Origin of the sequence: uncultured Pseudomonas sp. (genome assembly GCF_913777995.1) — a bacterium.
In the GTDB taxonomy this organism is placed as follows: domain Bacteria; phylum Pseudomonadota; class Gammaproteobacteria; order Pseudomonadales; family Pseudomonadaceae; genus Aquipseudomonas.
On record NZ_CAJYVE010000047.1, the window covers coordinates 1 to 56,300 of the forward strand.

54 protein-coding genes and 1 tRNA gene (1 of these 55 running past the window's edge) are annotated in these 56,300 nt (G+C 64.0%); 30 read left to right on the top strand and 25 right to left on the bottom strand.

Going from position 1 to position 56,300, the window contains the following annotated elements; all coding sequences use genetic code 11:
- Positions 1-374 precede the first annotated feature (374 nt).
- Positions 375-1,331 carry a tetratricopeptide repeat protein gene (locus tag QZ497_RS19400; protein WP_295478211.1) on the bottom strand — a complete coding sequence of 319 codons (957 nt, stop codon included), beginning with the start codon at positions 1,329-1,331 and terminating at the stop codon, positions 375-377.
- 265 nt (positions 1,332-1,596) lie between these two features.
- On the opposite strand from QZ497_RS19400, the gene QZ497_RS19405 reads away from it, so the two are divergent.
- The 11 genes from QZ497_RS19405 to QZ497_RS19455 all read left to right on the top strand — a co-directional run bounded on the left by QZ497_RS19405 (position 1,597) and on the right by QZ497_RS19455 (position 15,287).
- Positions 1,597-1,962, top strand: a complete 366-nt coding sequence (locus QZ497_RS19405) for a hypothetical protein (RefSeq protein ID WP_295478214.1) — start codon at positions 1,597-1,599, stop codon at positions 1,960-1,962.
- A 162-nt stretch (positions 1,963-2,124) separates the two neighbouring features.
- Complete coding sequence (locus QZ497_RS19410) at positions 2,125-3,030, top strand: helix-turn-helix domain-containing protein (protein ID WP_295478217.1); 906 nt, start codon at positions 2,125-2,127, stop codon at positions 3,028-3,030.
- Between the two features lie 227 nt (positions 3,031-3,257).
- The gene (locus QZ497_RS19415) at positions 3,258-4,568 is read left to right on the top strand and encodes a sugar ABC transporter substrate-binding protein (RefSeq protein ID WP_295478220.1); all 1,311 of its coding nucleotides are present in this window, start codon (positions 3,258-3,260) and stop codon (positions 4,566-4,568) included.
- A gap of 132 nt (positions 4,569-4,700) precedes the next feature.
- Positions 4,701-5,633 (top strand): carbohydrate ABC transporter permease, encoded by a 933-nt coding sequence (locus QZ497_RS19420; RefSeq protein ID WP_295478223.1) that lies wholly within the window; start codon positions 4,701-4,703, stop codon positions 5,631-5,633.
- Positions 5,634-5,643: 10 nt separating this feature from the next.
- Positions 5,644-6,477, top strand: coding sequence for a carbohydrate ABC transporter permease (locus QZ497_RS19425; RefSeq protein WP_295478226.1), 834 nt, complete (start codon positions 5,644-5,646; stop codon positions 6,475-6,477).
- 15 nt (positions 6,478-6,492) lie between these two features.
- The gene (gene ugpC, locus QZ497_RS19430) at positions 6,493-7,596 is read left to right on the top strand and encodes a sn-glycerol-3-phosphate ABC transporter ATP-binding protein UgpC (protein ID WP_295478229.1); all 1,104 of its coding nucleotides are present in this window, start codon (positions 6,493-6,495) and stop codon (positions 7,594-7,596) included.
- 26 nt (positions 7,597-7,622) lie between these two features.
- A complete protein-coding gene (locus QZ497_RS19435; RefSeq protein WP_295478232.1) occupies positions 7,623-9,098 on the top strand; it encodes a mannitol dehydrogenase family protein in 1,476 nt (491 codons plus the stop codon).
- Between the two features lie 2 nt (positions 9,099-9,100).
- On the top strand, positions 9,101-10,600 hold the full coding sequence (xylB, locus tag QZ497_RS19440; protein WP_295478235.1) for a xylulokinase: 1,500 nt from the start codon (positions 9,101-9,103) through the stop codon (positions 10,598-10,600).
- Between the two features lie 73 nt (positions 10,601-10,673).
- Positions 10,674-11,627, top strand: coding sequence for a carbohydrate kinase (locus tag QZ497_RS19445; protein WP_295478237.1), 954 nt, complete (start codon positions 10,674-10,676; stop codon positions 11,625-11,627).
- Positions 11,628-11,702: 75 nt separating this feature from the next.
- The gene (locus QZ497_RS19450; protein WP_295478240.1) at positions 11,703-12,938 is read left to right on the top strand and encodes a PrpF domain-containing protein; all 1,236 of its coding nucleotides are present in this window, start codon (positions 11,703-11,705) and stop codon (positions 12,936-12,938) included.
- 357 nt (positions 12,939-13,295) lie between these two features.
- Positions 13,296-15,287 carry a methyl-accepting chemotaxis protein gene (locus QZ497_RS19455; RefSeq protein ID WP_295478242.1) on the top strand — a complete coding sequence of 664 codons (1,992 nt, stop codon included), beginning with the start codon at positions 13,296-13,298 and terminating at the stop codon, positions 15,285-15,287.
- 47 nt (positions 15,288-15,334) lie between these two features.
- Here the strand turns inward: QZ497_RS19455 and argE are convergent, their stop codons facing one another.
- The 8 genes from argE to QZ497_RS19495 all read right to left on the bottom strand — a co-directional run bounded on the left by argE (position 15,335) and on the right by QZ497_RS19495 (position 23,122).
- Positions 15,335-16,489 (bottom strand): acetylornithine deacetylase, encoded by a 1,155-nt coding sequence (gene argE, locus QZ497_RS19460; RefSeq protein WP_295478245.1) that lies wholly within the window; start codon positions 16,487-16,489, stop codon positions 15,335-15,337.
- Entirely contained in the window at positions 16,486-17,163 is a 678-nt protein-coding gene (locus QZ497_RS19465) for a DUF1028 domain-containing protein (protein WP_295478248.1), read from the bottom strand. Before QZ497_RS19465 ends, argE begins: the two co-directional genes overlap by 4 nt.
- A gap of 10 nt (positions 17,164-17,173) precedes the next feature.
- Positions 17,174-17,590, bottom strand: coding sequence for a RidA family protein (locus QZ497_RS19470; RefSeq protein ID WP_295478251.1), 417 nt, complete (start codon positions 17,588-17,590; stop codon positions 17,174-17,176).
- 58 nt (positions 17,591-17,648) lie between these two features.
- On the bottom strand, positions 17,649-18,941 hold the full coding sequence (locus QZ497_RS19475; protein WP_295478254.1) for an NAD(P)/FAD-dependent oxidoreductase: 1,293 nt from the start codon (positions 18,939-18,941) through the stop codon (positions 17,649-17,651).
- A 109-nt stretch (positions 18,942-19,050) separates the two neighbouring features.
- A complete protein-coding gene (locus QZ497_RS19480) occupies positions 19,051-19,782 on the bottom strand; it encodes a class II aldolase and adducin N-terminal domain-containing protein (protein WP_295478258.1) in 732 nt (243 codons plus the stop codon).
- A 51-nt stretch (positions 19,783-19,833) separates the two neighbouring features.
- Complete coding sequence (locus tag QZ497_RS19485; RefSeq protein ID WP_295478260.1) at positions 19,834-20,667, bottom strand: ABC transporter substrate-binding protein; 834 nt, start codon at positions 20,665-20,667, stop codon at positions 19,834-19,836.
- Between the two features lie 28 nt (positions 20,668-20,695).
- Positions 20,696-21,568 carry a phytanoyl-CoA dioxygenase family protein gene (locus QZ497_RS19490; protein WP_295478262.1) on the bottom strand — a complete coding sequence of 291 codons (873 nt, stop codon included), beginning with the start codon at positions 21,566-21,568 and terminating at the stop codon, positions 20,696-20,698.
- 33 nt (positions 21,569-21,601) lie between these two features.
- Positions 21,602-23,122: an amino acid ABC transporter permease/ATP-binding protein gene (locus QZ497_RS19495; protein WP_295478265.1), complete on the bottom strand. Its 1,521-nt coding sequence runs from the start codon at positions 23,120-23,122 to the stop codon at positions 21,602-21,604.
- Between the two features lie 387 nt (positions 23,123-23,509).
- Here QZ497_RS19495 and QZ497_RS19500 point away from each other — a divergent pair, with 387 nt between their 5' ends.
- A complete protein-coding gene (locus QZ497_RS19500) occupies positions 23,510-24,445 on the top strand; it encodes a LysR family transcriptional regulator (RefSeq protein ID WP_295478268.1) in 936 nt (311 codons plus the stop codon).
- Between the two features lie 116 nt (positions 24,446-24,561).
- A complete protein-coding gene (locus QZ497_RS19505; protein WP_295478271.1) occupies positions 24,562-25,614 on the top strand; it encodes a DUF1176 domain-containing protein in 1,053 nt (350 codons plus the stop codon).
- A 12-nt stretch (positions 25,615-25,626) separates the two neighbouring features.
- On the opposite strand, the gene QZ497_RS19510 is transcribed toward QZ497_RS19505, so the two are convergent.
- A complete protein-coding gene (locus tag QZ497_RS19510) occupies positions 25,627-26,187 on the bottom strand; it encodes a thioesterase family protein (RefSeq protein WP_295478274.1) in 561 nt (186 codons plus the stop codon).
- 352 nt (positions 26,188-26,539) lie between these two features.
- Here QZ497_RS19510 and nadA point away from each other — a divergent pair, with 352 nt between their 5' ends.
- Complete coding sequence (nadA, locus tag QZ497_RS19515) at positions 26,540-27,598, top strand: quinolinate synthase NadA (protein ID WP_295478277.1); 1,059 nt, start codon at positions 26,540-26,542, stop codon at positions 27,596-27,598.
- A 52-nt stretch (positions 27,599-27,650) separates the two neighbouring features.
- Here the strand turns inward: nadA and QZ497_RS19520 are convergent, their stop codons facing one another.
- Positions 27,651-29,084: a M48 family metalloprotease gene (locus QZ497_RS19520; RefSeq protein WP_295478280.1), complete on the bottom strand. Its 1,434-nt coding sequence runs from the start codon at positions 29,082-29,084 to the stop codon at positions 27,651-27,653.
- A 138-nt stretch (positions 29,085-29,222) separates the two neighbouring features.
- Here QZ497_RS19520 and QZ497_RS19525 point away from each other — a divergent pair, with 138 nt between their 5' ends.
- Together QZ497_RS19525 and QZ497_RS19530 are read left to right on the top strand one after the other, a co-directional pair.
- Positions 29,223-29,471 carry a sulfurtransferase TusA family protein gene (locus tag QZ497_RS19525; protein WP_295478283.1) on the top strand — a complete coding sequence of 83 codons (249 nt, stop codon included), beginning with the start codon at positions 29,223-29,225 and terminating at the stop codon, positions 29,469-29,471.
- A gap of 39 nt (positions 29,472-29,510) precedes the next feature.
- The gene (locus QZ497_RS19530) at positions 29,511-30,581 is read left to right on the top strand and encodes an AI-2E family transporter (RefSeq protein ID WP_295478286.1); all 1,071 of its coding nucleotides are present in this window, start codon (positions 29,511-29,513) and stop codon (positions 30,579-30,581) included.
- A 33-nt stretch (positions 30,582-30,614) separates the two neighbouring features.
- Here QZ497_RS19530 and QZ497_RS19535 read toward each other — a convergent pair whose 3' ends face one another.
- Positions 30,615-31,088 (bottom strand): peroxiredoxin, encoded by a 474-nt coding sequence (locus QZ497_RS19535; protein ID WP_295478289.1) that lies wholly within the window; start codon positions 31,086-31,088, stop codon positions 30,615-30,617.
- An 11-nt stretch (positions 31,089-31,099) separates the two neighbouring features.
- On the bottom strand, positions 31,100-31,663 hold the full coding sequence (locus QZ497_RS19540; protein ID WP_295478292.1) for a glycine cleavage system protein R: 564 nt from the start codon (positions 31,661-31,663) through the stop codon (positions 31,100-31,102).
- A 383-nt stretch (positions 31,664-32,046) separates the two neighbouring features.
- Here QZ497_RS19540 and dapA point away from each other — a divergent pair, with 383 nt between their 5' ends.
- From dapA to QZ497_RS19565, 5 genes are all read left to right on the top strand, one after another.
- Positions 32,047-32,925: a 4-hydroxy-tetrahydrodipicolinate synthase gene (gene dapA, locus QZ497_RS19545; RefSeq protein WP_295478296.1), complete on the top strand. Its 879-nt coding sequence runs from the start codon at positions 32,047-32,049 to the stop codon at positions 32,923-32,925.
- A 17-nt stretch (positions 32,926-32,942) separates the two neighbouring features.
- Positions 32,943-34,064, top strand: coding sequence for an outer membrane protein assembly factor BamC (gene bamC / locus QZ497_RS19550; protein WP_295478300.1), 1,122 nt, complete (start codon positions 32,943-32,945; stop codon positions 34,062-34,064).
- Entirely contained in the window at positions 34,065-34,823 is a 759-nt protein-coding gene (locus QZ497_RS19555; RefSeq protein ID WP_295478303.1) for an MBL fold metallo-hydrolase, read from the top strand.
- 35 nt (positions 34,824-34,858) lie between these two features.
- Entirely contained in the window at positions 34,859-35,569 is a 711-nt protein-coding gene (gene purC, locus QZ497_RS19560; RefSeq protein ID WP_295478306.1) for a phosphoribosylaminoimidazolesuccinocarboxamide synthase, read from the top strand.
- Between the two features lie 81 nt (positions 35,570-35,650).
- Positions 35,651-35,740: transfer RNA gene (locus QZ497_RS19565), tRNA-Ser, on the top strand.
- Between the two features lie 494 nt (positions 35,741-36,234).
- On the opposite strand, the gene QZ497_RS19570 is transcribed toward QZ497_RS19565, so the two are convergent.
- The gene (locus QZ497_RS19570) at positions 36,235-37,266 is read right to left on the bottom strand and encodes a methyl-accepting chemotaxis protein (RefSeq protein WP_295478309.1); all 1,032 of its coding nucleotides are present in this window, start codon (positions 37,264-37,266) and stop codon (positions 36,235-36,237) included.
- Positions 37,267-37,874: 608 nt separating this feature from the next.
- Between QZ497_RS19570 and gvpU the strand changes: the two genes are divergently transcribed.
- From gvpU to QZ497_RS19595, 5 genes are all read left to right on the top strand, one after another.
- Positions 37,875-38,339 (top strand): gas vesicle accessory protein GvpU, encoded by a 465-nt coding sequence (gene gvpU / locus QZ497_RS19575; protein WP_295478312.1) that lies wholly within the window; start codon positions 37,875-37,877, stop codon positions 38,337-38,339.
- A gap of 391 nt (positions 38,340-38,730) precedes the next feature.
- A complete protein-coding gene (locus QZ497_RS19580; RefSeq protein ID WP_295478315.1) occupies positions 38,731-40,422 on the top strand; it encodes an NAD-dependent malic enzyme in 1,692 nt (563 codons plus the stop codon).
- A gap of 148 nt (positions 40,423-40,570) precedes the next feature.
- The gene (rnd, locus tag QZ497_RS19585; RefSeq protein ID WP_295478318.1) at positions 40,571-41,689 is read left to right on the top strand and encodes a ribonuclease D; all 1,119 of its coding nucleotides are present in this window, start codon (positions 40,571-40,573) and stop codon (positions 41,687-41,689) included.
- Positions 41,690-41,700: 11 nt separating this feature from the next.
- Complete coding sequence (locus QZ497_RS19590) at positions 41,701-41,994, top strand: YcgL domain-containing protein (RefSeq protein ID WP_295478321.1); 294 nt, start codon at positions 41,701-41,703, stop codon at positions 41,992-41,994.
- A 91-nt stretch (positions 41,995-42,085) separates the two neighbouring features.
- Complete coding sequence (locus QZ497_RS19595; RefSeq protein ID WP_295478324.1) at positions 42,086-43,018, top strand: D-2-hydroxyacid dehydrogenase; 933 nt, start codon at positions 42,086-42,088, stop codon at positions 43,016-43,018.
- A gap of 227 nt (positions 43,019-43,245) precedes the next feature.
- Here the strand turns inward: QZ497_RS19595 and QZ497_RS19600 are convergent, their stop codons facing one another.
- Positions 43,246-43,839: a nitroreductase family protein gene (locus QZ497_RS19600; protein WP_295478327.1), complete on the bottom strand. Its 594-nt coding sequence runs from the start codon at positions 43,837-43,839 to the stop codon at positions 43,246-43,248.
- 199 nt (positions 43,840-44,038) lie between these two features.
- On the opposite strand from QZ497_RS19600, the gene QZ497_RS19605 reads away from it, so the two are divergent.
- Positions 44,039-44,485 carry a YcgN family cysteine cluster protein gene (locus tag QZ497_RS19605; RefSeq protein ID WP_295478330.1) on the top strand — a complete coding sequence of 149 codons (447 nt, stop codon included), beginning with the start codon at positions 44,039-44,041 and terminating at the stop codon, positions 44,483-44,485.
- Positions 44,486-44,490: 5 nt separating this feature from the next.
- Here QZ497_RS19605 and QZ497_RS19610 read toward each other — a convergent pair whose 3' ends face one another.
- From QZ497_RS19610 to QZ497_RS19640, 7 genes are all read right to left on the bottom strand, one after another.
- A complete protein-coding gene (locus QZ497_RS19610) occupies positions 44,491-44,856 on the bottom strand; it encodes a DUF2892 domain-containing protein (protein ID WP_295478333.1) in 366 nt (121 codons plus the stop codon).
- Positions 44,857-44,922: 66 nt separating this feature from the next.
- Positions 44,923-45,423, bottom strand: coding sequence for an RNA methyltransferase (locus QZ497_RS19615; RefSeq protein ID WP_295478336.1), 501 nt, complete (start codon positions 45,421-45,423; stop codon positions 44,923-44,925).
- 98 nt (positions 45,424-45,521) lie between these two features.
- Positions 45,522-46,361, bottom strand: coding sequence for a copper resistance protein B (locus tag QZ497_RS19620; RefSeq protein WP_295478369.1), 840 nt, complete (start codon positions 46,359-46,361; stop codon positions 45,522-45,524).
- 80 nt (positions 46,362-46,441) lie between these two features.
- Complete coding sequence (locus tag QZ497_RS19625; protein ID WP_295478339.1) at positions 46,442-48,199, bottom strand: copper resistance system multicopper oxidase; 1,758 nt, start codon at positions 48,197-48,199, stop codon at positions 46,442-46,444.
- 131 nt (positions 48,200-48,330) lie between these two features.
- Positions 48,331-48,696 carry a YajD family HNH nuclease gene (locus QZ497_RS19630; RefSeq protein ID WP_295478342.1) on the bottom strand — a complete coding sequence of 122 codons (366 nt, stop codon included), beginning with the start codon at positions 48,694-48,696 and terminating at the stop codon, positions 48,331-48,333.
- Positions 48,697-48,753: 57 nt separating this feature from the next.
- Positions 48,754-49,227, bottom strand: coding sequence for a cyclic nucleotide-binding domain-containing protein (locus QZ497_RS19635; protein ID WP_295478345.1), 474 nt, complete (start codon positions 49,225-49,227; stop codon positions 48,754-48,756).
- 80 nt (positions 49,228-49,307) lie between these two features.
- Positions 49,308-51,362, bottom strand: a complete 2,055-nt coding sequence (locus QZ497_RS19640) for a S9 family peptidase (protein ID WP_295478348.1) — start codon at positions 51,360-51,362, stop codon at positions 49,308-49,310.
- 96 nt (positions 51,363-51,458) lie between these two features.
- Between QZ497_RS19640 and QZ497_RS19645 the strand changes: the two genes are divergently transcribed.
- Genes QZ497_RS19645 through QZ497_RS19655 form a run of 3 tightly spaced genes read left to right on the top strand, consistent with a single transcriptional unit; the run spans position 51,459 to position 53,325 of the window.
- A complete protein-coding gene (locus QZ497_RS19645; RefSeq protein ID WP_295478351.1) occupies positions 51,459-51,947 on the top strand; it encodes an MFS transporter in 489 nt (162 codons plus the stop codon).
- A gap of 33 nt (positions 51,948-51,980) precedes the next feature.
- Positions 51,981-52,775 (top strand): class II glutamine amidotransferase, encoded by a 795-nt coding sequence (locus QZ497_RS19650; protein WP_295478353.1) that lies wholly within the window; start codon positions 51,981-51,983, stop codon positions 52,773-52,775.
- Positions 52,776-52,800: 25 nt separating this feature from the next.
- Complete coding sequence (locus QZ497_RS19655) at positions 52,801-53,325, top strand: DUF2937 family protein (RefSeq protein WP_295478356.1); 525 nt, start codon at positions 52,801-52,803, stop codon at positions 53,323-53,325.
- Positions 53,326-53,337: 12 nt separating this feature from the next.
- On the opposite strand, the gene QZ497_RS19660 is transcribed toward QZ497_RS19655, so the two are convergent.
- The 3 genes from QZ497_RS19660 to QZ497_RS19670 form a co-directional block, all read right to left on the bottom strand.
- The gene (locus QZ497_RS19660; RefSeq protein ID WP_295478359.1) at positions 53,338-54,057 is read right to left on the bottom strand and encodes a WbqC family protein; all 720 of its coding nucleotides are present in this window, start codon (positions 54,055-54,057) and stop codon (positions 53,338-53,340) included.
- 222 nt (positions 54,058-54,279) lie between these two features.
- The gene (locus tag QZ497_RS19665) at positions 54,280-55,458 is read right to left on the bottom strand and encodes a VWA domain-containing protein (protein ID WP_295478363.1); all 1,179 of its coding nucleotides are present in this window, start codon (positions 55,456-55,458) and stop codon (positions 54,280-54,282) included.
- A gap of 27 nt (positions 55,459-55,485) precedes the next feature.
- Positions 55,486-56,300, bottom strand: the 3' portion of a protein-coding gene (locus QZ497_RS19670; RefSeq protein WP_295478366.1) for a MoxR family ATPase. Its footprint extends 31 nt past the window's final position; 815 of the gene's 846 nt are visible here — the last part of the coding sequence; its start codon lies off the right edge, out of view — the gene reads right to left on this strand; the stop codon is at positions 55,486-55,488.

Consider the following 56,300-nt stretch of genomic DNA (forward strand, 5'->3'; position numbering starts at 1 on the left):
AATTGGTCGTAGGTTCGAATCCTACACGACCCACCACCTTTTAAGGCGGAAAAGACATGGTCGGGGCTTTCGTAGCAGAAGGTCAGGTCATACAGCCGTCTGGAGCGAACCTTAAGGGCGCTTCAAACTGATGCAATATGAGATAACCCACCCATTGCGCTGGGTTTTTTCGTTCTGGCGCCAAACTGACGGCGTAGCACGTGTCGCAACGGTTGTTTAAGTGTCTGAAACGAAACACATATTTTTCCGTGCACGAATGGATACCTGGCCCGTACCGGCAGATCGGGCGGCAGGCTCAGATTACCCTATATGGCTGCAGTACCCCAGAGTCTCTCTCAAGAGCCGCTGAGGATTTTCCGCAATGTCATCGTGGCTCAGGCCAGCAACCTGTCGATCAACGCCTGCTCGTAATCGTTGAGAGGCTGATCTTCGTAGAGCTTGTCGGAGGCCGCGACCAGCGCCTGGCCCTCGATCTCACGCCCACTTTCGCCATATACATGCCCAAGGTTCTCCAGCGACTGCAGGTTGCCGTGCAGAGAGAAGGAGATCAGGTACCAGCGCTCGGCCGCCTCGAGTTCGCCCAGGCGGTGATAGGCCACAGCCAGGTTGTGCTGGGCGAATACGTGGTCGGATTCCAGGGCCTGCAACAACGCCTGCTTCGCCTGCTGATAGTCTTCGAGCTGCAGGTACAGAAGGCCAAGATTGTTGTAGCCGTCGACATTGCCCAACTCGGCCGCGCGCCGGTAGGCCTGCTCGGCCTGCGGATAGCGTTCGGCATGCAGATGGACGTCGCCAAGCAGGTTCAGCGCCTCCGGATGATCGTGGCGCACGGCGTTGTTGAGGTGCTCGACGGCGGCATCGTGATCGCCGTCCTGGTAGGCCATGCTGCCAAGGTAGAAGTGGCTGCGGGGACAATCGTACTCGGCGGCTTTCTGGAAGTATTGGCGGGCGGTGTCGTGATCACCCTCCTGGAAGGCCATGCTGCCGAGGTTGTAGTGGCTGCCCGGATAATCGTGCTTGGCAGCCCTCTGGAAGTGTCGGCGGGCGACGTCGTGATCACCGTCTTGATAGGCCATGATGCCGAGGTTGTAGTGGCTGCCGGGATAATCGCGATCGGCGGCCATCTGGAAGTGTCGACGGGCATCGGCGCGATCGTCACGTGCCAGACTCACCGCGCCAACGCCGTTCATCCAGCGCGGGTCGGCGGGGCACGCCTTGGCAAGGGTCTGGAAGGACTCCAGCGCGGTGTCCAGATCCTGCTCGCGAAACGCCGCCCAGGCCTGCTCATTGAGCGCAGTCACCTGCTCGTCACTGAGCGTTTTTTTATTCATGAACCACATGGTGTTTCCTGCCTTGCGAGGGCCGACCATTCTAAAGGCGCTTACAGAAGCCAAACAAGGCAATGGCTCTGCTGGGCAGGTTCGAACCGTAACACCCCGGAAAATGAACTGTGTCCAACCTGAACGGTCTGCAACGTTGGAGCATTCTTTCCATAGGAGGTTTCTGGTGTCCTGGAAGTCAAACCTTGCAATTCTTGCCTTATCTGCCGCTGCCTTTTCGGCGCATGCCCAATCCGATAATGAAGTAGTCGAGGACATGCTGATGCGCTCGGCCAATGTCTGCCCAGGCCACAGCGCTGAACGCACCACGCCGACGGTGAAGAAAGTGCCGGTCGGTGCCCTGCGGGTCATGCTCGACCGAGGTCTGGTCATGTGCCCCGACCGGCGTCTCGATGCCGATGCTCCGGCGGTATTCTTCGGCAGAGTTGGCGTATTCGAATGGAACCCCGAGGTGCCTGAAAGCTCGGCTGTGATCGTCAAGCAAATCGACGCCATGACCCGCAAGGACGAGTACCCCTCGGACACGTTGGTGTGGGATGCCTCGGGCAGGCCACTTGAGCAACGTACGGTGCCTGCTTTCGAAGCCAAACCTGGCGCCGCTGTGCTGTACAAGATGCGTTAGTCTTTCCAGGCGGCGTATGACGAAACATCGAATTGAAAACAGCCTCACCCGCACAGGTGGGGCTCGTTCATTTTTGGCTGCTACACTGGCCTGCCCATGAGTGAACACAGCAGACATCCCAGCCTGAACCGACTGGCATGTCGCCGAGCAACGGCGTAGCCCATGACCCGGACATCCCGCGTAGCCGACCCGTCCTACGAACTGATGGACGACCACGAAGGCCATTCGCTGATCTACCGTCAGCATGGCTTCCCATCGCCCCTCGTACGCTGGCACTTTCACAAGGAATATGAGCTGCACCTGATCGTCGCCAGCTCCGGCAAGGTGTTCATCGGCGACTACATCGGCAATTTTTCTCCCTATACCCTGTTTCTCACCGGCCCTGGCCTGCCGCACAACTGGATCAGCCAGGTGGAGGAGGGCGAGGTGGTGGAAACCCGCGACATGCTGGTCAACTTCACCGATGAGGTGCTGGAAAGCGGCAGTGCCGTGTTCGCCGAACTCGGTGGCCTGCAGCCCTTGCTGGCTCGCGCGCAGTTCGGTATCGAGTTTCGCGACCCGCAGATGATTCGCGAAGCCGGCGTGTTGATGAGCAAGATCGCCAGCAGCCGTGGCATTACTCGCCTGGGACATTTCTTCATCCTCATGGAGTTGCTCGCGGGCAGCGAGGACTACCAGTTGCTGTCGGGCGTGACCTCTTCGCAACTGGGTGACGAGCAACATGTCGAGCGTATCAACCGGGCAGTGGACTACATCTTCCAGTACTACGCGCAGGGCATCAGCCAGGAAGAAGTTGCCGCGCACCTGGGCATGACCACCACCTATTTCTCGCGCTTCTTCAAGCAGGCCACCGGGCGTGGTTTCGTCGAGTTCGTCAACCGTCTGCGGGTCAGCAAGTCCTGCGAGCTGCTGAGCAAGAGCGACAAGCCGGTGACCGACGTCTGCTTCGAGTCTGGCTTCAGCAATATCTCCAACTTCAACCGCCGCTTCCAGCAACTCAAGGGTATGACGCCGTCGGGCTATCGCAAGCTCGCGGTGCAGCGCCTCACCGAGCGAAACCTGTACTGAGCCGGCAGCATTATCCACGCCGATATCCTCGAAAAGCCCCGTGCTAGAAAGGTCTTTCCGTAGCTATGTGGGTTTCTGTTCGTCCGTCGAGTGCAAAAAAGTATCGATCGTTGTGCGCTCAAGGATTTGTCCGCGCGAGCCAGCAGGGGGTGTAATCGAGCCCGAGCGAAACAAAAACAATAACGTTCTTCCGTAGCCGCACGAGCGCGGAAGAGGAGTTCACAAGCATGAACCACTCGATCAAAGCATTCGCAGCAGCCTCTTGCCTCTCCCTCAGCGTGGTCGCCCAGGGCGCCGAAACCCTGACCATCGCCACGGTCAACAACAGCGACATGATCCGCATGCAGCGGCTCGCCAAGGCCTTCGAAGAGCAGCACCCCGATATCCGCCTGAAGTGGGTGGTACTTGAAGAGAACGTGCTGCGCCAGCGTCTGACCACAGATATCGCCACCCAGGGCGGTCAGTTCGACGTGCTGACCATCGGCATGTACGAAGCGGCGCTGTGGGGCGAAAAAGGCTGGTTGGAGCCGATGAAGGACCTGCCAGCCGACTACGACCTCGACGATGTCTTCCCGTCGGTGCGCCAGGGCCTGTCCGCCAAGGGCACGCTGTATGCGCTGCCGTTCTATGCCGAAGCCTCGATCACTTATTACCGCAAGGACCTTTTCCAGCAGGCCGGCCTGAGCATGCCTGAGCACCCGACCTGGGATCAGATAGCCCAGTTCGCCGGCAAGCTGCATCAGCCGGACAAGGGCGTGTACGGCCTGTGCCTGCGCGGCAAGGCCGGCTGGGGCGAGAACATGGCGCTGATCACCACCCTGGCCAATGCCTATGGTGCGCGCTGGTTCAACGAGCAGTGGCAGCCCGAATTCACCGGCAGCGAGTGGAAGAGCGCGCTCAACTTCTACGTCGACAACATGAAGAAGTACGGCCCGCCGGGTGCCTCCAGCAACGGCTTCAACGAAAACCTGGCGCTGTTCAACAGCGGCAAGTGCGCGCAGTGGGTCGATGCCAGCGTCGCCGGCTCCTTCGTGACCGACACCTCGCAAAGCAAGGTCGCCGACGCCGTCGGCTTCACCTTTGCCCCGACCCAGGTCACCGACAAGGGCGCTTCCTGGCTGTACTCCTGGGCACTGGCGATTCCCACCAGTTCCAAGTCCAAGGACGCTGCCAGGACCTTCAGCGCCTGGGCCACCTCCAAGGCCTATGCGCAGCTGGTCGCCGAGAAGGATGGCGTGGCCAACGTGCCGCCAGGTACCCGCGCCTCGACCTACAGCGATGCCTACATGCAGGCCGCGCCATTCGCCAAAGTCACCCTGGAATCGCTGAAGAAGGCCGACCCGGCCAACCCGAGTGCCAAGCCGGTGCCCTATGTGGGCATTCAACTGGTGACCATCCCCGAGTTCCAGGCCATCGGCACCAGCGTCGGCAAGCTGTTCGCCGCTGCGCTGACCGGGCAGATGCAGCCTGAGCAAGCACTGATGGCCGCCCAGCAGAGCACCGAGCGAGAAATGAAGCGCGCCGGGTATCCGAAGTAGCCGTCGCGCAGACCCAGCCTCAGCCCACGGGGCTCTGCGTGAGCCGGCGGTAGGCGGGGCATGGCGCCTGGGCCATGCCTGGGCGATCCGCTCTCTGCTCACGTCACCACCCATTACGCCCTCGGAGGCATGATGAACTCTACGGCTATCAACACACCTGCTGCACAGGCCGGCACGCCAGGCGGGCGCAAGCCCCGGCGCCTGGCGCCCGGCTGGTTTCTGGTCAGCCCTTCGGTCGCCCTGCTGTTGATCTGGATGATCGTGCCGCTGGGCATGACCGTTTACTTCTCGCTGATCCGCTACAACCTGCTGTATCCCGGTGAGAACGACTTCGTCGGCCTGGAGAACTTCCACTACTTCGTCACCGACGCCGCGTTCCTCTCCGGGGCTGGCAATACGCTGTTGCTGGTCGGCAGCGTGCTGCTGATCAGCGTGGTGTTCGGCGTGCTGATTTCCGCGCTGCTGGAAGCCTGCGAGTTCTTCGGGCGCGGCATCGTGCGGGTGCTGCTGATTTCGCCGTTCTTCATCATGCCCACGGTCAGCGCGCTGCTGTGGAAGAACCTGATCTTCCATCCGGTCTCGGGAATCCTCGCCGCCGTCTGGCAGTTCTTCGGTGCCCAGCCAGTGGACTGGCTGGCGCAGCATCCGCTGTTGTCGATCATCCTGATCGTGTCCTGGCAGTGGCTGCCGTTCGCCATCCTGATCCTGATGACCGCCATGCAGTCGCTGGACCAGGAGCAGAAGGAAGCCGCGCGTCTCGACGGTGCCGGTCCCATCGCCATTTTCTGGCACCTGACCCTGCCGCACCTGGCGCGGCCGATCGCCGTGGTGGTGATGATCGAGACCATCTTCCTGCTCTCGGTGTTCGCCGAGATCTACACCACCACCAGCGGCGGCCCGGGTTACGAGTCGACCAATCTGGCCTACCTGATCTACAACCAGGCCCTGCTGCAGTTCGACGTCGGCATGGCCTCGGCGGGCGGGTTGATCGCGGTGGTCATCGCCAACATCGCCGCCATCGTGCTGATCCGCATGATCGGCAAGAACCTGACCGACCAACAGTGAGGGCAATCGGATGCTGACGCTGAAACAATCCCGTCGCCTGCAGAGCCTGATCATCGGCGTCCTGGCCTGGGCCATCGCCGTGGTGATCTTCTTCCCGATCTTCTGGATGGTGCTGACCAGCCTGAAGACCGAGATCGATGCCTTCGCCACGCCGCCGCAGTTCATCTTCACCCCGACGCTGGAGAACTACCTGCACATCAACGAGCGCAGCGACTACTTCGCCTTCGCCTGGAACTCGGTGCTGATCTCGGTCTCCGCGACCCTGCTGTGCATGCTCCTGGCCGTTCCGGCGGCCTATTCCATGGCGTTCTTCGAAACGCGCCACACCAAGCGCACGCTGTTGTGGATGCTGTCGACCAAGATGCTGCCGCCGGTGGGCGTGCTGGTGCCGATCTACCTGCTGGCCAAGCAGTTCGGCCTGCTCGACTCGCGCCTGGCGCTGATCGTCATCTACACCCTGATCAACCTGCCGATCGTCGTGTGGATGATTTACACCTACTTCAAGGACATCCCCGTGGACATCCTCGAAGCGGCGCGCCTGGATGGCGCCACCACCTGGCAGGAGATCGTCCGCGTGCTGCTGCCGATCGCCCGCGGTGGCCTGGCCTCGACCATGTTGCTGTCGCTGATCCTGTGCTGGAACGAGGCCTTCTGGTCGCTCAACCTGACCAGCTCCGCCGCGGCGCCACTGACCGCCCTGGTGGCGTCCTACTCCAGCCCGGAGGGGCTGTTCTGGGCCAAGCTTTCCGCCGTCTCGACACTGGCCTGCGCGCCCATCCTGATCTTCGGCTGGATCAGCCAAAAACAACTGGTACGCGGCCTGTCCTTCGGCGCGGTGAAATAACAGGAGACCTTCCACATGGCTAATCTGAAGATTCGCAACCTGCAAAAAGGCTTCGATGGCACGGCGATCATCAAGGGCGTCGACCTGGATATCCGCGACCGTGAGTTCGTGGTCTTCGTCGGCCCGTCAGGCTGTGGCAAGTCGACCCTGCTGCGCCTGATCGCCGGGCTGGAGGAGGTCAGCAGCGGGCGTATCGAACTCGACGGTCAGGACATCACCGACATGGCCCCGGCGCGCCGCGACCTGGCAATGGTGTTCCAGACCTACGCGCTGTATCCGCACATGACCGTGCGCAAGAACCTCTCCTTCGCCCTCGACCTGGCCAGGGTGGGCAAGCAGGAGGTCGAAGCCAAGGTCGCCAACGCCGCGCGCATTCTGCAGCTGGAGGCGCTGCTGGAGCGCAAACCCAAGCAGCTTTCCGGCGGCCAGCGCCAGCGCGTGGCCATCGGCCGCGCCATCGTGCGCAACCCGAAGATCTTCCTGTTCGACGAGCCGCTGTCCAACCTCGACGCCGCCCTGCGCGTGCAGACCCGCCTGGAGCTGGCGCGGCTGCACAAGGAGCTGCAGGCCACCATGATCTACGTGACCCACGACCAGGTCGAAGCCATGACCCTGGCCGACAAGGTGGTGGTGCTCAATGGCGGGCGGGTCGAGCAGGTCGGTTCGCCGCTGGAGCTGTATCACCATCCGGCCAACCTGTTCGTCGCCGGGTTTCTCGGCACGCCGAAGATGGGCATGCTGCGCGGCACCCTGAGCGGTGTCGAGGCCGAGCGTTGCCAGGTGCAGCTGGACTGTGGCCCGCACCTGGAGCTGCCGCTGTGCGCCGCGGGCCTCAGCGTCGGCAGCAGCGTGACCCTGGGCATACGCCCGGAACACCTCAACGTGGTCAGCGCCGGTAGCGGGCGCATGCAGGTCATTGCCGATGTCAGCGAGCGCCTGGGCAGCGACACCTTCTGCCATGTGCGCTGCACCTCGGACGAGATGCTCACGGTGCGCGTGCGCGGTGACTTCGCCCCGCGTTATGGGGACGACCTGACGCTGGATTTCGACTTGGCGCACTGCCACCTCTTCGACGCCGATGGCCAAGCCGTCGCCAAACCATTGCAGCAGGCCGCCTGACGCCGCTTTACCAAGGGATTTTCCAGATGAAACTCAATCGCCAGCAGCTTTCCGGGCTGGGCGGCGCTGTCGCGCTGCCCAGCTATACCGCCGACATGATCCGCACCGGCATCGCCCATATCGGCGTTGGCGGCTTTCACCGCGCCCACCAGGCGGTCTACACCGATGCCCTGATGAACCAGGGCCTGGCGCTCGACTGGGGCATCTGCGGGGTCGGCGTGCGCGCCGCAGACCGCGCCATGCGCGATGCCCTGGCCAGCCAGGACTACCTCTACACCCTGGTCGAACTGGGCGACCAACCGAACCTGCCGGTGCGGGTGATCGGCGCGATCAACGACATGCTGCTGGCCGAAGAGTCGCCCCAGGCATTGGTCGACAAACTGGCCGATCCGGCGATTCGCATCGTCTCGCTGACCATCACCGAAGGCGGCTACTGCATCGACGACAGCACCGGCGAGTTTCTCGCCGAGCTGCCTGCCATCCAGCACGACCTGCGCCACCCCGAAGCGCCGCAAAGCGTGTTCGGTATTCTCTGCGCCGCCCTGGCCAAGCGTCGCGCCGCCGGTATTCGTGCCTTCACGCTGATGTCCTGCGATAACCTGCCGCACAACGGCGCTGTCACACGCAAGGCGCTGCTGGCTTTCGCGCATCTGGCTGACCATGAACTGGCCACCTGGATCGACCACCATGTCAGCTTCCCCAACGCCATGGTCGACCGCATCACACCGATGACCAGCGCGGCGCACCGCCAGCAACTGGCCGAGCAGCACGGCATCGACGATGCCTGGCCGGTGGTCTGCGAGCCCTTCGTGCAATGGGTGCTGGAAGACAAATTCGTCAACGGCCGCCCGGCCTGGGAAAAGGTCGGCGTGCAGTTCACCGACGACGTCACCCCCTACGAGGAAATGAAGATCAAGCTGCTCAACGGCAGCCATCTGGCACTCACCTACCTGGGCTTTCTCAAGGGTTACCGCTTCGTTCACGAAACCATGAACGACCCGCTGATGCGCGAGTACGTGCGCACCTTCATGGACCTCGACGTGACCCCGCAACTGGCCCCGGTGCCGGGCATCGACTTGAACACCTACAAGGACACGCTGATCGAGCGCTTTTCCAACCAGGCCATCGCCGACCAGCTGGAGCGCGTGTGCTCGGATGGTTCGTCGAAGTTTCCCAAGTTCATCGTGCCGACCCTCAACCGCCTGATCGCCGACGGCCAGCCGCTGGAGCGGGGCGCCCTGGTGGTCGCCGCCTGGGCAATGTACCTGAAGGGCGTGGATGAGAACGGGGTGGACTATCGTATTCCCGACCCACGCGCCGAGTTCTGTCAGGCGTTGGTAGCCGATGACGCTCAGGTGCGCGAACGGGTACTGGGCGTCGAGGCCATCTTCGGCACGGCCATCCCGCAATCAGCTGAGTTCGCGGCGGCCTTCGAGCGCTGCTACGAGAATCTGCGCACGCTCGGGGTGACCCGCACCCTGCAGATCGTGCTGGGTAACTGAGCATGTACCTCGGTATCGATTGCGGCACCCAGGGCACCAAGGCGCTGGTGCTGGATGCCGACAGCGGCCAGGTGCTCGGCGCGGGTAGCGCCAGCCATACGCTGCACAGCGGCGCCAATGGCCGACGCGAGCAGCAACCGCAGCAGTGGCTGGACGCTTTCGAACAGGCCACCCGCGAAGCACTGGCCACCGCCGGTATCAGCGGTGAGCAGATTCTGGGTATTGGCGTTTCGGGTCAGCAGCACGGCCTGGTGCTGCTCGATGAGCAAGGCACGGTGCTGCGCCCGGCCAAGCTCTGGTGCGACACCGAGTCGACCCCGCAGAACCGGCTTCTACTCGATCATCTCGGCGGCGAGGCGGGGTCGCTGCAGCGCCTGGGCGTGGCCATCGCACCGGGCTATACGGTGTCCAAGCTGCTGTGGACGCGTGAGCACCACCCGGACCTGTTCGCCCGCATCGCGCATATCCTGCTGCCGCATGACTACCTCAACTACTGGCTCACCGGGCGTGCCTGCAGCGAGTATGGCGACGCCTCCGGCACGGGCTATTTCGATGTCCGCACGCGCAGCTGGGACCGCGCGCTGCTCAACTTCATCGATCCCAGCGGGCGGCTGCAGCACGCGTTGCCGCCGTTGCTCGAAGCGCATCAGCCGGTGGGCCGCATTCGCCGGCAGATCGCCCGCCAACTGGGGCTCAACCCCGAGGCCGTAGTCGCCAGTGGCGGCGGCGACAACATGATGGGCGCCATCGGCACCGGCAACATCCGCCCAGGGGCGATCACCATGAGCCTGGGTACCTCCGGCACCCTCTACGCCTATAGCGATAAGCCGATGGTCAGCCCGCATGCGCAGGTGGCGACCTTCTGTTCGTCATCCGGGGGTTGGCTGCCGCTGATTTGCACGATGAACCTCACCAGTGCCACGGGGTTGGTCCAGCAACTGCTGGAGGTGGATCTGCAGCGCTTCGGCGATTTGGTCGAGCAAGCGCCGATCGGCGCCGAGGGCTTGCTGATGCTGCCGTTCTTCAATGGCGAACGGGTGCCGGCACTGCCCGACGCGCGTGCCAGCCTGAGGGGCATGGACGGGGGCAACCTGACCCGCGCCAACCTGTGTCGGGCAGTGGTCGAGGGCACCAGCTTCGGCCTGCGCTATGGTCTTGACCTGCTGCGCGCCAGCGGCCTGCAAAGCCAGACCATCCAGTTGATCGGCGGCGCGGCGAAGAGTCCGGTGTGGCGCCAGGTGATTGCCGACATCATGGGCACCCCCTTGGTTTGCCCGCAGCACACCGAAGCCGCCGCGCTGGGCGCTGCCATCCAGGCCGCCTGGTGCGTGATGCCCGGCGCGGATCGCCAGGCGCAGCTTGCCGCGCTGTGCGAGCGTTGCGTGCAGCTCGATGCCAGTACGCACACCCAGCCAGACCCGGCGCGCACGGCGCAGTACGAACGCGTCTATCAGCGCTACCGTGAGCAGGTCAGCCTGCTGGCCGAGAACCCATTGGCGTGAGAACGCCTTGAAGAGCACCTTTGAAAACGCCGGTCGTTGGCTCAGGTGCCTGTGAACCGATAGGGAGACACCCATGTACCTGGTCTGTGGCGAAGCGCTGTTCGATGTGTTCATCCAGAACGACGGCCCGCGTAGCAACGAGCTGGCCTTCAAGGCCATCGCTGGTGGTTCGCCGTTCAACGTGGCGTTGGGGCTGCGCCGTCTGGGCGCCGTGTCGGCGCTGTTCACTGGCATCTCGTCGGACAGCCTCGGCCAACGGCTGCGCCAGGTGCTGCGCGAGGAGGGCGTCAGCGACGCCTGCCTGATCGCCAGCGATGCGCCGACCACCCTGGCCATGGTCGGCCTGGACGCCGAAGGCTCGCCGCATTACTCGTTCCGTGGCGAAGGCTGCGCCGACCGCCTGCTGCGTGCCGAGCATCTGCCGGCACTCGATGCCCAGGTGCGCGGCCTGCATGTCGGCTCGTTCTCGCTGGTGGTGGAACCGGTGGGCAGTACGCTGCTGCAACTGGTCCAGCGCGAACATCAGCAGCGCCTGATCAGCCTCGACCCCAACGTACGGCTCGGCCCGGCGCCGGACATCGCGCGCTGGCGTGAACGCGTCGAGGCCTTTGCCCGCTACGCGCACCTGATCAAGGTCAGCGAAGAAGACCTGCAACTGCTGTACCCCGAGCGCGACCCGCAACAGGTCGCGGCGGCCTGGCGCAACGAACGCTGCCAACTGGTGTTCCTCACCCACGGCAGCCAGGGCGCCAGCGTGCACAGCCGCCACGGGCAATGGTCAGCGCCCGCCGTGGCGGTCACCACCCGCGACACCGTCGGGGCCGGCGACACCTTCCAGGCTGCGCTGCTCAGCTACCTGGCCCGCCACGCACTGGATACCCCCGAGGCGCTGGCGACGCTCAGCCGTGAGCAGATCGACGCGATGCTGCGCCTGGCCATCGAGGCGGCCGCCGTGACCTGTTCGCGAGTCGGCCCGGACCTGCCTTACCTGCACGAGCTGAGCGGCGATCACCTGGCAGTGCGTTGAACATCCTTGAGTCGGAGCGCGGCATGGCGTGCTAGCCTGCCGGCTCCACTGCCCCGCACTCAATCTGGAACGATCATGCCCAACGCCGAAGACTTGACTGCACATTCCATCGATTTGCGCTGCCGCGTCCATCTGGGGGTGATGGAAATCCCCGTGCATTACATGCGCGGTGGCACGTCCACCGGGGTGGTGATCTGGGAGCCCTTGCTGCCGAAGGATGAAGCGCTGCGCGACGAGTTGCTGCGGCATCTGATGGGGGTTCCGCAGGTGGGTGAGGCTCCGGGCAATCGGCAGATAGCCGGCCTGGGGCGTGGTCCGGCGACCAGCAACAAGGTGTTCCTGGCCAGGGTCGAACAGACGCCGGCCGGGCCGCGCCTGGTCAGTACGCTGGCGCAGCTGGCCAGTGGTCATGCCGGCATCGACTGGAGCGTGAACTGCGGGAACATGTCTTCGGCCTTGCCGCTCTGGGCGTTTGACAGCGCGATGATCGAGGCGCCCAAAAAAGGCGCCTGCGAGGTCGAGATTTTCAACAGCAATACCGGGGTCGTCACCCTCAGCCGCATGTGGCGGGGCGATGACGGTCGCTTTGCGCTGGCGGACATTCCTGGCGTGCTCGGAGCCTTCCCACGGGTCGATCTGTTCTTGCAGGATCCGGTTGGCAGCAAGACCGGGGTGCTGCTACCGACCGGCGCAGTGGTCGATGAGATCGAAGGCCATGAAGTGTCCTGTGTCGACGTGGCGGTGCCGATGGTCATCGCCAAGGCGGCGAGCTTTGGCAAGACCGGCCATGAATCGATCGCGGAGCTGGAAGGCGATGCGGCCTTCATGGCCGAGTTGCGCAAGGTCTGGGTGGCGGCGGGGCTGAAAATGAAGCTGCGCCGTCGCGACGGCGAGCTGATGACCCGCGCGGAGATCGAGCGCAGCGAAACCATTCCCAAGGTGTGCATCGTCGGCGCCCCGACCGAGGGCGGCAATATCACGGTGCGTTACTTCACGCCACAGACCGGGCATGCCTCCATGGCGGTCTCGGGAGGCTGCTGCCTGGCCGCAGCCTGCCTGTTGCCGGGCAGCACGGCGCATCAGGTGGCGCAACGGGTGAGCGCACCTGGCGCGACCTTTGGCGACATAGAGGTGAGCATCGAGAACCCGGCCGGCAAACTGGATGCGACGGTCACCGCCCGGTGTGTCGAACAGCGAATCGAGATCCAGGCAGCCGCCTATCGCCGCAGTACGCAGATTCTCATGCGCGGGCATGTTCCCCTTTATGGCGCTTCAGCGGCGTTGCTCGATGCCCTGATCGGAGCACTCTGAATACTGGCTGCAAAAAGCCTCGGCAAGATCGAAAGGCGGCCTTCAAGGCCGCCGCAACCGGCACTTGTAACCTGAGTCGTTCTTATTCAAACCGGCGCGCAACAGGCTTGGCTGTCGGACGTGCAAATCTTTTGATCGAAGCGCCAGGAAAACCTTGCGGATAATGGTGAATTGCCATTAATAATGTCCGGGCACCTCACGACTGGGGCTCTGCAGCAAGCAACTTGCTGCCGATGAACGGGGCCTGGCTGGGCTCAAGAAGGTATTTCTCAAGACGATAGTGTTATTGGATCTCATGCCTCCGCCGCTGGACGACGGTGCCATGTGCCCTGGCTTAATGAATAACAGGAATAAGAAATGGCCACGATTCGGATCCGCTACACCCTCATGTTCCTTGCTTTCATCGTTGCCACTATCGCGGCCACCGTCATCGGTATTCGCCTGTGGGTAACGCCGGACCTGGTCGCCGCTGGCGAGGCCTCGGTGCTGACCCGGGTCAACGATGTCGGCACCCGTATCTACCGCGAGCTGAATCAGATCCAGTCGCAGCAGCGCGCGATCACCCAGGCGGTGCCGCTGCTGGACAGCCCGATGATCGATAAAGTGCTACCGGGCCTGGTAGACCAGTACGGTGACGTCAAGGTATTCGGCGGCGGTATCTGGCCATTGCCCAACCAACGCGAGCAGGGGCGTGACAAGTTCAGCACCTTCTACCACCGCGATGCCTCCGGCAAGCTGATCGTCAACACCCATTGGAACTCGGCCGAATCGCTCAACTACTGGGAACAACCCTGGTACCTCGCCGGCCTCAAGGCGCCCGCCGGGCAGTGCGCCTGGGCGGCTGCCTACAAGGATGCCGCGAGTGCCGAACCGCGCACCAACTGCGCCATGGCCATCCAGCGTGATGGCAAGCCTTACGGCGTGGCGACCATCGACATGACCCTGGGCTTCTTCAACCCGCTGGTCAACGACTTGCGCAAGAGCCTGGACGACACCGACATGATGATCGTCGAGGCAGACGGCAAGATCCTCAGCAACCTGACCGAGCTGGGCGATTCGCAGATCCTCAACAACGTTTCCGCCTATGCTGGCCGTTCGCCCTTCGTTGCCGCCATCCAGCGCAACCTGGGCAAGCTGCAAGGCGATGCCGTGGTGCGCGATTTCTACGAAGACGAACACGGTACGCCGCACAGTTTCTTCCTGCGTCCCCTGGCCGGTACGCCTTGGCTGCTCGCCACCGCATTGCCGACCTCACTGCTGCACGCCACCAACACCAGCATTCTGCAGACCCTGGCGCTGATCCAGTTGCCCCTTGTGGTACTGCTGGCGGCGATCATGGTCCTGGCGCTCGGCAAACTGATGGGGCGCCTGGGCATGCTGCAACGCAATATCGAATCCCTCTCGGCTGGCGATGCCGACCTGACCCGTCGTGTGCCGGTGCAGGGCAAGGACGAGGTGGATGCCGTGGCCGGTGCGGTGAATACCTTCATTGCCTACCTGCAACGCCTGATGGGCGAGGTGGGCGACGCGACCCAGCGCATCAACAGCGGTATCCGGCAGTTGCACGGGCAAGCCCAGCAGACCAGCTCCATCCTGGGCCGCCATGCCGCCGAGACCGACCAGGCGGTGACTGCCATCACCGAGATGAGCGCCACCTCCGACTCCGTATCGCGCAGTGCCAGCGACACCGCCGACCTGACCCGCGCAGCCAACGGCCAGGCCGAACATTCACGGCTGACCGTGCAGCAGGCTTCCAATAGCGTGTTGGCGCTGGTCGAGCAGGTGGACGACGCCACGCTGAAGGTCAAGGCCATGGAAACCGATGCCGAGCGCATCAACCAGGTGCTGGGGGTGATCGGCGAGATCGCCGGGCAGACCAACCTGCTGGCCCTCAATGCCGCTATCGAAGCAGCGCGGGCTGGCGAGCAGGGCCGCGGGTTCGCGGTGGTGGCCGATGAGGTGCGGGCGCTGGCCGGGCGTACCCAGCAGAGCACCGCCGAGATCAACGAGATGCTCGGGCGGTTGCAGCAGGGCGTCAGCTCGGCGGTGTCGGCCATGGAAGTGACCAAGGCCAGCTGCCAGAGCACCGCTGACAAGACCCGTCAGGTGACTGCCGGCCTGGATGAGATGAGCGGTTCGGTGGCGCGCATCAGCGACCTGTCCACGCAGATCGCGACCGCTGCCGAGCAGCAGAGCGCGGTGGCTGGCGAGATCAACCAGAACATGGTCGCGGTACGCCACATGGTTGAAGAGCTGGTGACCAGTGGGACGCGCACCGCCGAAGGCACGACCGCAGTGCAGCAGTCCAACGAGCAGTTGATCGCCCTGGTCGGCCGCTTCAAGGTCTGACCGCCACCGACGAAGGCCTGAGCGGTCGCTGCTCAGGCCTTTTCGTTTCAGTCGCGGCAGACGAATTCGAGCACGCGCTCGAGCATGGCGTCACAGGCGGCCAGTTGCTCGACGCTGACGAATTCGTCGGGCTTGTGGCCCTGGTCCATGCTGCCGGGACCGCAGACCACCGTCGGCACGCCCGCCTGGTCGAACAGGCCGCCCTCGGTGCCGAAGGCCACCGTACCGAAATCACGCGAGCCGCAGAACTGCGCCAGCCACTCGGCGGCCGGGCTGTCCGGTGCGGTGTACAGCCCCGGGTAGCTGGACAGTTCATGGAAGTGGATGGCGCTCTGGCCGCTGACCGCCTGCATGGCCGGCAGCAGACTGTGCTGCGCGTAGTCGCGCAACTGTTCCAGCACGTGGGCCGGGTTCAGCGAGGGCAGGGCGCGCACTTCGAAGTCGAAGCGGCAGTGTTCCGGCACGATGTTCAGTGCCTGGCCACCCTGGATCACGCCGGTCTGCACGGTGGAGAAGGGTGGGTCGAAGTTCGTGTCGCAATGTTCCTGCGCTTTCAGGGTCTCGGCCAGGCGGCCCAGCTCGCCGATCAGCCGCGCGGCGTATTCGATGGCGTTCACCCCTTGCGGGGTGTAGGCCGAATGGCAGGCCGCGCCTTTCACTTCGCAACGTATCGCCAGCTTGCCCTTGTGCCCCAGCACCGGCTTGAGTTCGGTGGGTTCGCCGATCACGCAGAGCATCGGTTTCACCGCGCGCTGGCTCAGTTGCGCGAGCAGGCCGCGCACGCCCAGGCAGCCGACTTCTTCGTCGTAGGACAGCGCCAGGTGCAGGGGGCGGCGCAAGGGTGCCTTGACCGCCGCCGGCACCAGCGCCAGCACGCAGGCCAGGTAACCCTTCATGTCGGCGGTGCCGCGCCCGTAAAGCCTGCCCTCGGCTTCGGTGAGTTCGAAGGCCGGGCGCGTCCAGGCCTGGCCGTCCACCGGCACTACGTCGGTGTGGCCGGACAACACGATACCCGGATGCTCCTGCGGGCCAATGGTAGCGAACAGGTTGGCCTTGGTACGGCTGTCGTTGTAGGTCAGCTCGGCGCTGACACCGAACGCGGCCAGGTAGTCGCGCACGTAGTCGATCAGGGCCAGGTTGGATTCGCGGCTGGTGGTGTCGAAGGCCACCAGCCGAGCCAGCAGGGCACGGCTGTCGTTCATCGGTCGTCTCCCGGAACGCCGTAGCCCGGCGCACGGTCCGGGGCCAAGGCGCGGTCGATGTAGTCCTGCAGTTGCGGCCGGTAGGCCTGCCAGAGTTTCGCCAGTTCACCGATAGGGTCCTGCTCGGCCCAGTCGACGCGCAGGTTGACGATCGGCCAACTGGGCTCGCCGACCACCAGCACGGCCGCCGAATGCACCGGGCCGGCTTCGCCACCCGCGGCCATGGCCGCCTGCATGGCGTGGATCAGGCGTTCGGCGAGCGGCCCGGTTGACTGTTCGAAGGCTTCGACCAGCACCTGGACCACGCGCGGGTCCTTGAGCATGTTGCCCGCTCCGACACAGTCACGGCCGCTGAGCGCGTGGTTTACGCCGAGGGTCTGGCTGCCGCTGAAATGTGCCGTGCGGCCCTGCGCGTCGATGACCGTCACCTGGCGATAGGCGCTGTAGGCGTCCTCGGCCAGGCTCAGGCGCAGCGCCTGTTGCGGGTCCTCGCCATGGCCCAGGTGGTCCAGGGTACGCGGGCCGAGCGCCGGCAGGGTGATGTTCTGCGAGCTTACCGCCCCGACACCCGGCCGTAGCCACGGGCAGCGCGCGCCCACGGCGATGCTCGACGAGCTGATGGCGATGCCCAGTTGGCCGGTCTTGGCGCAGCGCGCCGTGATGGAAAAGGTCATGCGCGCCTCCTTATTCGGGAATCACCGCGATTACGTCGATTTCCATCAGCCACTGCGGCTGGCCGAGCGCGGAGACCACCAGGCCGGTGGAGATGGGGAACACGCCCTTGAGCCATTTGCCGACTTCCTGGTAGACCGGCTCGCGGTAGCGCGGGTCGATCAGGTAGGTGGTGGTCTTGACGATATGGCTCAGGTCGCTGCCAGCCTCTTCGAGCAGTTGCTTGACGTTCTTCATGGCCTGTTCGGCCTGGGCACGCGGGTCGCCGAGGCCGACCAGGTTGCCGTCGAAGTCGGTGCCCACCTGGCCGCGCACGTACACGGTGTTGCCAGCGCGTACCGCCTGGCACAGGTCGTTGTCCAGGGTCTGGTTGGGGTAGGTGTCCTTGGTGTTGAACATGCGGATGCGGGTGTGGGTCGGGGTGCTCATGGCAGGCTCCTGAACAGGGTAGGGCGGCATGCGCTCGGGCATGCCGCAGCAGGGAACATCAGGCGATACGCGACTGGGCGGCCGGCTCGGCGCTGGCGGCGGCGGGCGGATAGTTCTGGTATTTGCGCTGGATGGCGATCTGGTCGGCGACATGCCGGGCATCGTGCCAGGCGCCCCAGATGAACGCCGATCCGCGACGGCTCAGCCAGGGCAGGCCGACGAAGTAGATACCCGGTTCGGCACCCACGCCCCGCTGGTGGCGCGGCTTGCCGTTGGCGTCGAAGGTGTCGACCTGCAGCCAGCTGAAATCGTTGGCGTAGCCGGTCGCCCAGATCACCGAGGTCACGCCGTGGGCCGCCAGGTCCAGTTCGCGCAGTGGCTCGCGAATGCACGCCGCATCCGGCACGCGCTCACGCGCCCCGGGCTCCTCCGGCATGTCCAGGCCGTTGCGCGCCACATAGGCGTCGGCGGCATCGAGCAGGGCCAGGTAGTTGGCGTCGCCGGCATCGAGGTTGTGCACCAGGTCGTCCTTGAAGCGCACCTTGCCATCGGCGAAGGTGTCGGTCAGGCCGACCAGGGTCATGCCGGCCTGGGCCAGGCGGCGGAAGTCCACGGTGTGCCCGCCGCGTGCGCCGCTGACGGCGATGGTCACGTGTTCGCGGCCCTTCTGCATGGTCTCGGTGTCCCACAGGCCGAGCACGCCCAACCACCAGCAGAAGTCGCGGCCGCGATAGGCGCGCGGCGGACGGTCGTGGGGGCCGACCGACAGGTAGACACGCTTGCCGGCGCGCAGCAGTTCGTCGGCGATCTGTACGCCGGAAGAGCCGGCACCCACCACCAGGACCGCGCCTTCGGGCAGTTGCTGGGGGTTGAAGTACTGCGCGGAGTGGATCTGGTACAGGCCCTCGTCTTGTGGGGCGATGGCCGGAATCACCGGTTTCTGGAACGGCCCGGTGGCCACCACGACGCGTTGCGCATGCACGCTGCCTGCCGAGCTTTCGACGATGAAGCCGCTCTGGCCTTCGCAGCGGCTGACCCGGGTCACGGCCACGCCGGTGCGGATCGGTGCCTTGATGTGGCGGGCGTAGGTTTCGAAGTATTCGGCGATCTCGTCCTTGCCAGGGAAGCCGTCCGGGGGCGTCTGGAATTCCAGGCCCGGAAAGCGATCGTGCCAGGCCGGTCCGTTGGCCACCAGCGAGTCCCAGCGCCCGGTGCGCCAGGCTTCGGCAATGCGGCTCTTTTCCAGCACCAGGTGCTCGATGCCCAGGCGGCCCAGGTGTTCGCTCATCGCGACGCCGGCCTGTCCGGCGCCCACCACCAAAGTGTCGATCGTGGTCGGTAATTTGTTCATGACGGTACCCTTCGGCCGCCCGCTGGGGGTTCGGCCGTCAATCTGACAGTAGGAATCGAGTACGCGGCCCTGCTGTTGACTGCGTCCGGGCCGACGTCTTGTGTGCGTCTCAGTCCAGCACGGAAGGGTCCGCCTGGATCATCAGCGCCTTCATTTCGGCGAAGTGCTGCTCGGAAAAGTCGGTGATCTTTTCCCAGGCGCGTGCGGTCTTTTCCGCCACCTCGTCGGACAGCACGCGCAGCGGCTGGCCGGTGGACCAGGCGGCGACCAGCACCTGGCAGGCACGCTCCAGGGTCCAGATGTCGTCGAAGGCCTCGCCGATGGTCGGTGCGATCACCATCACCCCATGGTTGCCCATCAGCAGCCGCCGCTTGCCATCCAGCAGCCCGGCCAGGCGCGCGCCCTCGGCTTCGGTGTCGGCCATGCCGCCATACAGCTCGTCGATGGCCAGACGGTTGAAGTAGCGCGCGGTGTTCTGGTCGATGGGCGGTACGTGCGGCTTGGCCAGGCAGGCCACCGCCGTGGTGTAGACCGGATGCAGGTGCAGCACCACACGCGCTTCGGGCAGACGCCGGTGGATCTGTCCGTGAATCGACCAGGCGGTGGCGTCCACGTCGTCACGCTCGGCGTTGTGCGGGTCGTCCGCGTCGAGCAGCAGCAGGTCGCTGGCGCGGATGCGCGAAAAGTGCTTCCACTTCGGGTTGAGCAGGAAGCGCTTGCCGTCCTCGGACACGGCGGCACTGAAATGGTTGGCGACGGCTTCGTGCATGCCCAGGTGGGCAATGACGCGGAAGGTCGCCGCCAGGTCGATGCGCAGCTGTTCCTCGTGGGAGAGTGCCATGGTCTTCACTCCAGAAGGGTCGTCTGCCAAACGCGGACGACCGGTGAGGGGTCAGGGTTTGGGCATCAGCTCGGCGATGTCCGCTTCGGTGGGGGCCTGGAAGTTGTACTTCTTCAGCAGGGCCGCGTATTCGGGGGTTGCGCTGTATTGCTTGAGGGCGTCGACCAGTGCGGTCTTCACCTCGTCGTTGCCTTTCTTCACGCCGAAGCCGTTGAGCACCGGGTAGATCAGCGTGTCCGAGGAAATCACCAGGCGGTTGCCCAGCTTGTCGATCACCCCACGGGCCACGGCGGCGTCGGTGATCTGCGCCTCGACGGCCTTGGACAACAGCGCCTGGGTGGTCTGCGGGTCGGTGCCGAACTCGCTGATGGCGATCGGCTGCTTGCCGTTCTTCACGCAGTACTCGTCCGAGAGCTTGTGCAGTTGCTGCAGCCAGGAGGTCGCGCCCATCGAGCCGATCTTGTGGCCGCAGAAGTCTTCGGGGCGCTTGGGCTGATAGCTGCTGTCCTTGAGGGCGATGATCGACTCGCCACTCTTGAGGTAGGGAATCATGTCGATGACTTTCATGCGCTCGGCGGTGATGTACATCGACGAGTTGACGATGTCGAAACGACCACCCTGCAGCCCGGTGATCAGGTTGGGAAAGCGCGTGTCGAGGGTTTCCACCTTGCGCCCCATGACCTTGCCCAGCCCGTCGAGGAACTCGATGTCGAAGCCGGCCGGCTGGTTGTTGTCCATGTACTCGTAGGGGAAGAAGGTCAGGTCCGAGCCTGCGCTGAGCTTGCCGGGTTGCTGGAAGGCCGAAGCGCCTGCCGAGGCCAGGGTGATCGCGGTGCCCAGCAGGGCGGTGGAAAGTGTTCGAGTCGAGACGCTTGGTCGTTTCATGACGATGCTCCGCTGAGTGGGTAAAGGATCAACTGGCGGCCTGGTCGAGCCCGGCCTGTTGTACGAAGAAGGAAGCGCCGCGGGGCTTCTGCGGCAGGCGCACGCTGTTGGCGACGCTGCGTACCAGGCCGCTTTCCTGACCGGCGACCAGTACGCCGCAATGCTCGCTGGGCAGCGGGTTGTCGCCGAAGGGCAGGGCGTCCTCGGCGGCGTACACGCTGATGAACAGGGTGCGTGGCAGTTCGGTGTTGTTGGGGCTGGAGGCATGCAGCAGGCGGGTGTGCATGAAGCACACCGAGCCGGCCGGGCCGTAGCAGGCCACCGGCTGGCCGCAATGCTCGGCCACCACCTGGTCGTCGACGGCGCCGGTGAAGCGCCCGTCCTGCCAGTGCGACCACAGCGGGCCTTTGTGGCTGCCACGGATCACAGTCAGCGGACCGTTCTGCGGGGTCACTTCGCTGACCATCAGCAGGGCGGTGACCACGTCGTCATTGCTGTGCGGGGTGAACAGAAAATCCTGGTGCCATTTCACCTGGGTGGCGGTGTGCGGCAGCTTGGAGTTGATCTTGCTGTGGTGAAAGCGCGTGCCGCTGCCGCCGATCAGCTGTGCGGCGATGGTGGCCATCCGTGACTTGAACGCCACTTCGCGGTAGGCCGGTGAGATCTCGGTCGGCGAACTCACCCGGCGCAGCGAGGGGTGAGTGGCGCTGTGATCGCTTTCGATGTCGAAGCGCGGGCGGCCGTCCTGGGTCTTGCCCCAAGGCTGGGTGTGGCTGCGGCTGTCTTCCACCCACAGGTCGAAGTCGCCCTGCAGGGCAATGAGTTCTTCCTCCGACAGCACGTTCTCGACGACCAGGAATCCGTCCCGGTGAAACTGTTCGATCTGCGATTGTTCGAGCATGGCTTAGGTTTTCCGAGTAAGTGGGTGGAAAGCTCAGGCGAGCGACACATCCTTGAGAAAGGCCTCGACCCGTGGGTGCTGGCCATTGCGCAGAACCTGGGGGGCGTCGTCGCACACCACCCGGCCCTTTTCCATGAAGACGATGCGGTCCGAGACCTTGAAGGCGAAGTTCATCTCGTGGGTGACGATCACCATGGTGATGCCCTCCTGGGCCAGCGACTCGATCACTTGCAGTACCTCGTTGACCTTCTCCGGGTCGAGGGCCGAGGTCGGCTCGTCGAACAGCATGATTTGCGGGCGCATCATCAGCGCGCGGGCAATGGCCACGCGCTGTTGCTGGCCGCCGGACAGCTGGTGCGGGTACTTCCAGGCGTGATCGAGCATGCCGACCTTGTGCAGCAGCGCGTAGGCCTGCTGCTTGAGCGCGGCGGGTTCGTCCAGGTGGTGGTAGCGCGGGGCGAGCAGCAGGTTGTCGAGCACGCTCAGGTGCGGGAACAGGTTGAAGCTCTGGAACACCATGCCGATGTTCAGGCGGTGCTCGGTGTGTTCGATGAAGCGGGGCTTCTGCGCGCCGTCCTTGCGCAGGTGGATGAACGGCTGGCCGTTGATCTGGATCTCGCCGTTGTCGAGCTGTTCCAGGCCATTGAGCAGGCGGATCAAGGTGGTCTTGCCGGAGCCCGACGGGCCGATCACCGACACTACTTCACCGGGCTTGACCTGCAGGTTGACCGAGCCGAGCACCTCGACATCGTTGTACGCCTTGTGCAGCCGCGCAGCCTGCAGGGCGGGGGTGTGCAGGTCGAGCACCGGGCGCTGCACGGCGGCGGCCTGCTGGGTGGCCAGGGCCAGCACCTGCTCGTCGGGGGTACGGGTCACTTCACGCTGGGTGACATCGAGGAAGCGTTCCAGGCGTTTGAGCAGGAAGTCGAACACGGTGACGATCAGCACGTAGTAGAAGGCCACGGCAGCCATGGTTTCCATGACCAGGAAGTTCTGTGAATACAGGCGCTGGCCGACCATCAGGATCTCGGTCAGGGAAATCACCGAGACCAGCGAACTCAGCTTGACGATGGAGATGTACTCGTTGGCCAGCGACGGCAAGGCTACACGCAGCGCCTGGGGGATCACCACGCGCCATTGCGTGCCCAGAAAACGCAGGCCCAGGGCTCGTGCCGCTTCACCCTGGCCCTTGGGAATCGACAGCAGGCCGCCACGGTGGATCTCGGCGACGTAGGCGGTCTCGCAGATCACCAGGGCGATGAGACCGGCCCAGAAGGGGTTGGCCAGCACCGCCGAAGTGGCCGGGATGGCCTGCGGCAGGTTGTAGATGAAGATCAGCAGCACCAGCAGTGGCACGCTGCGGAAGAACCAGATGTAGCCCCGCGCGGGCAGGTTGAGTGCGGGTAAGCGGGACTGCTTGGCCAGGGCGACGAAAAACCCCAGGGCGATGCTGATGACCCAGGTCAGGGTGCTGAGCTTGATGACCGTCCAGGTGGCCAGCCAAAACTGTGTATCGCCAAAAAGGCCGAACATGTATTTCCAGTCGAAGGTCATCGTTATCAGGCCCGTTTGAGGAATGTGAAGTGCACGCTTAGTTGTGAGCGCCGTGTACCGATGCCTACAGAATCAATAACCGAGTGACTTATCGTCAATTAGAAAATTACGTGCCTTTGCATAGGATTGTCCTATGTTAGTTATTGAGCTAGTTGTCCGGCTGACGGTGTTCAGTAATATGCTCTACGAGGGTGCGTGGCGCTGCTCATGGCCCGGATTTGCAGTATTTTGGTGCGCATTGGCAGGCCGGGTTCGGGTGTGGTTTTTAGCCATGTAGCGGATTTAACGGCGGTTTTACTGGGCGTGGCGGGCGTGGCACGGCTTTCGCTTGTGGATTGCAAACTATTCAGAAATCTGCACTGAAAAGTTTTTGGCTATGGAGTTGTGATGACCCACTTTACGTTGAGACAACTTCGATACTTTGTCGCCGTGGTCGAAGAAGACAGTATTGTCGAGGCCGCTCGACAATTGCATATCTCCCAGCCGTCCATTTCGGTGGCCATCAAGAATCTTGAAGAAAGTTTCAGTCAGAAGTTATTCATTCGGCATCACGCCCAAGGCGTTTCGCTGACCGCCAGCGGTCGCCGGCTGTATGAAAAAGCCAAGGAATTGCTGAGGCTCTCCTACGAGCTTGAACAGAACGCTCGTGCCGAGAACGAAATGGTCTCCGGCACCATCGCCATCGGCTGTTTCGAGTCGGCAGCGCCGCTGTACATGCCGCGCCTGGTGGCCGGTTTCAAGCGGCATTACCCGGAGATCACCATCCAGCTGCACGACGGCGAGCAGCACGAGCTGATGCATGGCGTGCACCGGGGGCGCTTCGACCTGGTGTTCCTCTACGACCTGGAGCTGGGTGACTCGATCAACAAGGAAAAGCTCAACGCCCCGCACAAGCCCTATGCGCTGCTGCCGGCAGCGCATCCGCTGGCCGGCAAGAAGGCCGTGACCCTCAAGGAGCTGAGCCGCGAACCGATGATCCTGCTCGACGTGGTGCCAAGCCGGAACTACTTCATCGACATCTTCAAGGAGAAGGGCTATCACCCGACGGTCGCCTACAGCTCGCCCTCGATCGAAATGGTGCGTTGCATGGTCGGCCAGGGCCTGGGCTTCTCGGTGCTGGTCACCCGCCCGACCACCGACCTGACCTACGACGGCAAGCGCCTGGCGCAGGTCAACATCCATGACGAAATGCCTGCGTCGACCTTCATCATGGCCTACCTGCGCAACAACGAACCCACCAAGGCCACGCGGCTGTTCATGGACTACTGCCGCGATTTCGATCTGTCGCCGGTCATCAAGGAAGACGAGCCGTACGCTGTATGAGGCGACGGGGCGGCCCTTGTGCAGCGCAGGTCTTTTGTTGTGTACGGCAGCCGCACACTGCCTGTCTGGGCGCTGGCCTGTTCTAATGGCGGCTTTCCCGGCTCAGGTAGCATGCCTTGACTCGATCCGCCTTCGCTCTATTGCTTGCCCTTGTGGCGTCCCCTGTTCTGGCAGCCGATGAAGCACCGCTTTATCGCGACATCAAGGATTGGCTGGTGGGTTGCGACAATACCCGCGCCTGCACCGCCATCGCGGCCGTACAAGCGCGTTACGACACCGGAACCGACACCTACAGCCTGCGCGTGACCCGTGAGGCGGGGCCGGGCGGTGAGTTGCGCGTGGGGCTGTTCAGTTACAACCCGCCCACCGGCCAGCCGCTGCTCGACGGCCAGCCGCTGAGCATTCGCCTGGGCCCCGGACGGCCCGATACCGGCGATGTTGGGGAAGTCTTCGCCGTGCAGGGCGACAGCGCACAGCGTCTGCTCGCCGAGCTGCGCAATGGCAAGCAACTGAGCCTGCCGGTGGCTGACGGCGTGGTCGTGGCCTCGCTGTCTGGCATGAGCGCCGCGTTGCTGTTGATGGACTCCGTACAGGGGCGGATCGGTTCCACCACGGCGCTGGTACGCCAGGGGCCGGCGCCTGCCTCGAGCGTACCGACGGCACCGGCGCCCCCCTCGTTGCCGGCCTGGCAGGCTCCGGCGCCGCTGAGTCCGGTCGATAGCCAGCGGCTGTTGGATACGGTGATGGTCACTACACGGGCGCAATGGCAGGCCGAGGTGTATGAGGACAGCCCTCCCGAGGGCAAGGCGTTTGCCCTTACTGCGAACCAGGCGCTGGTGATCATCAAGACCGGTTGTGCGGCGTATAACTGCACCTACAGCCTGTACCAGGTGCCGCTCGCGCACCCTGACCAGGCCCGCCCGATCAATATGGCCGAAATGTCCCGCTGGCCGGACCTGCAGCCCACCGGCGAGGTGGACTTCGACCCGGTCACTGGCGAGTTGAGCAGCCTGCAGCTGGCCATGGGCATGGGCGGTTGTGGCACTTCGGCGCGCTGGCGCTACGACCGTGAGCAATTCAGGTTGACGCACCTGGCGCAGATGGGCGTTTGCATGGGGCTGAATGAAGCCCAGTGGCCGGTGTTGTGGCGCACCGTGGACGCGCCATGATCGACAGGCCGCTCAGCGGCCCGTCACGGCACCGCCAGCCTGTTCTTCGTCACGCAGGCCGGCGCTCAGCTCATCGCAACTGGCTGACCAGCGTGCCAGCCACTCGGGCAATGGCGGTGAATGCTGCAGCCCCATTTCGGCGATGAGTTCAGCGGGCGCGAGGTTGCCCTTGGGGCCGCGAAACAGACCGCGCATGATCACCACGCCAACCGTGCGGCCGTCCTTGACGAAGCGATGCTCGATGAAGCTCCACTTGTCGTCCCAGCCCAGCAGGCGTGTGTGAATCTCGAAACGCTCGAACAGTTTCAGTTCTCGCCTGAACTTGCCCCAGACATCACCGACGATCGGCCGCGCCCGATGCCGCAGCGCGGCGCGGAAGGCACCGCTGCGCAGCACGTAGTCCATACGCCCTACGTCGGCGAGGGTGAAGTAGCGGCCATTGGTGACGTGACGGTTCAAGTCCAGGTCCAGCGGCCATACCCGCATCGGAATTACCGTGACGGCCAGGCCGTCGACCGGTCTGCGCCAGGGACGGCGCAGCAGCATGAAGATCAAGCGAAACCACAGATTCATGAACGAGGCCTGCATGGCGAATGGAAGACTGCACTGTACGGTGTGGCCAGGGCATTCTGTAAATGCAGAAATGACTTATTCCCGGCGATTTGTGCAAGCGCGGCTTGCGCTGCATGCCAGGCGGCCACCAGGCGCCTGTACAGGCGTCAAAAAGCATTAGGAATCATTGGCATACAGGCAGGTAAAAAGCTGTGTTAAAGGCGTGCATTAGCGTTAGAATCGGCGCGCTTTCGCCCTGGCGCCGCGCTGGCCGGATGGCCTGCGGCCCGACCCGCCGAGGGGCGGGCTTCTCCACCTGTTATACGGGTGTAAACTTGCATGACGCGCCCGCGCGCACTCAGGTCCAGCCAACATGACGCAGATTTCCGAACGCTTTCTGGTGCAGGCGCATCTGGCCGCCAAGCAGCCGAGGGTGTTGAGCCCCGAAGAACAAGCCGATTACCGCGCGCAGATCGCCGCCGAACTCAAGGCGCGCGATGCCGTGCTGGTGGCTCACTATTATTGCGACCCGGTGATCCAGGCCCTGGCCGAGGAAACCGGCGGGTGTGTCGCCGACTCGCTGGAAATGGCGCGCTTTGGCAAGAATCATCCGGCCAGCACCGTGCTGGTGGCCGGGGTGCGCTTCATGGGCGAGACCGCGAAGATCCTCACCCCGGAAAAGCGCGTGTTCATGCCCACCCTGGAAGCCACCTGCTCGCTGGACGTCGGTTGCCCCATCGACGAGTTCTCGGCGTTCTGCGACCAGCATCCGGAACGCACCGTCGTGGTGTATGCCAATACCTCGGCAGCGGTGAAGGCGCGTGCCGACTGGGTGGTGACCTCCGGTTGTGCACTGGAGATCGTCGAAAGCCTGATGGACAACGGCGAGAAGCTCATCTGGGCGCCGGACAAGCACCTGGGTCGCTACATCCAGCGCCAGACCGGTGCCGACATGCTGCTGTGGGACGGTGCCTGCATCGTGCATGAAGAGTTCAAGTCCAAGCAGCTGGAAGACATGAAGGCGCTGTACCCGGAGGCTGCGATCCTGGTACACCCCGAGTCGCCGGAATCGGTGATTGCCCTGGCCGATGCCGTGGGCTCCACCAGCCAGATGATCGCCGCGGCGCAGCGCCTGCCGAACAAGACGTTCATCGTCGCCACCGACCGCGGCATCTTCTACAAGATGCAGCAGCTGTGTCCCGACAAGGTGTTCATCGAAGCGCCCACCGCCGGTAACGGTGCGGCTTGCCGCAGTTGCGCACATTGCCCGTGGATGGCCATGAACACTCTGGAGCGGACCCTGCAGTGCCTGCAGGAGGGCAGCAACGAGATCTTCGTCGACCCGGCGCTGATTCCGCATGCGGTACGCCCGCTGCAGCGCATGCTGGATTTCACCCAGGCCGCGCGCCTGAAGCTGTCCGGCAACGCCTGACCCCGCGTGCATCAACGAAAAAGCCCGGCATCGCTGCCGGGCTTTTTCGTTGTCAGTTCATCATGTCCTTGACCAGGCGTTCCTGCTCGGCCAGTTCCTTCTGCCGCGCGTCGATGCGCGAGGCCAGCTGGAAGTTGTTGCTGGCGCGGCGCTTGGCGAAGTCCAGTTGCTGGATGGCTTGGCGGAAGTCGCCCATCAGGGCGAAATATTCGGCACGCGCCTGGTGCAGGCCGACGGTATTGCCGGTCAGGCCGCGGGCTTCGGCCACCTGGTACCAGATGTCCGGGTCGGCCTGGCGGTTCTTCAGCAGCGCATCCAGGGCCTTTTCCGCTTCGGCGCTCTTGCCTTGCTTGAGCAGGGCATCGATACGCGCCTGGTTCAGCGGGTAGTTGCCGGGGTACTGCACCAGCAGGCGTTCGGCCCGCTGCTGGGCGTCGGCCAGACGATTGCTGGTGATATCCAGGTCGATCTGCGCCAGGTTGTAGGTGATGTCGTCGGGGGCCTTGTCCAGCAGCGTCTTCAAGCCTTCGCGGGCTTCGTTGAGCTGTCCGCCCTTGATCTGCGCGATGGCCAGGCCGTAGCGGGCGTAGTCGGCCTTGGGGTTCTCGGTGAGCTGGGCGCGGAAACGCTTGGCGGCGATGCCAGGGGTTTCTTCGTAGATCAACGCGACCCTGGCGCGCATCAGCTGGTAGCGCATGCTGTCTTCCTTGCCCCCCGGCGGTGCCTGTTCGGCGCGGTTGCGGGTGTCGGCGATACGCGATTCGCTGACCGGGTGGGTGAGAAGGAATTCCGGCGGCTTGGCGTCGTAGCGGTACTGGCGCATCAGGCGCTCGAACATGGTCGGCATGTTACGCGGGTCGTAGCCGGCCTTTTCCAGGTTGAGAATGCCGATGCGGTCGGCTTCCTGTTCGTTCTGCCGCGAGAAGCGACGTTGTTCCTGAATCGCGGCGGCCTGAGAGCCGGCGATGGTGGCGATGCCGGCATCGCCGGCACCGGCGGCGGCCATGACGATACCGGCCAGCATTGCGGCCATGACTGGCACCTGCATGCGTTGCTGCGCCTCGACCCCCCTGGCGAAGTGGCGTTGTGACAGGTGAGCCAGTTCGTGAGCCATCACCGAGGCGTACTCGCCCTCGGTCTGCGCATAAAGGAACAGCCCGCCGTTGACCCCGATGATGCCGCCCGGTGCCGCGAAGGCGTTGAGCTGCTTGCTGTTGATCAGGATGAACTCCAGGCGCCGGTCCTGCACCTGGCTGGTCTCCGCGAGCCGGTAGACCGAAGTTTCCACGTAGTCCTTGAGCTGCGGGTCAGAGAGCTGGTCCACTTGCGAACGCAACATGCCCAGCCAGGCGCGACCCAACTGGTGCTCCTGTTCGGGGGAGACGATCGACGAGCTGGAATCGCCCAGCGACGGCAGGTCATCGGCCATGGCTGGGGAGGCCAGCAGGCAGGCCAGGGTGAGCAGTGTAGGACGCAGGAAATTCATGCACGCGGCTCTGGACGAATGAACACCTACTGTAGCTGCCTCAATGGCTTGCTGACCAGAGTGCGGTATTCTTCGAGGCCTGTACGCAACATGCTGAACACTTTTTGCCAGGTGGATGTGCCTGGCTGGAGAGAAACGATGTCTGACGCTGTAGCTCCGCCGATCTGCGATGCCGAACTGGACGCTCGCGGGTTGAACTGCCCCTTGCCACTGCTCAAGGCCAAGATGGAACTCAATCGCCTGGACAGTGGCGCCGTGCTCAAGGTGCTGGCCACCGACGCCGGCTCGCAACGCGACTTTCGCAGTTTCGCGCGCCTGGCCGGTCATGCGCTGCTGCATGAGAACGTGGAGGGTGGAACCTATACCTACTGGTTGCGCAAGGCCTGATCAGGCACGGCGCCGCTTCACCGCACAAAAGGATGCTTGATGTACAAGGTGCTTCACGACTGGATGCAGCGCTACTTCTCCGACGAGGAGGCGGTGGTGCTGGCCGTTCTGCTGTTACTGGGCTTCACCCTGATTCTCACCCTCGGTGGCATGTTGGCCCCGGTGCTGGCCGGGCTGGTACTGGCCTTTCTGATGCAGGGGGTGGTCAACCTGCTGGTGCGCCTGCGCCTGCCGGAGCGTCTGGCGGTCGGGCTGGTGTTCACCCTGTTCATCGGCGGCCTGCTGGTGTTCCTGCTGGTTCTGGTGCCGCTGTTGTGGCATCAGCTGATCACCCTGTTCAACGAGTTGCCGGGCATGCTCGCCAAGTGGCAGTCGCTGCTGCTGTTGCTGCCCGAGCGCTACCCGCACTTGGTTTCCGACGAGCAGGTGCTGCAGGCCATCGAGGTGGCGCGGGGCGAAGTAGGCAAGTTCGGCCAGCTGGCGCTGACCTTTTCACTGTCGAGCCTGCCACTGCTGGTCAACCTGATGATCTACCTAGTGCTGGTGCCGATCCTGGTGTTCTTCTTCCTCAAGGACCGCCAGCTGATGCGCCGCTGGGCACGCGGCTACCTGCCGCGTGAGCGGGCGCTGCTGACCCGGGTGGCCAAGGACATGAACCGGCAGATCGCCAATTACATCCGTGGCAAGGTCATCGAGATCTTCATCTGCGGTGCAGTCACCTACGTGGCCTTCGTGGCTCTGGGGCTCAACTACGCGGCGCTGCTGGCGCTGCTGGTGGGGATTTCCGTGGTGGTGCCCTATGTCGGCGCGGTGGTGGTCACCGTGCCGGTGGCGCTGATCGGGCTGTTCCAGTGGGGCTGGGGCGACCAGTTCATCTACCTGATGGCCATCCACGGCATCATCCAGGCGCTGGACGGTAACGTGCTGGTGCCCATGCTGTTCTCCGAGGCGGTGAACCTGCATCCGGTGGCGATCATCTGCGCGGTGCTGCTGTTCGGCGGGCTGTGGGGCTTCTGGGGGATTTTCTTCGCCATCCCGCTGGCCACGCTGTTCAAGGCGGTGCTCGATGCGTGGCCGCGGCAGGAACCGACAGTAGCGCCGATTCTCTGAAGGGCGAGGGCGGCAGCGGCTGCCGCCCTCCGCTCAGGCCTGGTTCAGCTCGCGGGCGCGGGCCAGGACCTCGTCGACATGGCCAGGCACCTTCACGCCGCGCCATTCATGACGCAGCACGCCGTTCTTGTCGATCAGGAAGGTGCTGCGGTCCACGCCCAGGTATTCCTTGCCGTAGAGCTTCTTGAGCTTGATGACGTCGAACAGCGCGCACAGCGCCTCGTCCTTGTCGGAAATCAGCTCGAACGGGAAAGCCTGCTTGGCCTTGAAGTTCTCATGGGTCTTGAGGCTGTCGCGGGAGACGCCGAACACCAGGGTATTGGCCGCTTCGAATTCCGCCATGGCATCGCGGAAGTTCTGGCCCTCGGTGGTGCAGCCCGGGGTGTTGTCCTTCGGGTAGAAGTAGATCACCACCTGACGGCCCTTCAGGCCGGACAGGCTGACGGTCTGCCCGCTGGTGGCGGGAACCTGGAAATCGGCAACGGGTTGGTCGACTGCTACGGCCATCGGGGACTCCTTTACATGGGGGCTTGTGGGCGCCAAGGCTCGATCAGTGCATCGAGGTTCAGCGCATCGGCGAAATCCAGGAACTGATCACGCAGCCAGCTGATCTGGGTGCCGGCCGGCAAGGTCACGGTGAAGGTCGCGTTGAGCATGGTGCCGCCGGTCTGCGGTGCCAGGTAGGTATCGCAAGTGAGGTTCTCCAGTTCGACGTTGTGGTCGATGAAGAACTGGCACAGCTCGTTGACGATGTCCGGGCGGTAGGCCGAGCTGACGTAAGCCACGTAGGGCAGGGCCTCGGGACGGTTGTCCAGGGCCGCGCTGCGCACCACGCTGATGGTGAAAGCGTGTTTCTTGCTCAGGTTGGGCAGTGCGGCCTCTAGGCGAGCCAGGGCGTCCCAGCTGCCGGACACCTGCAGCACCAGTGCGCTGAACTCGCCGTGACGGGTCAGGCGCGAGCTGACCACCGAGCAGCGGCTTTCATGACTGGCCCGGCACAGGACGTTGGCCAGTTCCATGGGGCTGGCGCCCAGGGCGCTGATGACGAGGAATTGTTCGCGGACGGAGGGGGTGGAGGACATGCAGCATTCCTAGATGATGAACGGTCGGTATCTGGCCTGCCTGGTGCGGACGATCGACGCGGCGGGCTGCACGACGAGGACCTCGAAGCCTTGGGTCGTGGCCTGCCGGGGCAGGGGCGCGACGCGCTGGAACGGGGCTGTCGGAGGGCAAGGCCGGACGATTGGACTCAGTGCGCAGGCGAACGATATCGAGCAAAGGGCCAAGGGTAGCGAAATACGGCGCGCAGGGGAATGCCGGGCGCGCTCCAGTCGCCTGACGGAATCACGCCCGACAAGCTGCCCATGCGCAGCGAGCTGCGCCCAAACGCCTGGCGCCGCCAGCTTGTACAAGGCTGATGGCGCCAGTACCATTACGGCTCTCTTTTTCCGGCAGGAGCGGTTGCATGATTGCGGGCAGTATGGTGGCGCTAGTCACACCCATGGATGCGCAAGGTAGTCTGGACTGGGACGCCCTGAGCAAACTGGTGGACTTCCACCTGCAAGAGGGCACCAACGCCATCGTTGCCGTGGGCACCACGGGCGAGTCGGCGACGCTGGATGTGAATGAGCACATCGAAGTGATTCGTCGCGTGGTCGACCAGGTGGCCGGACGTATACCGGTCATCGCCGGCACCGGTGCCAACTCCACCAGCGAAGCGGTTGAGCTGACCCGCAATGCCAAGAGCGCCGGTGCCGATGCCTGCCTGCTGGTCGTGCCGTACTACAACAAGCCGACCCAGGAAGGCCTGTTCCAGCACTTCAGCCATATCGCCGGTGCCGTCGACATTCCGCAGATCCTCTACAACGTTCCGGGCCGTACCGCCTGTGACATGCAGGCCGAGACCGTGATCCGCCTGTCCAAGGTGGACAACATCATCGGCATCAAGGAAGCCACCGGCAACCTGGAGCGCGCCAGGCAGATCATCGAAGGCGTGAGCAGCGACTTCCATGTCTACTCCGGTGACGACGCCACCGCCGTGGAACTGATGCTGCTGGGCGGCAAGGGCAACATTTCGGTCACCGCCAACGTCGCCCCGCGCGCCATGAGCGACCTGTGTGCCGCCGCCCTGCGCGGTGATGCCGCCGCGGCCCGTGCCATCAACGATCGCCTGGCGCCGCTCAACAGCGCGCTGTTCGTCGAATCCAACCCTATCCCCGTGAAGTGGGCGCTGCATGAGCTGGGCCTGATGCAGACCGGTATCCGTCTGCCGCTCACCTGGCTCAGCCAGTCCTGCCACGAACCGCTGCGCCAGGCCATGCGCCAGGCCGGTGTACTGGTCTAATGAGGAAGTACAACGCAATGAAGCGATTGGCCGGACTTTCCGCACTTGCCCTGATCATCTCCAGCACCAGTGGCTGCGGCTGGCTGTGGGGCCCTGACGGGTACTTCCGTGATCGCGGCAGCGATTACCTGGAAGCCACCCAGACCGCACCGATGCAGGTGCCTTCCGACATCACCAGCGTCAAGCGCATGGATCCGCTGTTGCCGATCCCGCGCAATGTCGCCGACAGCGCGCAGAAGAGCGGCGAGTACCAGGTACCCCGTCCCCAGCCGCTGAGCGTCGATTCCGCGCAGTCCAGCGACTTCAGCCTGCAGCGCAATGGCGATGCGCGCTGGATCCTGGCCCAGCGCCCACCGGCCGAGGTCTGGCCGATCGCCCACCAGTATTTCGAAGACAACGGCTTCCGCATCGCCGAAGAGCGCCCGCAGACCGGTGAGTTCACCACCACCTGGCAGCGCAGCGACGAACTCTCCGCGCCTGTGGCGCGTCGCCTGGGGGCCAGCGGCACCGCCAGTGACGCCGAGACTCGTGTGCGCGTGCGTATCGAACCGGGCGTGCAGCGCAACACCAGCGAGATCTACGTGGTCAGCGTCAGCCGTCCGGCGGGCAGCACCAGCGAAGTGGAATTCCCGGCGCGTACCGTCAACCTGGGCGTCGACTCGTCGCTGACCGATGACCTGCTGGCCAGCATGAGCCGCAACGCCGAGCAGGGCGGTTCGGTGTCGCTGCTCGCTGCGCGTGACTTCGATGCGCCAAGCCGCGTGAGCCTGAGCACCGACGGCAACGGCAACCCGGTGCTGAACGTGGGTGAGGACCTCGACCGTGCCTGGTCCAGTGTCGGCCGTGCCCTGGACCAGGGTGACTGGCGTGTCGAAGACATCAACCGCAGCCTGGGCCTGTACTACATCAACCTGGCCGAGCGCGCCAAGCAGCCTGACGAGAAGCCCGGCTTCTTCAGTGGCATGTTCGGCAACAAGCCGACCAAGGAAGAGCTCGAAGCCCGTGCCGAGCGCTATCAGGTACGCCTGAGCAAGGTCGGTGACAGCGTGCAGGTGACCGTAGAGAAGAACATCAATACCGTGGCGCCTGCCGATGTGGCACGCCGTGTATTGAGCGTCATTCAGGACCACCTGGGCTAAGTGCGTTTTGCGGTGCTGGGCAGCGGCAGCCGTGGCAATGCCACGCTGGTCGCGAGCCGCGATACCTATGTGCTGGTCGACTGCGGCTTTTCGCTGCGCGAGACCGAGCGGCGCCTGGCCAGGCTGGGCGTCGCAGCCGAACAACTGAGCGCGATTCTGGTAACCCACGAGCATGCCGACCATGTGCATGGCGTGGGTTTGCTGTCTCGGCGCTACAATCTGCCGGTGTATCTCAGCCGTGGCACCTTGCGCGGGCTGCGCAAGCCGGTGGAGGCCGCAGGCCTGCTCAATGCCGGCGAACGGCTGCGCATCGGTGCGCTGGACATCGACGTGGTGTCGGTGGCCCACGATGCCCTGGAGCCGACCCAGTTCGTCTTCAGTGACGGTCAGCGGCGTTTCGGCGTGCTGACCGACCTGGGCTCATACTGCCCGGGCGTATTGCAATGCTATCAGGGCCTGGATGCCCTGATGATCGAGGCCAACCATTGCCGCGACATGCTTGCCAGGGGACCGTACCCGGTCTTTCTCAAGCAGCGGGTGGGGGGCGACACAGGACATTTGAACAATCACCAGGCCGCGCGCCTGGTGAGCGAGCTGGGATGGCAGACACTGCAACACCTGGTGCTGGCCCATCTGAGCAGCAAGAACAACCGGCCGCAGCTGGCCCGGCAATGTTTCGTCGACACCCTCGGGTGCGACCCGGACTGGCTGCAACTGGCCGATCAAGATTGTGGGCTCGACTGGCGCCAGATCGCCTAGCCGCAGTCTCAACCTCAACGCAAGCGGAGCCCATCATGGAAAAACGCGAAGAACTCTACCGCGGCAAAGCCAAATCGGTTTACAAGACCGATGACGCCGACCGCCTGATCCTGCTGTTCCGTAACGACACCTCGGCGTTCGACGGCAAGCGTATCGAACAGCTGGACCGCAAGGGCATGGTGAACAACAAGTTCAACGCCTTCATCATGCAGAAGCTCGAAGAAGCCGGCGTACCGACCCAGTTCGACAAGTTGCTGGGCGACAACGAAGCGCTGGTGAAGAAGCTCGACATGATCCCGGTCGAGTGCGTGGTGCGTAACTACGCAGCCGGCAGCCTGGTCAAGCGCCTGGGCGTCGAAGAGGGCATGAAGCTCAACCCCTACACCTTCGAACTGTTCCTCAAGGACGACGCCAAGGGTGATCCGTTCATCAACGAATCCCACGTCGTGGCCTTCGGCTGGGCCAACGCCGAGCAGCTCGCGCGCATGAAGGAGCTGTCGCTGAAGGTCAACGAGGTGCTGAGCAAGCTGTTCGACGACGCCGGCCTGCTGCTGGTCGACTTCAAGCTGGAGTTCGGTGTGTTCCACGGCCAGATCGTCCTGGGCGACGAGTTCAGCCCCGATGGCTGCCGTCTGTGGGACAAGGAAACCCGCAAGAAGATGGACAAGGACCGCTTCCGCCAGGGTCTGGGCGACGTGATCGAAGCCTACGAAGAAGTCGCGCAGCGTCTGGGCGTGCCGCTGTAAGTTCGCAAGCGCTTGATAGCACGAAAAAAATTGCAGAAAAGACTCGACTTCTGCAATAAGGCTGGTATCATGCGCGCCATTGGAGAGATGCCGGAGTGGTCGAACGGGACGGATTCGAAATCCGTTGTGTCAGCAATGGCACCTAGGGTTCAAATCCCTATCTCTCCGCCATACATCGAAACCCCGTGAGTTCAGGCTCGCGGGGTTTTTCGTTTGTGGCGGATTTTTCCGCGCGCTCCTCAGTCACGCCATGGTTGGCAATTTTCAGGCGCCAATCGGCTGACGAAACTTCTCGTTAGTTACAGGCAGCCAGCAACTTTAGAATACCGGCGGTGCGTACGATTTTATTGTCGGACAGTTCTGTCGCGGTATTTAAAGGTGGGCGGTATGAAGCGGGTTTTCATCGCTAAGTTTTCAACCCCATTCAGGCTCGGTAAGTTTCGCGAACGTATTGAAAACTGTCGCTCAGCAATTCTGAGGCTCTAGGTTTTGTACGAAAAGTCGGCGAGCGAAGGTCAGGCAAGGCAAAAACAGGCGAGGAAGCGGAGTTTACTGGAGTAAATGAGCATTCCGAGTCTGTTTTTAACGCAGCATGGCCGAGCGCAGGCACTTTTCGTACAAAACCTAGGTCGGCCATGTAAGCCGACCTGTTTTTCGGAATGAGATCAAGGCAACCGCTGTTCGATCACACCCAGCCAGCCCATGCCCGGATAAGTTTCGAAGCCGGGTGTCAGTGAATAGCCCTGGATGCTGTTCTGCGCCAGGGTGCTGTAGCCGGTCTTCTGGTCCGGCCGGGTCTTGAGCTCGATACTCTGCCCCAGCGGAGCCTGCGGGTCCGAGCTGGCAATGATCCGGTGGCTGGCATCGACCATCATCACTCGCGTGCGTGGTCGCTCCTCGTCGCTCAGGCGCACGCCATTGATCACCGAGTCCGACTGGTTCTTCCAGTCGAAGAAGATTCCAATGACACCGACCGCCGACGAGTGCTTGCTGGCATTGCTGCGCACGGCGGCGCTGAATGCACAGGTCTGCGAGCCATTGAGCAGGGGCTCCGCTGACACTTCACCCGCAAAGTACTGGTCGCCTGAGCTGTGCCGTATGGCCTGCTTGAACCAGGGGGTCTCGCTGACGTTGGCGCCGATCACCTTGCCGAAGGTATCGGGCCGGCCGGAGGCGATCACGGTGCCCGTGGTATCGGCCACCCAGATGTCGAGGTACACCGTGTAGCTGTCGAGGATGACCCCCAGGCGCTCGCTGCAGTGGGCGCGGCTCTGCGGCGTTGGGTTGGTCAGGGCGTCGACCAGCGAGGCATCGGTGGCCCACCAGCGCACGTCGCAGGTGCGTTCGTACAAGTTGCGGTCAATGATTTCGATCAGGTTCAGTGCCAGGTCGGCCAGCCGTTGTCCCCGCACATCGAAGCACATGCCCTGGCCCAGCTCGGTCAGTTCGTTGACGGCAGCTTGCAGGTCTTGCGTCAGGCCGCTGGCAATTCTGGAAATCTGTTCGGAGATGTTCTTCACTTCTTCGGCAACCACGGCAAAACCTTGCCCGGCTTTGCCTGCGTGGGCCGCTTCGATCAATGCATTGATCGCCAGCAATCGAGTTTGACGGGTAATCAGTTGTATATCGCTGACGCCACGAGTCGCGAGCGACTCCACTTCACGCGACAGGGTCACAATCCGTTCGGGCTCGATCATTTTCTTTATGCTTCAATAAGTTGTAGTTGGCGGCAGCCGATGCACTGTAATTGTGCAGAAAAGAGCGAGTGGCATCATTATTATTCATAGGCCTGGAAGTCTGTGCTTCCTGTTTTAATTGCTGTTTTTCGCCGTGCCCTCGACTTCGCTAATGTAGTTTTTAAGGTCATTAGCCTGCAAGTATTCCTTCCTTTTGTTTGAAAAGTATTACTGCTGGGATTTCATCCTGTGGTCTGTGCGAGTGAGCGCCCGATCGCCTGCCTATTTTGTGAGGGGCACTCTAATGGCTCTAGTCCGGGGCGAACCGAGATGCGCTCGATCACTCGTCATGAGTATGCAGACGAAAAGGCGCCGAGTGGAACCTGAGCAGGCTTCCGTGCCCCACCTACCGCCATGCCCGGTCTTTGGTCTGCAAGGCGCCTGGTGTGCGATACGAGGCGAGTCGCTGTTCTTGCAACAGCCTTCGCTTGCATGTCATCAGGCTTGTCTATTCTTGGTGCAGGTGCTGACGTCAGGTTGGGAAAATTCATAGCCGACGAGAAGCGCCATTCATTGCCCGTCGCGTGTGCGGCTTGGGCTCAGTTTCGATGTATGCCAAGGAGTTGCAGATGAGCGATGCAGAGCAAACCGCGCAGGCGCCAGACCAGGGTTACCAGCAGTTGATCGCCCAGTTCCAGGCCCAGGGGCGGCAGATCGACTGGTTGCTGCAGTGGCTGGTGAAGTTCGTGGTCAATACCAAGGTCGAGCTGGGCGTAACCCTCTCGGTCGGCGGCAATCTGATTTCCGGCCATCTGATTGGGCATGACGCCTATTTCGAGCAACTGGCTGATGACCTGGCCGCGCCGTTCGGCCAGTTTCACAATGGCACCGACCAATCGATGAAAGAGATGATCCTGTCGTTCAAGCCCGGTGAACTCGCCGAGGATGACAACCACGCCTTTCATTTCATTCATCTGCGGGACTGCAAGACCTATTCTTCGGATCAGAGTCCGATCTGCGAGAACGGTGTGCTATGGCGGGGCCGCATCGCGGCGGTGGAAGGCTTCAGCATCGGGCGTATCGTGACGCACTGAGTCGCCGTCAAGCGGACAAAGAAAAGCCCGCCGATGGGGGAGCGGGCTTAAGTTCACACTTGGGAGCGACTTCACGATGCAACATTGGCTGTGAAAACTTCGTGAAGTCGCCAGCACCGCCTGCATCTTTTTTCAGGCCGGCGTCGTTCGAGACGCCGATCACCTGGCCGTCCTCGGGCGGTCATGAGGGGCTGGCAGGATGAATGGCTAAATAATGTCGTTTTCTCGCGACAAAATGTCGCGCCGCACCATAGGGCGAGTAATATATGCGCCCATCACCGATTGCTCCGGTATGGCCTGAGATCACTGGCACGAAAAATCGAATAGAAACGCCAGGTTGTACGCCCCGGTCTTGTACAGAATCAATGAGAGACGAAAAGGCGAAGAAGAGATGACCAACACCACCCGTCCGCTTTACATTTCCTACGCGGGCCCATCCCTGCTCGAAATGCCCCTGCTGAACAAGGGCAGTGCGTTCACACCGCAAGAGCGTATCGATTTCAACCTCATCGGCCTGCTGCCGCAGAACGTGGAAACCATCGAAGAACAGGTGACCCGGGTCTACAGCCAGTATCAGCAGTGCGCCAGCAACCTGGACAAGCACATTTACCTGCGCTCGATCCAGGACAACAACGAGACCCTGTTCTTCCGCCTGCTGGACGCGCATCTGGAAGAGATGCTGCCGATCATCTATACCCCCACCGTGGGCCAGGCCTGCCAGGAATTCTCCAAGATCTACCGCACCCATCGCGGTCTGTTCATTTCCTATCCTGACCGCGACCGCATCGACGACATCCTGCGCAGCGCCACCAAGGACCGTATCAAGGTCATCGTGGTCACCGACAGCGAGCGTATCCTCGGCCTGGGTGACCAGGGCATCGGCGGCATGGGCATCCCGATCGGCAAGCTGTCGCTGTACACCGCCTGTGGTGGCATCAGCCCGGCCTACACCCTGCCCATCGTGCTGGATGTCGGCACCAACAACCAAGAACTGCTCGACGACCCGATGTACATGGGCTGGCGCCACGAGCGCGTGACCGGCCAGGAGTACCAGGACTTCGTCGCACTGTTCATCGAGGCCGTGCAGCGCCGCTGGCCGGACGTCCTGCTGCAGTTCGAAGACTTCGCCCAGGCCAACGCCATGCCGTTGCTGGACAAGTACCGCGACGAGCTGTGCTGCTTCAACGACGACATCCAGGGCACCGCGTCGGTGGCCGTGGGCACGTTGCTGGCGGCCTGCAAGGCCAAGCAGGAAAGCCTGGGCCAGCAGAAGGTGGTGTTCCTGGGCGCGGGTTCGGCGGGTTGCGGTATCGCCGAGCACATCATCGCCGCCATGCAGGTCGAAGGCCTGAGCGAAGCCGAGGCGCGCAAGCGCATCTTCATGGTCGACCGTTTCGGCCTGCTCACCGAAGGCATGGACAACCTGCTGGACTTCCAGAAACGCCTGGCGCAACCGGCTGCCGACGTGGCTGGCTGGGCGACGGGTGGCGAGTCCTACGCGTCCCTGCTGGACGTGGTCAGCCACGCGGGGGCCACCGTGCTGATCGGCGTGTCCGGCCAGCGTGGCCTGTTCAGCGAAGCGGTGATCCGCGAGCTGCACAAGCACTGCCCGCAACCGCTGGTGATGCCGCTGTCCAACCCGACTTCCAAGGTCGAGGCGACTCCCGAGGAAATCCTCACCTGGACCAACGGCCAGGCCCTGGTCGCCACCGGCAGCCCGTTCGCACCGGTGAGCATCAACGGTCGCACCGTGCACATCGCCCAGTGCAACAACTCCTACATCTTCCCCGGTATCGGTCTGGGCGTAGTGGCCTGCAAGGCGTCGCGCATTACCGACCGGATGCTGATGGCCGCTTCCAACGCGCTGGCCGAGTGCTCGCCGATGGTGACCGGGGAGGGCGACGCCGTACTGCCGCCGCTCAAGGACATCCAGCAGGTCAGCCGCAAGATCGCCCTGGCGGTGGCCAAGGAAGCGCAGGCCGAAGGTCTGGCGCTGGAAACCTCCGAAGAGCATCTGCTCGACGCCATCGAGCGCAACTTCTGGGTGCCCGAGTACCGTAGCTACCGTCGTCGTTCCAACTGATCGACCCTCGCCGGAGCGCCGTCAGCGCGCTCCGGCACCTCTGGCCATCGGCCAGCTCAGATGAAGATCCGCCAAAGACTTGCAGCCCGGCGCGCGTCAAGCGGCGCTGGCGATATATACTGCGCGCCATTATCCAAGGGAGAGCCTTGTGGCCATCGATATTCACTGGGTCCGCGACGACGACAGCCTCGCCCGCCAATGTGCACACTGGCAGTCGCTGCCATTCATCGCCCTCGACACCGAGTTCATGCGGGTCGACACCTTCTATCCGATTGCCGGCCTGTTGCAGGTCGGTTATGCCAATGACGCCTGGCTGATCGATCCGTTGCTGATCGAAGACTGGCGGCCCCTGGCCAGGCTGCTGGAAGACAGCTCGGTCACCAAGGTGCTGCATGCCTGCAGCGAAGACCTCGAGGTCCTGCTGCGCCTCACCGGCAGCCTGCCGGTGCCGCTGTTCGACACCCAGCTGGCTGCTGGCTACCTGAACATTGGTTTCTCGATGGGCTATTCACGCCTGGTACAGGCGGTGCTGGACATCGAGCTGCCCAAGGCCGAGACCCGCTCCGACTGGCTACAGCGGCCATTGTCCGAAACCCAGATCAGCTACGCGGCCGAAGATGCCGTGCATCTGGCCGAGCTGTTCGAGCGGCTGCGGGTGCGCCTGTCCGAGGAAAAACAGGCGTGGTTGCTGGAAGACGGCGCCGAACTGGTGGCCAACCTGCGTCGCGAGAGTGACCCGCGCGAGGCCTATCGCGACACCAAGCTGGCCTGGAAGCTGTCGCGCCAGCAACTGGCGGTGCTGCGGGAGCTGTGCGCCTGGCGTGAGCAGCAGGCCCGGGCGCGCAATCAGCCGCGCAATCGTATCCTGCGTGAGCAGTCGCTGTGGCCGCTGGCCCGCACCCAGCCGGACAACCTCACGGCACTGGCGCGTATCGAAGACATGCACCCGCGCACCGTGCGCCAGGATGGCGAGTTCCTGCTGCAACTGATCGCCGGCGCAGCCAGGCAACCGGCGCAGCAGTGGCCCGAGCCGCTGCCCGAGCCGTTGCCCATCGAAGCTTCCGGCATCCTCAAGTCGCTGCGCGCCATCGGCCAGCAGTACGCCGAACGCCTGGACATGGCGCCGGAGCTGATGCTGCGCAAGAAAACCCTGGAGCAGCTGCTCAAGAGCGGTTTCCCCCAGGGGCCTTACCAATTGCCCGACTCACTGCGTGGCTGGCGCCGTGAGCTGATGGGCCAGGCATTGCTCGACAGCCTGGCCAATTGAGGAGAACAGCCTTGAAACGTATCTGCTCCATCTACCGCAGCCCGAAAAAGAACGAAATGTACCTGTACGTGCTCAAGAGCGACGTGCTGACCCGCGTGCCCGAGGGCCTGCTGACGGTCTTTGGCACCCCGCAACACGCCTTCGACCTGGTCCTGACCCCGGAGCGCAAGCTGGCCCGTGAGGACATCGCCAAGGTGCTGGAGAACCTCGACAACCAGGGTTACCACCTGCAGATGCCGCCGCCTGAAGACGAGTACATCGAACACCTGCCTGAAGAGCTGCTGCGTCGCAACGACCCGGCATGATTTCACCTGCTCCCGGCACCCGTGCGGCGCCGGTCGAGCGAGGCTTCCCATTCCCGTTTGCCAGACGTCTAAGTCTCCCCGGATTGCCCGCATGCGCGTTCTGATCGCCGAACATGATTACCTTCTCTACACCCGTCTGCTGCAGGAAGCCGCACCCGATATCGAAATTCTCAGCAGCGGCGACTCCGCGCAGCTGGCGGCGATGGCCCCTCAAGCGCAGGTCTGGCTGGGCCAGCCCGACCTGCTGGCCAGCCTGCTGCTGCAGGGCAGCAAGCCGCAATGGATACAGTCCACCTGGGCCGGGATCACCCCGCTGCTGGACGAGCGCCTGCCGCGTGATTACCGGCTGAGCCGGGCGGTGGGCATCTTCGGCCAGGTGATGGCCGAATACATGCTCACCTACATGCTCGGGCACGAACGTGAGGTCCTGGCCCGCTTGATGAGCCAGGTCGAGCGCAAGTGGGACAACCGTCCGGGCCAGAGCCTGGCCGGGCGCAAGGTGCTGATCGTCGGCACCGGTGACATCGGTCGCAGCGTGGCGCAGTTCCTCAGGCCGTTCGGCGTGCAACTGTATGGCGTGGCGTCCACGGCGCGTGAGGAGCAGGGGTTCGAACAGGTGGTCAGCCTGCAGGACATGCCCGAGCTGCTCGGTGACATGGATTACGTCATCAACCTGCTGCCCAATACCCCCCAGACCCATGACCTTTACGATGCACGACTGTTTGCGTGCTTCAAGCCCACGGCGCTGTTCATCAATGCCGGGCGGGGTGTCGCGGTGGTCGACGCAGACCTGGTGGCGGCGTTGAAGGATGGCCTGCTGGCCGGTGCGGTGATCGATGTCTGCCGCCAGGAGCCGCTGCCGCAGCGGCATCCGTTCTGGACCGCCTATGGCCTGCTGCTGACCGGGCACAGCTCGGCGCCGACCTCGCCGGCGGCCATGACCGGACTGTTCCTGAACAATCTGCGAGCCTTTCAGGCCGGTGAAACGCTGCGCGGCGAGGTGGACTTCAGCAAGGGCTACTGAGCCAGCCTTCTGCAGGAACGGCTTCAGCCGCAATACTGGCCAGTTAGACCGGGTAGCGGCTTCAGCCGCGAAGCGACCTCCTGTTCACAACAGATTCAGTGAATTTCCTGGCCCTTTCGCGGCTAAAGCCGCTCCCACCGGGCCACATGCCGCTTAAGCGAACAGTATTGGCTTCAGCCGCGAAAAGAGTCTCGGCTGAAGCCGGTCCCGCAGGGCCGTAATGCACCTTACAGGCTGAAATCACCCTCGGCGGCCAGTTCCTTGACCGGGCGCCGCGGGCTCGGGGCTTCGCGGCCTTGCAGATACTCCGGCAGGCTGGCCTTGTCGCCGGCCTTGCCGACGGCGATCACCGCGTGAATGGCGTACTCGTCGGGAATCTTCAGCTCGCGGCGCGTCAGGTCCTGGTCGAACCCGGCCATGCCATGGGTATGCCAGCCACTGAGGCTGGCCTGCAGGGCAAACAGGCCCCAGGCCGAGCCGGTGTCGAAGGTGTGCCACAGTGCCGGGCTCTCTTCGCTGGCGCCGGGTGCTACGAAGGTGGTCTTGGAGATGACCACGACCAGCGCCGAGGCATGCTGCGCCCAGCTGCGGTTGAATTCGTTCAACAGGCCCAGGTAACGCTCCCAGCTCGGGGTGCCACGACGCGCATAGAGAAAGCGCCAGGGCTGCGAGTTGTAGGCCGAAGGCGCCCAACGCGCGGCTTCGATGAAGCTGAGCAGGGTTTCTTGCGCAATCGGCGCGTCGCTGAATGCGCGCGGCGACCAGCGCTGGGTGAATTGCGGGTGGATTTCGAAATCGGTTACGCGAGGATTGGTGCTCATGGCTGTCCCGTGAGTGAACGATTGAAGGGCATGGCTTGGATGGGCCGTGGTCGGCAGGCATCGGAAGGGGGAAACCAGCCAAAGCTACTGCGACAAGACGTCACTGACAAGCGGCACGAACGACGACCAGCCCTTGGCCCGCTGCACACATGCCACTAGACTGGCGGCCTTTTCACGCACCGGATTCACTGCCCGCGCCATGACCTCCGCCGACCCCTTCTGGACTCGCAAGACGCTCGACCAACTCAGCCCGCAGGAATGGGAATCGTTATGCGACGGCTGCGGCTTGTGCTGCCTGCAGAAGCTCGAGGACGAGGAAGACAACAGTGTCTATTACACGCGTATCGCCTGTCGGCTGCTGGACCTGAAGACCTGCCGTTGCAGCGATTACCCCAATCGCCGCGAGAAGGTGCCGGACTGCATCCAGCTTACGCCGGGCCAGGCAGAGTCATTCAAGTGGCTGCCACCGACCTGCGGCTACCGCCTGGTCAGCGAAGGCAAGGACCTTCCGGCATGGCACCACTTGGTCAGCGGCGACCCGAAAGCGGTGCACCGCAAGCGCATCTCCCAGTCCGGTCGCATGCTCAGTGAAGACAGCGTGCCCGAGGATGACTGGGAGGATTACCTGATCTTCCGCGCCGGCTGAGGGGGTCAGACGCCAGTCTTGGGTTCGGTGATCGCGTCGACGATCTTCGGTGCGGCCTTCTCGGCCCGTTTCTTCAGGTCATGCAGCTCGGCGCCGGCGCGTTCGATGTCGGAGCGTGCGCTGTACAGGTCCTGGCGGCCCTTTTCCAGCAGGCTCTTGGCCGAACAGTGGCCGGTGATGCCGCGTGCCAGTATCGCGCCGCCGAGGGCCAGCTGCACCAGGCCCAGCAGGCCGCCGCGGCGCACCCCTTTGCCCATCAGTGCCACGCCGCCAGCCAGCGAGGTGATGCGTTCCCAGCCCTGTACGTTCTGCTCGGGACGCGGGGCGGGCAGTGGACGGTCGATGCGTTCGATGATCGGGGTCTCGCTCATGATGGCTCTCCAGTCTGTTGAATCACAACTGACTGCCAGGCCTGTCGACCGTTCCCGCCAATTGCGTCACTGGCTGCCGGAAGGTGCCAGCTTGTCGCGACCGAACTGCGGGCCGGAGCGGGTGTTGTTGCCCTTGACCAGGCGGTCGTAGAGCACCACGTTGACCGTTGCCGCGAGGTTCATACAGCCCTCGGTGGGGATGTACACCACGTCCTCGCACCAGTCGCGAATTTCCTGGTCCAGCGAGCCGTCCTCGGGGCCGAAGATGTACAGCGCGCGGTCCGGGTGGGTGTACTCGGGCAGCGGGCGGGCGCCTTCGACCAGTTCCACGGCCACCGGGGTGCAGCCCAGGGGCAGGATCTGGCGCAGGTCTTCAATGCCGATCAGCGGGATGTCCTGGTGGATCTTCTTGGTGTCGGTGACGAAATCCCGGGCCCGCTCGTAGCGCTTGCCGGTGTAGAACACCGAGGCGGCGCCGTAGCAGCCGGCGGCGCGCATCACGGAACCGACGTTTTCCGGTGACTTGGGGTTGTACAGGCCGATACAGGCGTAGCGTTTGTTGCCCACGGTGAAGGTGCTCTGAAAGAAAGCCCGGCAGTATACGCAATACTTTCAGCGCCTGCGGACTCCTGTGGGAGCCAGCGTGCTCGCGAAGGCTGCGTTACTCAGAACCAGAATCGCACCCCCAGCACCAGTCGCGCCTCGCTGCGTGGATCATCCGCCAGCGCGGCATTCTGGCCATACAGGCGTTTCCAGGTCACCCCCACATAGGGGGCGAACTCGCGGTGCAGCTCATAGCGCAGGCGCAGCCCCAGCTCGCTGTCGGCCAGGCCGGAACCGACCTCGCGCGCCGCGTCGTTGCGGCCATACAGGTTGAGTTCCGCCATGGGCTGCAGGATCAGCCGCTGGGTCAGCAGCAGGTCGTATTCGGCTTCCAGGCGCAACGCGGTCTGACCGCCTTCGCCGAGGTAAGCGGTGGCCTCGGTGTCCAGGCCATACAGCGGCGTGCCCTGAATGCCGAACGCTGCCCAGGTCTGCGGGCTGCCGGGCTGGAAATCCTGGCGCAGGCCGCCGAGCAGGTCCCACCAGGGCGAGATCGCGTGGCCCCAGAGCGCCTGTGCCTCGGCATGCTCGGTGCGGCCCTGGCTGCGTTCGCCCTCCGAACGCAGCCACAGGCGGTCGACATCGCCACCGACCCAGCCTTCGAGGTTCCAGGCCAGGGCACTGCCATGCCGGGCGTCCTGCCATTCCAGGCGGTCCATCCGCAGCTGATGACGCCAGGCGTCGTCGTGCATGCGGTGACCGGCCGGGTCCTGATACACCGCCGCGCGGTCGGCGTCGGTCAGGGCGGGCACCGGGGAGGGTGCGCCAGGCTCGGCTGGAGCGTGGTGGCCGGCGTGCGCATCAGGCTGTCCTGCCGCAGGCATCGGGTGATCGGCATGCGCGGGCGCTGCGGCGCTGCCGAGCGGTGGGACATTCACACCCATGTGGCCGGCGTGGTCCATGGCCGCTTCGCCGCAAGGCGGCAACAGCGCCAGGCTGGCACCCAGCAGCAGGGTAGGGCCGCGCCAGACGGGCATGCGCTTCATTCTTCGACCCTCACTTCCCGGAACATGCCGGTTTCCATGTGATACAGCAGGTGGCAGTGATAGGCCCAGCGGCCCAGGGCATCGGCGCTGACCCGGTAGCTGCGCCGCGTGCCCGGCGGCATGTCGAGGGTGTGCTTGCGTACCTTGAAGCGTCCGTGCTCGTCTTCCAGGTCGCTCCACATGCCGTGCAGGTGAATGGGGTGGGTCATCATGGTGTCGTTGACCAATACGATGCGTACCCGCTCGCCGTAGGTGAGGCGCAGCGGCTCGGCATCGGAAAACTTCACGCCGTCGAACGACCAGGCGAATTTTTCCATGTGCCCGGTGAGGTGCAGTTCCAGGGTGCGGGTCGGCTCGCGGCCATCGGGGTCGGCGAAGGTGCTGCGCAGGTCGGCATAGGTCAGCACCCGCCGGCCGTTGTCGCGCAGGCCGATGCCGGGATCGTCGAGCCTGGCCGTGGGGTGGGTGGCCTGCATGTCGACCAGCGGATTGTCGGCTTCGCTGGCCGGGTGGTCGATGGACGTGGGGGGCTGGCTCATGCCGGTGTGGCCCATGGCGGCGTGATCCATATTCGCCATGGCGCCGTGTGTCATGCTGTCCCGACGCTTGCTGTCGTGCTGCATGTCAGGCATTTCGCCGTGGTCCATGCCCATGTCGCTCATGCTCAACAGTGGGCGCGGATCCAGCGCCGGCACCGGCGCGCGAAGGCCGGGGCGGCTGGCCAGGGTGCCGCAGGCGAAGCCGCTGCGGTCCATGGCCTGGGCGAACAGGGTGTAGGCCGGCGCGCTCGGCTCGACGATCACATCGAAGGTTTCCGCCATGGCGATGCGCAGCTCGTCGACGACCACCGGTTCGACGTGCAGGCCGTCGGCGGCCACCACGGTCATCTTCAGGCCAGGGATGCGCAGGTCGAAGTAGCTCATCGCCGAGCCGTTGATCAGGCGCAGGCGCACCTTCTCGCCCGGCGTGAACAGCCCGGTCCAGTTCATGTCCGGGGGCAGGCCATTCATCAGGTAGGTGTAGGTGGCGCCGCCGACGTCGGCGATGTCGGTGGGGTTCATGCGCATCTGCGCCCACATGCGCCGCTCGGCGACGGTCTGCTGCCAGCCATCGCGGCCCACGTCGTCGATGAAGTCAACCAGGGTGCGCTGGTGGTGGTTGTAATAGTCGCCCTGTTGCTTGAGCTTGCGCAGCAGGGTGGCGGGTTGTTCGTCGGTCCAGTCGCTGAGCATCACCACGTGCTCGCGCTGGTACTCGAAGGGTTCCGGTTCGCGCGCGTCGATGATCAGCGGCCCGTAGACGCCGGCCTGTTCCTGCAGGCCGGAATGGCTGTGGTACCAGTAGGTACCGTGCTGGCGGACCTTGAAGCGGTATTCATACAGCCCGCCGGGGGCAATGCCGGCGAAGCTCAGGCCAGGCACGCCGTCCATGTTGGCCGGCAGGATGATGCCGTGCCAGTGGATGGAGGTGTCCTGGTTCAGGCGATTACGCACCCGCAAGGTCACCGTGTCGCCCTCGCGCCAGCGCAGCAGCGGGCCGGGCAGGCCGCCGTTGACGGTCAGCGCGGTGCGTGGCTGGCCGGTAAGGTTCACCGGCGTCTCGCCGATCCACAGGTCGAATTCGTTGCCGCGCAGTTCCTGCAGTGCGGTATTGCCGGCGGCGCGCAAGGGCCGCGGCCACAGGCCCAGGCCGCCCAGCAGGCTACCGGCCGCCAGGCCCTGAACGAAGGTGCGTCGTGAGGTATTGAAAGCCATGGCGGTGAAGTCCGTCCTTCGCAAGCGGTGCGTCGGACGGGACGATGCCACAAGGGGCCGGGGCGGGTGATTACATTTGTGTCAGCTCACCCGCACGGGCGAGGTGGCGGCGCGAGACGCTGCGAATTCGATCAGTCGTCCTTCTTCATCAACCCGGCCAGGGCTGCAAACGGGTTGTGCGTGGCCTTGGCGATCTTCGGCGTGCTCAGTGACTCTTCGCTGAAGTACTGCTGGTCGGTGTAGCGGGCATGCTCGTTGTCGTGGCAGTACAGGCACAGCAGCTCCCAGTTGGAGCCGTCCTGCGGGTTGTTGTCGTGGTTGTGGTCACGGTGATGCACGGTCAGCTCGCTCAGGCGCTTGCCGGAAAACTCCCGGGCGCAGCGACCGCAGACATGCGGGTACATGCGCAGTGCCTTTTCCCGGTAGCCCCTTTCGCGTTCGCGTTGGGTTTCGGCAAGGATGCGGTCCAGTTTGGAGGTGTTCGACGGGGTGGTCATGGGCGTGCCTGATGCGAAAAAGAAATACCCCGCCAGTCTAGTCGCTGGCGGCGTGTTTCACACCTGCTGCGCGAGCAATTGGCCATCCACCATGCGCAGACGCTTGGACAGCGAGATGGCCAGGGCGCGGATGATCCGTGCGGCCATCTTGGGCATTTCCTCGATCATCTTGTCCAGCGAGTCGCGGCCCAGGGTCAGCAACTGGCAGTCACTGGCCGCGATGCAACTGGCCGAGCGGCGCTCGCCGTCCAGGACCGCCATCTCGCCCAGGGCGCGTCCGCGGCGCAGGGTGGCGATGTCCACCGGCTTGCCATCGGGGTTGAGCTTGCGCACCACCACGCTGCCCTGGTGGATGATGCACATGAAGGTGCCGGCATCGCCTTCGTTGAAGATCACCTGGTCGCGGGTGAAGTCAGTGATACTGAAATAGCCGGCGACACTGGCCAGGTCGCTTGGCGGCAGCGAGTCGAACAGGCCGCAGTCGAGCAGCATGTCGTAGATCGCGGTATTGAGGTTGGACGGTTCGGACATGGTTCGGTCTTGTTCCGGTTGATCCTGTAGAGGGCCGCGTGGCCATGCCTGCCCCGAACGGCGGGGCAGGCGGCCGGGATTCAAGGGGTCAGGCCGAGTACCTTGAACACGAAGCCGTATTCCAGTGCGACATCGCGCAGGCCCTGGTAGCGCCCGCTCATGCCGCCATGTCCGGCACCCAGCTCGGTCTTGAGCAGCAGCAGGTTGGCGTCGGTCTTCAGTTCGCGCAACCGCGCCACCCACTTGGCCGCTTCCCAGTACTGCACCCGGCTGTCGTTGTAACCGGCGATCACCAGCAGCGCCGGGTAGGCCTGGGCCTGCACGTTCTCGTAGGGCGCATAGCCCTTGATGCGTGCGTACACCTCGGGCTCCTCGGGATTACCCCACTCATCGTACTCGGTGATGGTCAGCGGCAGGTCGGGGTCGAGCATGGTATTGAGCACGTCCACGAATGGCACTTCGGCAATCGCTGCGCGGAAAAGTTCGGGGCGCTGGTTGAGCACCGCGCCGATCAACAGGCCACCGGCGCTGCCACCGCTGATCACCAACTGATCGGCGCGAGTGATGCCGCAGGCGATCAGGTGTTCGGCGCAGGCGATGAAGTCGCCGAAGGTGTTGTGCTTGTGTTCCTGCTTGCCGGCCCGGTACCAGGCTTCGCCCAGCTCGCCACCACCGCGCACATGGGCTATGGCGAAGGCCACGCCGCGGTCGAGCAGGCTCAGGCGTGCATGGGAAAACCACGGGTCGAGGCTGGCGCCGTAGGCGCCGTAGCCATACAGGTACAGTGGCGCCGGCTGGCCCACGCGGTCGCGGCGCATTACCAGGCTGATCGGTACCTGGGTGCCGTCGGCCGCCGTGGCCCACAGGCGCTGGCTGACGTAGGCATCGGCGTCGAATTCGCCGAGCACCGGGGTCTGCTTGAGCACCTGCTGCTCACCGTTGGCCAGCAGCAGCTGGCGCACCTGCGCTGGGCGATTGAGCGACTGGTAGCGCAGGCGGATACGGTCGCTGTCGAATTCCAGGCTGTCCTGCACGTACAGGCTGTAGGCGGCATCAGGCAGTTGCACGCGATAGGCCGGCAGACCTTCGGGGCGCACCTCGATGACCGGCAGGCCGCCTTCGCGCAGGCTCAGGGTCATGGCCTTGGCGTTGAGGGTCAGGCCGTCGAGCATCACCGTATCGCTGTGCGGCACCAGCGGCTGCCAGTCGCTGCGCTTGGGAATGGAGGTGGCCGGCGCCTGGTACAGGGCGAAGTTGATGCCGTCCTGGTTGCTGCGGATGAACCAGGTCCACTGGCCGTTCAGCAGGCCGTGGTCGACGTCGTACTCATGGCCTTCCTCGCGCGGCGCCAGGCAGGTGAAGGCCTGCTGCGGCTGGTCGGCATCCAGTACCCAGGCTTCGCTGGTGGTCTTGCTGCCCAGTTGCAGGAGCAACTGGCGCTCGGAGCTGCTGCGCCCGCAATGCAGGAAGAAACGTCCGTCCGGCTCGCAGAATACCTCGGTGGCCGAGGCGTCGCCCAGGCGGTGACGGTAGAGCTTCCAGGGACGGTGGGTGTCGTCCAGCTCGCCGAAGAACAGCGTCTGGCTGTCGTTGGCCCAGGTCATGCTGCCGTCGCAGTTTTCGAAGGGCAGGGCGCGGACTTCGCCGGTGCCCAGTTCCTTGACGAACAGCTGGTAGATCTCGTCGCCCGAGGTGTCCAGGCTGTAGGCCAGACGCTGGTGGTCGGGGCTGATGCTGAAGGTACCCAGCGAAAGGAAGCCGCCAGCCGCCAGTTGGTTGGGGTCGAGCAGCAGTTGCTCCTGGCTTTCGTCGGCTTCGCAGCCATTGCCTGTCGGACGCGGGCAGCGGTAGTGGCGAGCATATTCGTCGCCGGCGGTGGTACGCGTGTAATAGAGGTACGGCCCCCAGGGCGAGGGCAGCGACAGGTCGGTTTCCTGGATGCGGCCCTTGATCTCCTGGAACAGGGTTTCGCGCAGTGCCTGCTGGTCCGCCAGGTTCTGATCGAGGTAGGCGTTCTCGGCCTTCAGGTGTTCGAGGACCTCGCTGGTGTCGCGTTCCTGCAGCCAGGCGTAAGGGTCTGCACCGTCGCCCTTGCGGGCCACCGGAGGGGTAACGGGAGTAGCGATAGAAGACATGCCGTGCTCTCTTGAACGTGGTTCACATCCCGGGCGCGCCGGGGCGGTGAAAAGCCGTTATCATAAGCGCCTATTCGACTGGCTTACACGTACGACATGACTGAACACGACTATCTGATCGCCTGGGGTGTCTACGCCTTCGCCGCACTGGGCTGCCTGCTGGTGCTGTTTGTAATGACCGGCTGGATGTGGCGCTACCTGAAGGAACCGCTGCGGGTGATCGGCGCTGTGCTGCTGTTCACCCCCACGGTGGTCGACCCGGCCCGCGACCTCTATGCCCCGGCAGTGGCGATTTCCGCGCTGGACCTGCTGTTCAAGGTTGGCAGCAACGTCTGGACCGCAGTCCTCGACCTGGCCATGTACGGCCTGTGTGCCTTTCTCGCCTATCTGGTCTTCGTGCTGGTGCGCTGGCCGATCGAGAACAAGCGCAAGGCCCGCGCGGAGCGTGAAGAGGCGCGCCGCAAGGCCTTGCAGGCCGATGACGCCGAGGACGACCAGCCACCGGCTGCAGAAGCCCGGCCTGTCGCGCGCCCGGCCCCTGCGCCGGCATCGGCGGCGCGCACCCGCGTGGAGCCGCGTCTTTAAGTCCAGCCTTACCCTGCAGCGAGAACCCTGAGCATGTGTGAACTGCTGGGCATGAGTGCCAATGTCCCGACCGACATCGTTTTCAGCTTCACCGGGCTGATCCAGCGCGGCGGTCGCACCGGGCCGCACCGCGATGGCTGGGGCATCGGTTTCTACGAAGGGCGCGGCCTGCGCCTGTTCCAGGACCCCGCAGCGAGCAGCGAGTCTGAAGTCGCGCAACTGGTGCAGCGCTACCCGATCAAGAGCGAGGTGGTCATCGGCCATATCCGCCAGGCCAACGTCGGCAAGGTGTGCCTGGCCAATACCCATCCTTTCGTCCGTGAGCTGTGGGGGCGCAACTGGTGCTTCGCCCACAACGGCCAGTTGGCGGAGTTCGCGCCCCGGCGCAGTTTCTACCGTCCGGTCGGAGATACCGACAGCGAAGCCGCCTTCTGCGACCTGCTCAATCGCGTGCGGGAGACGTTCCCGGAGCCGGTGGAGGTCGAGCAACTGCTGCCTATCCTGGTTCAGGCCAGCAGCGAGTATCGCGGCAAGGGTGTGTTCAACTGCCTGCTCAGTGATGGCGACTGGCTATTTTGCTTCTGTTCCACCAAGCTGGTGCACATTACCCGCCGGGCGCCATTCGGCCCGGCGCGGTTGAAGGATGTCGACGTCATCGTCGACTTCCAGGCCGAGACCACGGCGCACGACGTGGTCACGGTGATCACCACCGAAGCCCTTACCGAAAACGAAACCTGGACAGGTTACCAGCCGGGACAGTGGGGGCTTTGGCGCAAGGGCGAGTGCGTGGCCGAGGGGACGGCCGAGTCTGAGCGAACCCACCCATAGAACAAAACGACAATGAGGGACCTCAATGCTGCGAAGTTATCTGCGACTGGTACTGTTCACCGCTGCCCTGTTGTTCGGCGTCCAGGCGCCGGGCCTGATCAGTGACTACAGCAAGCGGGTCGAGGCCCACCTGATCGAGGCCCAGCAGGCCATCAAGGGCTTCAAGGCCACGGCGCAGCAGTTCTTCAACGGCGACATCCAGGCCTTGATCCAGCATTACCGCAACAGTGACGACCCGGTGTTCCGCAATGACGCGACCAACATCGAGAACCTGCTGGCCCGTACCCAGGTGCTGGAGCGTCAGTGGCTGGGCCTGCAGGGCTCCTGGGTGGCCAAGGGCTGGCACGTGGTCATCGCTGCCGACCCCGATATCCGCCGCGAAACCCTGGACGGCTACACCTGGCAGGTGCTGCTGGCCCCCGCAGTGATCGTCTGGGGCATCGCCAGCGCGTTCGTCGTCACCTTCCTGGTCGAAGGCCTGTTGCTGCTGCTCGGCTGGGTGGTCAACGGTGGCCGCCGGCGGCCGGCGATGCGCGCCGAGTGGCGCTGAGGCACTGCTCCCTCAGCAGACCACGCGGGTCTGCCCGTCAATGAAGGCCGCTACCTGCTGCGGCGCGTTCCACATCAGCACGTCGAGAATCGACAGGTTCTCGATGAAGGGGTAGGGCCCGGTGTCATAGGTCATCGGGCTCAACTCCAGAAAGCGCAGCTCGATCTGCCGATCCCGCCATTCCTCCTGCCTGAAGATCGCCCGACCGCCCGGCGCGTTGATGTAGCGCTGCGCGTGCAGCAGGTCGCTGATTTCCAGCGCCCATTGCCCGGCGTGCTCGATCGGCGGTAGCGGCAGGCGCAGTTGTGAGCAGCGTTTCCAGGTGAAGTCCATGCCCAGGTAGTCGCACACGGTCTGCAGGCTGCGTGCATTCAGCTCGGTGAGGCGGTCGCCCTGGCACAGGGCAAAGGTGCGTTCGACCACCTCCAGAACCTGCCTGAAGAACGGCGCCTTGTGCCGGTAGTGCTCCAGCTGGCCCCGAATCCGGCGTCGTGCGGCATCGGCGTCGATGACCCGGGTCTGCTCGATACGGTGACCTTCGGCGCGGCTCACCGGTACGGTGATGTACTGCCAGCCGCCGTGGCCATCCTGGATGCGGTTGCGGTTCATCCAGCTCTTGCGGTGGTAGTCGACGATGTCGAACAGCAGACCCTGTTCGACTGAAGCGATGAGTTGGTAGTAGCCCAGATACGGAAAGAAGTAAGGCTGCATGATGCCCAGGGTTTTGATCATATGCGCGTGCGCACCTGTCCGGAGCGGCGGACCGCTCGGTTCTTGGGGACTGCTCGGTGTGTGCGAAGCGCAGATGACGCGAGGGGGAGGAGTGGCGGGACTGCGGGCGATCCGTTCCAGGCCTTGTGCTTGCCAGCCCCCTCAGGTTAGACGGGTGGCTGGGGCAGCCGGGGCCGCCCGTCGGGCGGTGGCTGCGTCATGCGGGCGCGGTGTCGGGCGGTTTCACTTGGCCAGGTAGCGAATGCCCTCGTCGAGGCCTTCAAGGGTCAGCGGGTACATGCGCTGTTCCACCAGGTCGCGGATGATGTGCGTCGAAGTGGTGTATTCCCAGGCATGCCGGGGGTAGGGGTTGATCCAGATGAGCTTGCGGAACTTGGCCATGAAGCGCTGCATCCACAGGTAGCCGGGCTCTTCGTTCCAGTGTTCGACGCTGCCGCCGGGCTGGCTGATCTCGTAGGGTGCCATGGCTGCGTCACCGACGAAGATCACCTTGTAGTCGGCGCCGTAGGTGTGCAGTACGTCCTGGGTAGCGATGCGCTCGGCGTTGCGGCGCAGGTTGTCCTTCCACAGGGTCTCGTACACGCAATTGTGAAAGTAGTAGTACTCCAGATGCTTGAACTCGGTCTTGCAGGCCGAGAACAGTTCTTCGCAGACCTTCACGTGGGCGTCCATCGAACCGCCGATGTCGAACAGCAACAGCAGCTTCACGGCGTTGCGGCGCTCCGGGCGCATCTGGATGTTCAACAGACCGGCGTCGCGGGCGGTGTGCTCGATGGTGCCGTCCAGGTCGAGTTCTTCGGCAGCGCCTTCGCGGGCGAATTTGCGCAGGCGGCGCAGGGCCACCTTGAGGTTGCGGGTGCCCAGTTCGACCTGGTCGTCGAGGTTGCGGTACTCGCGCTGTTCCCAGACCTTCACCGCCTTGCCCTGGCGCTGCCCGGCATCGCCGACGCGGATGCCCTCGGTATGGTAGCCGCCGGAACCGAACGGGCTGGTGCCGCCGGTGCCGATCCACTTGTTGCCGCCGGCGTGGCGTTCCTTCTGTTCGGCCAGGCGCTGCTTGAAGGCTTCCAGCAGCTTGTCGAGCCCGCCGAGGGACTGGATCTGCGCACGCTCCTCGGGCGTCAACGAACGCTCGAACTCCTTGCGCAGCCAGTCTTCGGGAATCAGTGCCTGCAGGGCCTCGTCCAGGTCCTGCAGGCCGTTGAAGTAGGCGCCGAAGGCGCGGTCGAACTTGTCGAAATGGCGCTCGTCCTTGACCAGGATCGCCCTGGCCAGGAAATAGAATTCATCGATGTTGGCGAACACCACACGCTGCTGCAAGGCCTCGATGAGGTCGAGCAGTTCGCGCAGCGAGACCGGCACCCTGGCGGCGCGCATTTCGTTGAACAGGTTGATCAGCATGACGATGGGCCTTTGTCCGGGGTGCGCTCAGCGGTTGCCGCGGCGGCTCATGAAGGCCAGGCGTTCGAGCAACTGCACGTCCTGCTCGTTCTTCACCAGGGCGCCGGCCAGCGGCGGAATGGCCTTGGTCGGGTCACGTTCGCGCAGCACCTGCTCGCCGACTTCATCGGCCATCAGCAGCTTGAGCCAATCGACCAGCTCCGAGGTGGAGGGCTTTTTCTTCAGGCCCGGCACCTTGCGCACGTCGAAGAACACGTCCAGCGCTTCGCTGACCAGGCTCTGGCGAATGTTGGGGAAGTGCACGTCGACGATCTTCTGCAGGGTCTGGCGGTCGGGGAAGGCGATGTAGTGGAAGAAGCAGCGGCGCAGGAAGGCGTCGGGCAGCTCCTTCTCGTTGTTGGAGGTAATGATGATGATCGGCCGGTGGCGTGCCTTGATGGTTTCGTCGGTCTCGTAGACGTAGAACTCCATGCGGTCGAGTTCCTGCAACAGGTCGTTGGGGAACTCGATGTCGGCCTTGTCGATCTCGTCGATCAGCAGGATGACCCGCTCATCGGCTTCGAACGCCTCCCAGAGCTTGCCCTTCTTCAGGTAGTTGCGCACGTCGTGGACCTTGTCCACGCCCAGTTGCGAGTCGCGCAGGCGGCTGACCGCATCGTACTCGTACAGCCCCTGGTGGGCCTTGGTGGTGGACTTGATGTGCCAGGTGATCAGCCGGGCGCCGAAGGCTTCGGCCAGCTGTTCGGCCAGCAGGGTCTTGCCGGTGCCGGGCTCGCCCTTGACCAGCAGGGGGCGCTGCAGAGTGATGGCGGCGTTGACGGCCAGCTTGAGGTCGTCGGTGG

Bases quoted from the DNA above. Each gene is read 5' to 3' on its own strand.
- QZ497_RS19605 (WP_295478330.1), top strand. From the start codon at position 44,039: ATGACCTCCGCCGACCCCTTCTGGACTCGCAAGACGCTCGACCAACTC.
- QZ497_RS19535 (WP_295478289.1), bottom strand. From the start codon at position 31,088: ATGGCCGTAGCAGTCGACCAACCCGTTGCCGATTTCCAGGTTCCCGCC.
- purC (WP_295478306.1), top strand. From the start codon at position 34,859: ATGGAAAAACGCGAAGAACTCTACCGCGGCAAAGCCAAATCGGTTTAC.
- QZ497_RS19655 (WP_295478356.1), top strand. From the start codon at position 52,801: ATGCTGCGAAGTTATCTGCGACTGGTACTGTTCACCGCTGCCCTGTTG.
- bamC (WP_295478300.1), top strand. From the start codon at position 32,943: ATGAAGCGATTGGCCGGACTTTCCGCACTTGCCCTGATCATCTCCAGC.
- QZ497_RS19470 (WP_295478251.1), bottom strand. From the start codon at position 17,590: ATGAGCACCCCGACCCACACCCGCATCCGCATGTTCAACACCAAGGAC.
- QZ497_RS19645 (WP_295478351.1), top strand. From the start codon at position 51,459: ATGACTGAACACGACTATCTGATCGCCTGGGGTGTCTACGCCTTCGCC.
- QZ497_RS19660 (WP_295478359.1), bottom strand. From the start codon at position 54,057: ATGATCAAAACCCTGGGCATCATGCAGCCTTACTTCTTTCCGTATCTG.
- ugpC (WP_295478229.1), top strand. From the start codon at position 6,493: ATGGCTAATCTGAAGATTCGCAACCTGCAAAAAGGCTTCGATGGCACG.
- nadA (WP_295478277.1), top strand. From the start codon at position 26,540: ATGACGCAGATTTCCGAACGCTTTCTGGTGCAGGCGCATCTGGCCGCC.
- QZ497_RS19450 (WP_295478240.1), top strand. From the start codon at position 11,703: ATGCCCAACGCCGAAGACTTGACTGCACATTCCATCGATTTGCGCTGC.
- QZ497_RS19490 (WP_295478262.1), bottom strand. From the start codon at position 21,568: ATGCTCGAACAATCGCAGATCGAACAGTTTCACCGGGACGGATTCCTG.
- QZ497_RS19485 (WP_295478260.1), bottom strand. From the start codon at position 20,667: ATGAAACGACCAAGCGTCTCGACTCGAACACTTTCCACCGCCCTGCTG.
- QZ497_RS19445 (WP_295478237.1), top strand. From the start codon at position 10,674: ATGTACCTGGTCTGTGGCGAAGCGCTGTTCGATGTGTTCATCCAGAAC.
- QZ497_RS19435 (WP_295478232.1), top strand. From the start codon at position 7,623: ATGAAACTCAATCGCCAGCAGCTTTCCGGGCTGGGCGGCGCTGTCGCG.
- QZ497_RS19570 (WP_295478309.1), bottom strand. From the start codon at position 37,266: ATGATCGAGCCCGAACGGATTGTGACCCTGTCGCGTGAAGTGGAGTCG.
- QZ497_RS19510 (WP_295478274.1), bottom strand. From the start codon at position 26,187: ATGAATCTGTGGTTTCGCTTGATCTTCATGCTGCTGCGCCGTCCCTGG.
- QZ497_RS19425 (WP_295478226.1), top strand. From the start codon at position 5,644: ATGCTGACGCTGAAACAATCCCGTCGCCTGCAGAGCCTGATCATCGGC.
- QZ497_RS19455 (WP_295478242.1), top strand. From the start codon at position 13,296: ATGGCCACGATTCGGATCCGCTACACCCTCATGTTCCTTGCTTTCATC.
- QZ497_RS19530 (WP_295478286.1), top strand. From the start codon at position 29,511: ATGTACAAGGTGCTTCACGACTGGATGCAGCGCTACTTCTCCGACGAG.
- QZ497_RS19630 (WP_295478342.1), bottom strand. From the start codon at position 48,696: ATGACCACCCCGTCGAACACCTCCAAACTGGACCGCATCCTTGCCGAA.
- QZ497_RS19405 (WP_295478214.1), top strand. From the start codon at position 1,597: ATGCTGATGCGCTCGGCCAATGTCTGCCCAGGCCACAGCGCTGAACGC.
- QZ497_RS19580 (WP_295478315.1), top strand. From the start codon at position 38,731: ATGACCAACACCACCCGTCCGCTTTACATTTCCTACGCGGGCCCATCC.
- QZ497_RS19500 (WP_295478268.1), top strand. From the start codon at position 23,510: ATGACCCACTTTACGTTGAGACAACTTCGATACTTTGTCGCCGTGGTC.
- QZ497_RS19465 (WP_295478248.1), bottom strand. From the start codon at position 17,163: ATGACCTTTTCCATCACGGCGCGCTGCGCCAAGACCGGCCAACTGGGC.
- QZ497_RS19415 (WP_295478220.1), top strand. From the start codon at position 3,258: ATGAACCACTCGATCAAAGCATTCGCAGCAGCCTCTTGCCTCTCCCTC.
- dapA (WP_295478296.1), top strand. From the start codon at position 32,047: ATGATTGCGGGCAGTATGGTGGCGCTAGTCACACCCATGGATGCGCAA.
- QZ497_RS19595 (WP_295478324.1), top strand. From the start codon at position 42,086: ATGCGCGTTCTGATCGCCGAACATGATTACCTTCTCTACACCCGTCTG.
- QZ497_RS19400 (WP_295478211.1), bottom strand. From the start codon at position 1,331: ATGAATAAAAAAACGCTCAGTGACGAGCAGGTGACTGCGCTCAATGAG.
- QZ497_RS19480 (WP_295478258.1), bottom strand. From the start codon at position 19,782: ATGGCACTCTCCCACGAGGAACAGCTGCGCATCGACCTGGCGGCGACC.
- QZ497_RS19525 (WP_295478283.1), top strand. From the start codon at position 29,223: ATGTCTGACGCTGTAGCTCCGCCGATCTGCGATGCCGAACTGGACGCT.
- QZ497_RS19420 (WP_295478223.1), top strand. From the start codon at position 4,701: ATGAACTCTACGGCTATCAACACACCTGCTGCACAGGCCGGCACGCCA.
- QZ497_RS19520 (WP_295478280.1), bottom strand. From the start codon at position 29,084: ATGAATTTCCTGCGTCCTACACTGCTCACCCTGGCCTGCCTGCTGGCC.
- xylB (WP_295478235.1), top strand. From the start codon at position 9,101: ATGTACCTCGGTATCGATTGCGGCACCCAGGGCACCAAGGCGCTGGTG.
- QZ497_RS19640 (WP_295478348.1), bottom strand. From the start codon at position 51,362: ATGTCTTCTATCGCTACTCCCGTTACCCCTCCGGTGGCCCGCAAGGGC.
- QZ497_RS19495 (WP_295478265.1), bottom strand. From the start codon at position 23,122: ATGACCTTCGACTGGAAATACATGTTCGGCCTTTTTGGCGATACACAG.
- QZ497_RS19625 (WP_295478339.1), bottom strand. From the start codon at position 48,199: ATGGCTTTCAATACCTCACGACGCACCTTCGTTCAGGGCCTGGCGGCC.
- gvpU (WP_295478312.1), top strand. From the start codon at position 37,875: ATGAGCGATGCAGAGCAAACCGCGCAGGCGCCAGACCAGGGTTACCAG.
- QZ497_RS19635 (WP_295478345.1), bottom strand. From the start codon at position 49,227: ATGTCCGAACCGTCCAACCTCAATACCGCGATCTACGACATGCTGCTC.
- QZ497_RS19665 (WP_295478363.1), bottom strand. From the start codon at position 55,458: ATGCTGATCAACCTGTTCAACGAAATGCGCGCCGCCAGGGTGCCGGTC.
- QZ497_RS19610 (WP_295478333.1), bottom strand. From the start codon at position 44,856: ATGAGCGAGACCCCGATCATCGAACGCATCGACCGTCCACTGCCCGCC.
- QZ497_RS19475 (WP_295478254.1), bottom strand. From the start codon at position 18,941: ATGAACAAATTACCGACCACGATCGACACTTTGGTGGTGGGCGCCGGA.
- QZ497_RS19650 (WP_295478353.1), top strand. From the start codon at position 51,981: ATGTGTGAACTGCTGGGCATGAGTGCCAATGTCCCGACCGACATCGTT.
- QZ497_RS19620 (WP_295478369.1), bottom strand. From the start codon at position 46,361: ATGGACCACGCCGGCCACATGGGTGTGAATGTCCCACCGCTCGGCAGC.
- QZ497_RS19600 (WP_295478327.1), bottom strand. From the start codon at position 43,839: ATGAGCACCAATCCTCGCGTAACCGATTTCGAAATCCACCCGCAATTC.
- argE (WP_295478245.1), bottom strand. From the start codon at position 16,489: ATGAACGACAGCCGTGCCCTGCTGGCTCGGCTGGTGGCCTTCGACACC.
- QZ497_RS19540 (WP_295478292.1), bottom strand. From the start codon at position 31,663: ATGTCCTCCACCCCCTCCGTCCGCGAACAATTCCTCGTCATCAGCGCC.
- QZ497_RS19410 (WP_295478217.1), top strand. From the start codon at position 2,125: ATGACCCGGACATCCCGCGTAGCCGACCCGTCCTACGAACTGATGGAC.